Raw genomic sequence first — 45,126 nt, 5'->3', positions numbered from 1 at the left:
TGCGGGCGTGGAGCAGCGCGGGGATTTTCCGACTCGCCATCCATGGCTCGGTCGGAAAACGGCGCACATCCATGTGCGCCGCCCCTTCGGGGTCTGTGGAGGGGCAAGGCGGCTTTATTGGCGTTCACATCAACAGCAACAGTAACGACACGGCAACGGCAACGGCAACGGCAACGGCAACGGCAACGGCAACGGCAACGGCAAATGGTTTGGCATCCGGGGATCCGACGGGTGAACTCGTCAGGATCCGCGCCCTGCGGCGCAGCACACGCCGCGCGGTGCGCGCGATAATGGGGGATGACTTCCACCGATCTGCCGCTCGGCCGCGCCGTCGACTACCCGCGCGAGTACGACCCCTCGCTACTGTTTCCGATTGCGCGCACCCTCGGCCGCCGCGAGATCGGCCTTGACGAGGCGGCGTTGCCATTCGTTGGGGTCGACCGCTGGCATGCCTATGAACTGGGCTGGCTGGATGCACGCGGCAAGCCGCGGGTCGGCACGGCCAGCTTCGAGGTGCCGGCCGACTCGCCCCACCTGGTCGAGTCCAAGTCGCTCAAGCTGTATCTCAACTCGTTCAATGCGACCCGCTTCGACAGCGATGACGAGGTGCTGGCGCGCATCGGCGCCGATCTGTCGCGCGCGGCCGGGGCCGCGGTCGCGGTCAGCTCCGGGCTGCCGCGTCTGGACCCGCACCAGCTCAACGATGCGATCGACGGGCTCGATGTCCGCATCGATCACTACGGCCCGCCGCGCGCCGAGTTCCTCCAGGCCGACAGCGACCAGGTAGTGGAGGAGACCCTGGGCAGCGCGCTGCTGAAGTCGAACTGCCCGGTCACCGGCCAGCCGGACTGGGCCCGCGTGGTGATCGGCTACCGCGGCCCGCGGCTGGATCGCGCCGGTCTGCTGCGCTACCTGGTCTCGTTCCGCGACCACTGCGAGTTCCACGAGCAGTGTGTCGAGCGCATCTTCACCGACCTGCTCGCACGGGCGCGGCCGGCGGCGCTGTCGGTGGAAGCGCGCTACACCCGCCGCGGCGGTCTGGACATCAATCCGTGGCGGGCGACGCCGGGCTGGGCGCGGCCGCAGCCGCGTCGCGACCAGCGGCAGTGATGCCCAGGGCCGAATGTTGGGGTCGCGTTCACACTGGGGCGATCTTCGCTTAACAAGTTCCGTGCCATGTTGACCCCGCAGTCCGCAGTGTCTGCGGCCGGGTCCGGCACCACCCAGGTGATGCCAGAAAACAGGCCACAACCGGCGACCTGCCAACATCTCTCTCCGCCCTCGGGCGGGCCAAGCTGGGCGCGACATCGGTCGCGCCCTTTTTTTGGCGCAACCCCTGGATCGTCCGCAGCCTCTCCGCTCACGCCTCGGCGACGGAGCCGCCGCTAGCGTGAGCCCGGCCGTGGCATCGCTACCTGCGCGCGGCCCATATCGCGGACAACAACAGGCCTCGCATGCGCATTCCGCTCGCTTCGGTCGTGGCGTTGCTGGTCGGAGCCGCCCTGCTCACGGCCCCGTCCGGCCGCGTCCGGGCGCAGGACACGGGCTTTGACCTGGGTGGCGCGGTCCGGCTCAACCATGGCTGGAAGGATTACGATCCGATCGACCCGTCCAAGTCCGACCTTGAACTGGTGCGGGTCGACCTGCAGTGCGCGCGCGGCCGTTTCATCTGCTCGGCGCAGTACCGCTGGTACGACGGTTTTTCCGCGGTCCACCACGCCTGGGTCGGGATCGCGCCGACGCCGGACCAGCAAGTCCGCGTCGGCGTGCTGCAGGCGCCGTTCGGCTTGCTGCCGTACGCCTCGCACAGTTTCTGGTTCGGCTCGGGCTACTACCTCGGGATCGAGGACGACTACGACCTCGGCGTCGCCTGGACCCATGAGTCGGAGGCCTGGCGTGGCGATGTCGCGCTGTTCGCCAGCGACGAGTACGGCACCGGCCGCGAGGACGGGCGCTACTCGTTCGATGTCGCGACCACGCTGCAGCACCCGTTCCGCGAGCGCGAGCGGCTGGTCGGGCGGATCGAGCGCACGATCGAGTCGGATACGTGGACCTGGAGGCTCGGCGGCTCGCTCTCGCTGGGCGAGGTCGAGCGCCGCCCCGACGGGCGGCGCTTCGATCACCATGCCGGCGCGCTGCACCTGGAAGCGGTGCGCGGGCCGCTGGAGCTGGAGGCGCAGTGGGCGCGCTACGACTATGACGTGCCCGGCGCGCGCATCGCGCTGACCGCGTTCCTGTTCCCGTTCGAGATCGCCGCCCGCGCCGACGTACTGACCGCCAACGCCGCCTGGACCTTCGAGCCGGCCGGCTGGTTCGATGCGATCACCTGCTACAACGACTACAGCACCACGCGCGCAAGCGGTCCGGGGCAAGCCGACTCGGTGCAGAACGTCACCGGCTGCAGCTTCGCCAAGGGCGTGATGTTCACCTACGTCGACTGGATCACCGGGCGCAACATGTGGTTCGTCGGCGGCCCCGGCATTGGCCTGGATGCGCCGGAGCGCGACCGCTGGCATTCGCGTCTTAACATCAACGTCGGCTTTTACTTCTGATGAGATGCGCCTGATGCGTTTGCTTCCGAGCCGAGCGCTTCGGGCGTCCTACCAAGTGGAGATCCCATGACCGAGCCAGCCGCCAAGCCGCCGCGCATCCGGATCAACCCGCCGGTGTTCTACACCTCGGTGGTGCTGGTGCTGGCGTTCGTGCTGATCGCGGTGATCTGGCCGGACGCATCGGAGCGCTGGTCCGCCGCGATCCAGGGTTGGGTGGTGGAGACTGCCGGCTGGTTCTACGTGCTCGCGGTGGCGGGCTTCCTGGTGTTCGTGGTGCTGCTGGCGGTGTCCGGCTACGGCCGGATTAAGCTCGGCTCGGACCATAGCGAGCCCGATTACAGCTACACCTCGTGGTTCGCGATGCTGTTCTCGGCCGGCATGGGCATCGGCCTGATGTATTTCGGAGTCGCCGAGCCGCTGATGCACTACACCTCGCCGCCGGTCGGCGACCCCGAGACCGTGGCTGCCGCGCGCCAGGCGATGCGCATCACGATGTTCCACTGGGGCGTGCACGCCTGGGCGATCTACGCGGTGGTGGGCCTGGCGCTGGCGTACTTCTCGTTCCGCCATGGCCTGCCGCTGCTGATCCGCTCGGCGCTGTATCCGCTGATCGGCGAGCGCATCTACGGGCCGATCGGCCATGCGGTCGATACCTTCGCGGTGCTCGGCACGATCTTCGGCGTCGCCACCTCGCTCGGCCTCGGCGTGATCCAGGTCAACTCGGGGCTCAACTACCTGTTCGACCTGCCGGTCGGCATCGGCATGCAGATCGGCCTGATCGCGGTGATCACTGCGATGGCGACGGTGTCGGTGGCGTTCGGGCTGGACGGTGGCATCCGCCGGGTGTCGGAGCTGAACATGGTGCTGGCGGTGGTCCTGCTGCTGTTCGTGCTGGTCACCGGGCCGACCGTGTTCCTGCTGCAGACGCTGGTCCAGAACACCGGCATGTACCTGTCGAACCTGTTCGCGATGACGTTTAATCTCTACGCCTACCAGCCGACCGGCTGGATCGGCGGCTGGACGCTGTTCTACTGGGGCTGGTGGATCGCCTGGTCGCCGTTCGTGGGCATGTTCATCGCGCGTGTCTCGCGCGGGCGCACCATCCGCGAGTTCGTGGTCGGCGTGCTGCTGGTGCCGCTGGGCTTCACCTTCCTGTGGATGACGTTCTTTGGTGACACGGCCATCCACATGGTCTTGATCCAGGGCATCGGCGGGTTGGCCGACGCGGTCGAGGCCGACAGCTCGGTGGCGCTGTTCCGGTTTTTCGAGGAGCTGCCGCTGGCCGGCATCACCTCGCTGCTGGCGACGATCCTGGTGATCACGTTCTTCGTGACCTCATCGGATTCGGGATCGCTGGTGATCGACCTGCTCACCTCCGGCGCCGCGGAGGACTCGCCGCTGTGGCAACGCGTGTTCTGGTCGGTGCTGGAGGGCGTGGTCGCGGCCGCGCTGCTGGTGGCCGGCGGGCTGGGTGCACTGCAGACCGCCTCGATCGCCAGCGCGTTGCCGTTCTCGATCGTGATGGTGGTGATCTGCTGGGGGCTGCTGCGCGCGCTGCGGATCGAGGGCCTGAAGCGCCTGAGCCTGCGCGATGCGCGGGTCGAGCCACGCGGTCCCCACGCGGCACTCGACCTGCAGCGGCGGGTCGCATCGCTGCTGCACCAGCCGCGCCAGGCCGAGGTACTGGGCTACATCCGCGACACCGTGCTGCCGGCGCTGACCGAGGTGGCCGAGGAAATGCGCAAGGGCGGGCTCGACGTCGCCGTGGAGGCTCCGGAGGATGGCCGCGCCTGGCTCGAGGTGCGCCACGGCGAGGAGGTCGACTTCTACTACTCGGTGCGCCCCCGTCCGTACGAGGCGCCCGCGTTCGTGCTGCGCGACACCGGCGCCCGACGCGCCGAGCAGCTCAAGCACTACCGCGCCGAGGTCCACCTGCGCGAGGGCGGGCGTGACTACGACATCATGGGCTGGCGGCGCGAGCACGTGATCAACGACGTGCTCGACCACTACCAGCGGCACCTGCATTTCCTCAATGCGGTGCGCTAACCGGCACGCTGCCCCGGTAGGAGCGCCCCATGGGCGCGATGCTTCTGCTTCGTCCGGACGAAAAGCAATCGCGCCCATGCTCCATACAATCATGGGGCGCTCCTACGGAAACCAGCGACGCCGCGCCCGGCGGACTACCATGCCCCTCCACGACTCCGCCGGCAGACCGCGATGACAGCCCCCGCCTACCTAGACGACGACCAGATCGAAGGCCTCGCGCAGCTGCTCGACCAGCGCGCGGTGCCGTTCAAGGGCTTCAACCTGGAGGCGCTCGATGGCTACCTGTCGGCGCTGGCGGTATCGCCCGATGAAGTGCCGATGTCCGAATGGGAGCCGCCGGTGTGGGGCAAGCCGCCGCGCTGGGACGACGAGGGCGAACGCGCGCGGATCGTGAGCCTGCTGCAGGGCCACCACAACATGGCCAGCGCGCGCGTGCGCCACGGCGATGACGACCTGCCCGACCACCTCGCCCCGTTGCTGTGGCTGCCCGAGGATCCCGAGCAGACACCCGAGCACGAGCAGGAGGACGAACTCGACGTCGGCCGCGACTGGGCGCTGGGGTTCTTCTCGGCGGTGGAGCTGCGCGAGGCCGCCTGGGACCAGTGGCTGGACGACAACGACTGGATCGAGGGGATCTTCTCGCTGCTGGACCAGCTCGCCAGCGGCGAGGTGCTGGCCGAGGACCCGACCGCGCCGGCCACCCCGATCGGCTATCAGGAGCGCCTGGAGATCATCGCCGGCCTGCCCGGGATGCTGGCCGACCTGCACCATCATCGCATCGAGGCCCTAACCCCGCGCGAGCCGATCCGCCGCGCCGACACCCCCGAGCGCAACGCGCCGTGCCCCTGCGGCAGCGGCAAGAAGTACAAGAAGTGCTGCGGGACGTAAGCGGCGCGCACCCCGCACCGTAGGAGCGGCTTCAGCCGCCCGCACATGACGCTTGCGCATGCGGTCATGCGCACACGCTTTGCCCGCGCCGGCGCCAGACGCGACAATGGCCGGCCCTGCGCCCGACCAGCAAGCGAGCCACGCCCCATGTACAGCACCCCGAAGATCATCTACACCCTGACCGATGAAGCGCCGTTGCTGGCGACCCAGTCGCTGCTGCCGATCATCGAGGCGTTCACCGGCGCGGCCGGGATCGCGGTGGAGACGCGCGACATCTCGCTGGCGGCGCGGATCATCGCGCAGTTCCCCGAGTGCCTGACCGAGGAGCAGAAGATCGGCGACCACCTGGGCGAGCTCGGCCAGTTGGCCACCACGCCCGAAGCCAACATCATCAAGCTGCCCAACATCAGCGCCTCGACCCCGCAGCTCAAGGCCGCGATCAGCGAGCTGCAGCAGCAGGGCTACGCCTTGCCGGACTACCCGGACGAGCCGGCCGACGAGCGTCAGCGCGACATCAAGGCACGCTACGGGCGGACCAAGGGCAGCGCAGTGAACCCGGTGCTGCGCGAGGGCAACTCCGATCGCCGCGCGCCGGCCTCGGTCAAGCACTACGCCCGCACCCACCCGCACCGCATGGGCGCCTGGAGCGGCGACAGCCAGTCGCACGTCGCGCACATGGACGGTGGCGACTTCTACGGCAGCGAGCAGTCCGCGCTGATCGAGCGCGCCGGCAGCCTGAAGATCGAGCTGGTCGGCAGCGACGGCAGCCGCACCGTGCTGAAGGAGCAAACGCCGGTCCAGGCCGGCGAGATCGTCGATGCCGCGGTCATGAGTGCCCGCGCGCTGGCGCGGTTCGTCGATGCGCAGATCGACGACGCGCGCGAGCAGGGCGTGCTGTTCTCGCTGCACCTGAAGGCGACCATGATGAAGGTCTCCGACCCGATCATCTTCGGTGTGGTGGTGCGCGAGTTCTACCGCGCGGTGCTGGACAAGCACGCCGCCGCGCTGCAGCAGGTCGGCTTCGATGCGAGCCACGGCATCGGCGACCTGTACGCGCGGATCGGGTCGCTGCCGGCCGATCAGCAGGCCGCGATCAAGGCCGACATCGACGCGCTGTACGCGCAGCGGCCGGCGCTGGCGATGGTCAACTCCGACAAGGGCATCACCAACCTGCACGTGCCGTCTGATGTGATCGTCGACGCCTCGATGCCGGCGATGATCCGCGACTCCGGCAAGATGTGGAATGCCGACGGCGAGCTGCACGACACCAAGGCGGTGATTCCCGACCGCAGCTATGCTGGCGTGTACCAGGCGGTGATCGAGGACTGCAAAAGGCACGGCGCGTTCGACCCGGCCACCATGGGCAGCGTGCCCAACGTCGGGCTGATGGCACAGAAGGCCGAGGAGTACGGATCCCACGACAAGACCTTCCATATCCGCGCCGCCGGCACGGTGCAGGTCCGCGACGAGGCCGGCAACGTGGTGTTTGAGCATGCGGTCGAGCCCGGCGACATCTGGCGCATGTGCCAGACCAGGGACGCGCCGATCCGCGACTGGGTCAAGCTGGCGGTGTCGCGCGCGCGCCTGAGCGGCACCCCGGCGGTGTTCTGGCTCGACCCGCAGCGCGCGCACGATGCGCAGGTGATCGCCAAGGTCGAGCGCTACCTGCAGGACCACGACCTCGCCGGACTCGACATTCGCACGCTGTCGCCGGTCGAGGCGACCCGCTTCTCGCTGGAGCGCATCCGCGCCGGACTGGACACGATCTCGGTGACCGGCAACGTGCTGCGCGACTACCTGACCGACCTGTTCCCGATCATGGAGCTGGGCACCAGCGCCAAGATGCTGTCGGTGGTGCCGCTGATGGCCGGCGGCGGCCTGTTCGAAACCGGCGCCGGCGGTTCGGCGCCCAAGCACGTGCAGCAGTTCGTCGCCGAGGACCACCTGCGCTGGGATTCGCTTGGCGAGTTCCTGGCACTGGCCGCGTCGCTGGAGCACCTGGCCGAGCGTTTCGACCTGCCCGCCGCGCGCGTGCTGGCCGATGCGCTGGACACCGCCAACGGCGCGTTCCTGGACAACAACAAGTCGCCCTCGCGCAAGTGCGGCGAGCTCGACAACCGCGGCAGTCATTTCTACCTGGCGCTGTACTGGGCCCAGGCGCTGGCCGCGCAGGACCGGGATGCCGGCCTGAAACAGCGTTTCACCGCGCTGGCCCGGGCGCTCGAGCACAACGAGACGACCATCGTCGAGGAGCTCAACAGCGTGCAGGGCGAACCGGTCGACATCGGCGGATACTACCGTCCCGATTTTGCGCGGCTCGCGCGGGCGATGCGGCCGAGCGCCACGCTCAATGCCGCGCTGGAGGCCCTGGCCGGGCACTGAGTCCGCGGCCGGCGTCCGAACGACGCGGCGCCTCACCGTAGGCTGGGCTGACATGCCCAGCGCTGCATCCGGTGCGTTGCCCAAGAGCCGCGCGAACGGGCGGCGCTGGGCTTTCCAGCCCAGCCTACCGGCACCCGCTACCGTTACCCGTTACCCGTTACCCGTTACCCGTTACCCGTTACCGGACGTTACGCCCGGCGGGTCTTGATCCGCCCTGCGATGCCTGGCGGCTCAGGCGCAGGCGCCGAGCGCGCAATCGGCAGCGAAGGTGCCGCCGCCGTGCGCGCTGCTCGCGCCGCCGAAGATGCGCCGTGAGGCCAGGCGGTTGCCGAAGCGCGGGCCGTAGGCCTCCTCCTCCTCCAGGCCCAGCCGTGAGACCGGGCGGGTGGTCGCGATCAGCGGCAGTGCCCCGTCGAACAGGCGCTCGACCGGCGCGCGCAAGACCAGCGTCGCGGCCGGGCGTGCCGGCACCGGCGCGGCGTCCGCGGGTTTCGCCGCGGCCGCGCTTGCCACCGACGCAGCGACTGCAAGCGGCACGGCGGCGGCGGGGCTCGTGCGCACCCCGTGGTTTTCGGCGGGATCATCGGCGAGGTCGCGCGGGTTGGTCACGTAGCCGTGCAGGAACAGCAGCTCTTTGTAGATGTTCATGGCTCCTCCGGAGGTGGCGAACCGTCCGAAATGGACGGCTCGTTGAATGAGTCGCAAGATAGACCCGCCGTCAGGCTTGCAAAAGCGACTGTTTTGCAAGACCACCTTGAATTTTTCTCAACTCCAGAGGCGCACGATGAGCCGCCTACCGCTGCACGCCCTGCTCGGTTTCGCCGCCGCCGCACGCAGCGGCAACCTGACCCGCGCGGCCGGGTCGATGCACCTCACGGTCAGCGCGCTGAGCCATCAGATCCGCACGCTGGAGGAGCGCCTGGACCGGCAGCTGTTCGATCGCAGCCCGCGCGGGGTGCGGCTGACCGGCGAAGGCGAACGCCTGCTGGCCAAGGTCGCCCCGCATTTGGATGCGCTCGAATTGGCGCTGCGCCCGTACGGCCCGCGCCGCGATGACGTGCTGACCCTCAGCGTGACCCCCTCGATGGCCTCGGCCTGGCTGGTGCCGCGGCTGGGCGATTTTCTGGCCGCGCACCCGCAGCTGGAAATCAACCTGCAGTCGAGCACCGCGGTGGTCAACTTCGAGCACGCGCACGGCGTCGATGCCGCGCTGCGGATCGGGCGCGGCAACTGGCCCGGGGTGGAGAGCGAGCACCTGTTCGACGAATGGGTCGCACCAATCGCCAGCCCGGCCCTGATCGCGCGCATGGGCGGGATGCCGGGACCGGACGACCTGCACCGCTGGCCGCTGCTCGGCGATCCCGATCCGCACAATCTCTGGGAGCTGTGGTTCGCGCGCCACGGCGGTCAGCCACCGCAGCGCTACGTCGCCTACTTCGACGACTCCGAGGCGCTGCACCGCGGGGCGGCGGCCGGAGTCGGCGTCGCGCTGGGCAAGTTGACCCGGGTGCGCCTGCTGATCGAAAGCGGCCAGCTGGTGGTGCTGACCGACGCGCGCCTGCAGACCGATTACGCGCACTACCTGGTCTATCCGCCACGCTCGGCCGATCACGCCGGGCTGCAGGCGCTGCGCACCTGGCTGCATGGCCAGGCGCGCGACTATGCCGCCGGCGAGCCCGGTGCCAAGCGACGTCGCCGCGCCGGCGCGTCCTGAGCACGCGCGTCCTGAGCAGCCGCGTGCCGTGCATTCCCCCGTCGGGCGCGACCACGTCCTGAACCGGCGCAGCGTGGCGTTACCATCGGCTGCGACCTGTCCGCCAGATCTCCTTCAATCAGAGGAACCGCCATGCTCCGCACTGCCACGCTCCGCAATACCATGCTTCACACCGCCATGTTCGCCGCAGCAGCCCTCGTCCTGGGCGCCTGCGCCGCCACTCCCGACAGCGACACCGCGGTGACCGGCGAGGCCGCAGTCCAGGCACGCCTGGCCGACGCCGTGTCCGGCGCCTGGCGCGATCCCGACAACGTCGCCCGCGACGGCTACCGGCACCCGCGCGAGACGCTCGGGTTCTTCGGCGTCGCCCCCGACCACACCGTGGTCGAGATCACCCCCGGCGGCGGCTGGTACGCCGAGATCCTGGCGCCGTACCTGCGCCAGGACGGCCAGTACGTCGCCGCGGTGGTCGACCCGATGGCGCTGCCCGAAGGCGGCGGGCGCGACTACCAGCAGCGCAGCCGCAGCGGGCTGGAGGCGAAGTTCGCCGCGGCCCCCGCGCAGTACGACCGCGCGCAGGTGGTGGCCTTCGATCCGGCCGCGCCGGTGTTCGGGCCGGACGGTTCGGCCGACGTGGTGCTGACCTTCCGCAACGTGCACAACTGGCGCAGCAACGGGCGGGCCGAGGGCATGTTCGAGGGCTTCTTCGACGTGCTCAGGCCCGGCGGCACGCTCGGCGTGGTCGAGCACCGCGCCGCCGGCAACGTCGCGGCCGACGACCAGTCCGGCTATGTCGGCCAGGACCAGGTGATCGCACTGGCCGAGGCGGCCGGCTTCAACCTGGATGCGCGCAGCGAGATCAACGCCAATCTTCGCGACACCAAAGACCACCCCGATGGCGTGTGGATGCTGCCGCCGGGCAACCGGCACGAGGCGGCCGATGCGGCCAGGTACCAAGCAATCGGTGAGAGCGACCGCATGACCCTGCGCTTCGTCAAACCGCGCGGCTGACCGGCCGCACGCGATGGCGTCCACCGCGCCCTCGCGGCTGCCCTCCGATCCGCGCCTGGTCGCGACGCGCCTGGACCTGGCGCGCGTCACCCGGCGCGGCGTCGCGACGGTGTTGGTGGCAACCCTGTTGCAGTGGGCGTGGCCGTGGCGCAGCAACCTGCTGGTCGCGCTCGGCATGGGCGCCTGCTACGCCTTGGCCGCGGCCGGGGTGTGGCGCGAGAACCGCCGCGTGCCCGGATGCTGATTGCGTTCAACAAGCCGTTCGGCGTGCTGTGCCAGTTCACCGATACCGGGCAGGCGCGGCCGACGCTGGCCGGGTTCGGCCTGCCGCCGCAGGTCTATCCCGCCGGCCGCCTGGATTTCGACAGCGAGGGCCTGTTGCTGCTGACCGACGACGGCGCGCTCGCGCACCGGCTGACCGACCCGCGCCACAAGCAGCCCAAGTGCTACTGGGTGCAGGTCGAAGGCGCGCCGCAAGCCGGCCAGCTCGATGCGCTGCGGCGCGGGCCGGTACTCAAGGACGGCCCGACCCGACCGGCGCAGGTGGAGCACATCGAGGCACCGGCATTGTGGCCGCGTGACCCGCCGGTACGCTTCCGCAAGACCGTACCCGATGCGTGGCTGGCATTGACCATCAGCGAAGGCCGCAACCGCCAGGTGCGGCGCATGACCGCGGCGGTCGGGCTGCCGACACTGCGGCTGGTACGGGTGGCGGTCGGCCCGCATCGGCTGGAGCGACTGCAGCCGGGCCAGTGGCGCGAGCTCTGAGGCGCCTGCACGGGGCGGAGGACCGGGCCGTTCGCCGTTCGCCGTATCGATGCAAGCAAGCACTCGGGCGGGCGCAGGCGCGGCGCAGCGGTCCGCAACCGGCGCAGCCATTGCCGGTACGCGGCCGGAAACGCGTTGGCAGAATGAGCAAGGTCACCCGCTTTAAATGAATCATTCAGCTATTTGAGCGTGGCGGCCGGTTCCGCTGCACACGATTCTGCTACCTTTTTCGCCTGTTCAGGATGCCGAGGGGGCGGTCTTCAACGACCGCGGCCGTAGGCAAGGGAAATGCAGCGCAATGGCCACACCCGCAAGTTCCGGTCGCATCCTCGTCGTCGACGACCAGGCAGCCAACCTGCGGGTGGTCGACAACCTGCTCACGCGCCAGGGTTACGAGGTGATCACCGCCGACCACGGCGAGCACGCGCTGAGCCAGTTCGCGCAGCTGCAGCCCGATTTGGTGCTGCTGGACATGATGATGCCGGGCATGGACGGCTTCGAGGTGCTGGCGGCGATGCGCGCCGGTACCCCGTCGCTGCGGGTGCCGGTGGTGTTCGTGACCGCCGCGCAGGATCGCGAGCTGCTGCTGCGCGCTTTCGATGCCGGAGTGGTCGACTACGTCACCAAACCGTTCCTGCCCGAGGAGCTGCTGGCCCGGGTCAATGCGCACATCGGACTGAAGATGACCCGCGACCGCCTCGAGCGGGTCGCGCGCGAGCGCGAGGAGCTGGTCAACCTGGTCGCGCACGATCTCAAGAACCCGCTGACCAGCGTGCTGTTCGCCAGCGACGTATTGCGCAACGGCGGCTGCAAGCCCGAGCGCGTGCCGCGCTACCTGCAGATGATCCACGAGAGCGCCACCGACGCGCTCGGCTACATCCGCCACTACCTGGAAAGCCAGGCCGACTCCGGCAAGCGCGATCAGCGTGCCTGCGCCGGACTGGATGCGACGCTGCACTGGCTGCTGCGGCGCTACGAGATGCAGTTGGAAGCCTGCGGGATCGCGGTCGAGGTGGTGCGGCCGCCGGCGGAGGCGCAGGTCGCGATCGACGAGCGCGTGCTGCGCCAGGTCAGCGAGAACCTGATCACCAACGCGATCAAGTACGCTCCCGGCAGCGCACTGTCGATCACCGGTCGCGCCGGTGCGCCGGGCTATTGGCAGCTGGTAGTGGCCGACCGCGGCCCGGGCATCGCCCCGAACCTGCGGCGCGAGCTGTTCAAGCCGTTCACCCGGCTGCACCACCGCGACGACGGCATCTCCAGCGGGCTGGGCCTGTCGCTGGCCAAGCAGATCATCGACGATGCCGGCGGCCAGCTGTGGTACGAGGCGCGCAAGCACGGCGGCGCACGGTTCGTGATCGAGTTGCCCGAAGCCACCGTGGAGTGCTGAGGCAGACGCGCGTCGATCCGTCGATCCGGTCGCGCGCGCCTGTACGCTCGCCTGTAGGAGCGGGTTCAGCCGCGATCGTGCTCCATTCGAAGGTGCCGGTTTCGGATCGCGGCTGAAGCCGCTCCTACAGAGGCGCCAGGGAGTCCTACCTCACTCGGCCGATGCGCTCGGCGCCTTCGACGTGGTGCGCGTGCTACGGGCGGGCTTCCTTCGTGCGGCGCCGCCGTTGGCGCGCCGCGCGTCGACGCGTTGCGACTCGCCCTCGATCGAGCCGTTTTCAGCCTGCCGGGCCTTGCGCCGCGCGGCATACCAGAGCAGCCCGGCACCGGCGGCGGTGGCGATCACGATCGCCGGGTTGCGCCGCACCACGCTCGCCGCCACCCGTGCGCCGGACTTCAGTGCGCCCAGCTTGACCCCGGTCTGCAGCCACTGACCGGCGCTCGGCATCGCCTGCTGGAAGTTGTCGCCGACCTTGCCGGCCAGCTCAAGTGCGCGGTCGGACAGGTCCAGCGCGCGCTCCGACAGCGAATCGAACTTGTTCATCGTCAGCAATCCTTCAGGGGAATGACGATCAGTGTCGGCCGGCTGCCGTTGAAGGCGCGTGAGCGCAGGCCGCTTCAGGTGCCACGCGGCTTGGCCCGGTGAGTGGCGGTGGCGGTCCAGGGGTCTTCGGGCCAGGGATGCCTGGGGTAGCGGCCTTTCATCTCCCTCTTCACCTCGGGGTAGGTGCGTTCCCAGAAGCCGCGCAGATCCTGGGTGACCTGCAGCGGGCGGCCGGCCGGCGACAGCAGGTGGAGCATCAGCGGCACCCGACCCTCGGCGATCCGCGGAGTATCGGCCAGGCCGAACAGCTCCTGCAGCTTGACCGCGAGCACCGGCGCCCGCGGCTGGTCCGCGCTGGCATCGAAATCGTATTGGATGGGCCGCTCCAGTCCGGACGGCACCTGGATCCGGCTCGGCGCGAGGGCGTCGATCCGCTGCCGCAGCGGCCACGGCAGGCCCGACTTCAGTGCCTCGCCCAGCTCGGTTTCGCTCAACGCGTCGAGACGGCTTTTCCCGGCGAAAGCGGGTTTGAGCCAATGCTCCAGGGTGTCGAGCAGCGCCGCGTCGGACAGCTCCGGCAGCGCCGCTTGCTCCACCGCGAGTTCGGGCGCCCACTGGCGCAGGCAGCGCACCCGCGCGCGCCATTGCGAGAGGCCCTGGGTCCACGGCAATGCGTCCAGGCCGAGCTGGCGCACCGCGTCGACCAGCGCATCGGCGTAGCGCGCGGTGAGTTCGCCGCCGCTCGGACGCGCCAGCGGTCTGCTCTCCAGCACGATGCGGTCGAAGCGGCGCTCGCGCACCGCGGCGATGCCGCGGATGGCGGCGTCCCAGATCACCCGGTCCTCGCTGACGAAGCGCTGCGGGAAATCGCAGCGCAGGCGCGATTCGTCGACCGGCGCGCCGCGCAGCACGTGCGCATCACGGCGCTGGTCGCGCGACGCGTCGCGCAGCTCGCTGATCACCAGCCACGGCTCGCCATACAACGCGCTGTCGTCGGACAACTTCGCGCTGCGGCCGTTGGCGAGCTGATACCGGTACGGATCGCCGGGGTGCTGACGCGCGATCCGGTCGGGAAACGCATGCGCGAGCAGGTCGCCCAACCGATGCGCCGGCAGGTCGAGCGGCGGCGCAGCATCGATGCGCAGGCGCCGCCGCCATTGGCGCGCCGCCTGGTCGAGCGCGGCCAGCGCCGAACGCGAGGCCTCCGGCGGCGCTCGCCCCTGGCGGAATGCGGTCAGCGCCTGCCAGCGCGCGGCCAGCGCATCGCCGCCGCTGCGGAGAGGATCGCGTGCCTCGATCACCGCGGCGAGATCACAGCCCAGCGCGCGTTCGTCGGCATCGCCCGGCGCCAGCAGCATCGCCGCCAGCCGCGGGTGGGTGCCGAGTGCGAGCATGCGCCGGCCCGATGCGGTGATCGCATCACCATCGAGCGCGCCGAGCCGGCGCAGCAGGTCGCGCGCGGCGGCCAGTGCGCCCGGCGGCGGCGGGTCGACGAAGCGCAGGTTGGCATCGCCCCACGCAGCCAGCTCCAGCGCCAGCCCAGACAGTTCGACCTGGGCGATCTCCGGCCGGCGCTGCGGCTCCAGCCGCTGCGACTGCGGCCACAAGCGGTAGGCGAAACCCTCGGCGACGCGACCGGCGCGGCCGGCGCGCTGGTCGGCCGAGGCCTGCGCGATGGTGACCACGTCGAGCCGGGCGAAGCCGCTGTTGGGATCGAAGCGCGGCTCGCGCGCGAGTCCCGAATCGATCACCACGCGTACCCCGGGCAGGGTCACGCTGGATTCGGCGACGTTGGTCGCCAGTACCACGCGACGCGTGCCTTCGGGGCCGGGTTGCAGCACGCGTGATTGCTGCTCGACCGGGAGCTCGCCGTGCATGGGCAGGATTTCAACTCCCTCTCCCGCCGGGAGAGGGCTCAACTGCGCCAGCGTCTGCTGCGTACGCGCGATCTCGCGCTGCCCCGGCAGGAACACCAGCACGTCGCCGGGGTGCTCAGCCAGCGCGTGCTCGACCGCGCGCCGCACCTGCTGCTCGAGCTTCTCGTCGCGACGTGCGGCAAAGTGTGCGACTGCCACCGGATGGCTGCGCCCGGCGCTGCTCAGCCGCGGCGCGTCGAGGAAATCGGCCAGCCGCTCGCCATCGAGCGTGGCCGACATCAGCACGATGCGCAGGTCCTCGCGCAGGGCCGCCTGCACGTCGAGTGCCAACGCCAGCCCGAGATCGGCGGCCAGGTGGCGCTCGTGGAACTCGTCGAACACGACCGCGCCGACGCCTTCCAGGGTCGGATCGTCCTGGATCATCCGGGTCAGGATGCCCTCGGTGACCACCTCGATCCGGGTCGCCGACGTGACCTTGTGCTCGAAGCGGATGCGGTAGCCGACGGTGCCGCCGACCTGCTCGCCGCGCTGCTGCGCCATGAACTGCGCGGCCGCGCGTGCGGCGACACGGCGCGGTTCCAGCATGATGATCCTGCGCCCGCCCAGCCACGCCGCATCGAGCAGCGCCGGCGGCACCTGGGTGGTCTTGCCCGCGCCCGGCGGCGCTTCCAGCACCAGCCGCGGATGCGCGGCCAGGCTGTCGCGGATCCGCGGCAGCAGTTCGTCGATCGGGAAGGCGGGACGGGTCACCGCGCAAGGATACGGATCGAGGCGTTGCTGTAGGAGCGGCTTTAGCCGCGAACCGCAATCGTCGGCCCGCGTCGGCGCCGATCGCGGCTGAAGCCGCTCCTACAAGTGCTCGCCTAGAATGTCGGCATGCAACTGATCGACATCGGCGCCAATCTCACCCACGACTCGTTCGATCACGACCGCGACGCGGTGCTGCAGCGTGCGCGCGAGGCCGGCATCGCGCAGCTGGTGGTCACCGGTGCCAGCCGTGAACATTCGCCGCTGGCGTTGCAGCTTGCGCAGCAGCACCCGGGCGAGCTGTTCGCCACCGCCGGGGTGCATCCGCACCACGCCAGCGAATACACCGCCGAGTGCGACGCGCAGATGCGCGCGCTGCACGAACACGCCGAGGTGGTCGCGGTCGGCGAATGCGGATTGGACTACTTCCGCGACTTCTCGCCGCGCCCGGCGCAGCGCCGCGCGTTCGAACTGCAGCTGCAGATCGCGGTCGACACCGCAAAACCACTATTCCTGCACCAGCGTGACGCGCACGACGACTTCATGGCGATGATGCGCCAGTTCGACGGCCAGCTCGGCGCCGCGGTGGTGCACTGCTTCACCGGCAGCCGCGAGGAGCTGTTCGACTACCTCGACCAGGACTGGCACATCGGCATCACCGGTTGGCTGTGCGACGAACGCCGCGGCCTGCACCTGCGCGAGCTGGTGAAGAGCATTCCCGCCAACCGGCTGATGATCGAGACCGATGCGCCCTACCTGCTGCCACGCACGGTCAAACCGCCGCCCTCGCACCGCCGCAACGAACCGATGTACCTGGCGCATATCGTCCAGGAGCTCGCACGCGACCGTGGCGAGGATGTCGCCGTCACCGCCGCCAACAGCGCCGCCACCGCACGCGCGTTTTTCAACCTGCCTGCGAAGCTTGCCAGCGAAACCGCCTGACCACCGACGTCGCGCGCTGCCTCTGTAGGAGCGGCTTCCGCCGCGATCGAATGTTCGTTCGCCGGCGCCGGTTCCACGATCGCGGCTGAAGCCGCTCCTACAACATCGGCGGAGAAGCGGCGCCCTCGAATCAGCTGCGCAGCCCGATCCCGCGCTTGAGCAACCACAGCCCCAGCGCCGCCAGCGCAACGACGAACCCGAGCATCAGTGCATAGGCGATCCACACCGGCACGTCGGACACACCGAGCAGGCCGTAGCGGAACGCGTTGACCATGTAGAACACCGGGTTTGCGTGGGTGGCGGCCTCGGCCCAGCCGGGCAGCAGGGTGACCGAATAGAACACGCCGCCCAGGTAGGTCAGCGGGGTCAGGATGAAGGTCGGCACGATCGCGATATCGTCGAACTTCTTGGCGTACACCGCATTGACGAAGCCGGCCAGGGCGAAGATGGTCGCGCCCAGCAGCACGGTGCTGAGCATGATCAGCGGGTGGCGGATCTGCAGGTTGGTGAACAGCGACGCGATCAGCAGCACGATCACCCCGACTGCCAGGCCGCGGGTCACCGCGCCGACGACGTAGCCGGTCAGGATCACCCAGTTCGGCATCGGACTGACCAACAGCTCCTCGACGTGGCGGCCGAACTTGGCGCCGAAGAACGACGAGCTGATGTTGCCGTAGCTGTTCTGGATGATGCTCATCATCACCAGCCCGGGCACGATGAAATCCATGTAGTCGATGCCCTCCATCTGCCCGATGCGCGAGCCGATCAGGCCGCCGAAGATCAGGAAGTACAGCGTCATCGTGATCGCCGGCGGCACCAGGGTCTGGCCCCAGATGCGCAGCACGCGCATGAGCTCGCGGCGGATGATCGTGCCGAGCGCGGTGAGATTGCGCTGGGAGGTGCTTGGCTCGGTGATGTCGGTGCTGGTGTTCATGCGGCCTGCTCCCGTTGCGCGGCGGCGTCGTCACCGGTCAGCCGCACGAACAGCTCCTCCAGGCGGTTGGACTTGGTCCGCATCGAGCGCACGCAGATGCCGGCTTCGCCGAGCGCGGCGAACACCCGGTTGAGGTCCATCGCGCGCGGCATCTCGATGTCCAGGGTGTGGTCGTCGGTAGCGATCAGCGAGGTGCCCTCGATCGCCGGCAGGCTCGCCGGCAGCTGGCCGGCGATGTCGAACACGAAGCCCTCGATGTCGAGCCGGGCGAGCAGCGCGCGCATGGTGCCGGCGGCGACGATCGCGCCGCGGTCGATGATCGCCAGGTTGCGGCACAGGTGCTCGGCTTCCTCCAGGTAGTGCGTGGTCAGGATGATGGTGGTGCCGGCGGCGTTGATCTCGCGCAGGGTCTGCCACATGCCGCGGCGGATCTCGATGTCGACCCCGGCGGTCGGCTCGTCGAGGATCAGCAGCTGCGGCCGGGTCATCATCGCGCGGGCGATCATCAGCCGGCGCTTCATGCCGCCCGACAGCGTGCGGCTCATCATCTGCGCCTTGTCCCACAGCTGCGCGCGCTTGAGTTCCTCCTCGGCGCGGACGGTGGCCTGCTCGCGCGGCACGCCGTAGAAGCCGGCGTAGTTGACCAAGATGTCGAGCGGCTTCTCGAACATGTTGAAGTTCAGTTCCTGCGGCACCAGCCCGATCATCCGCATCGCCGCGCTGCGGTCGCGGGTCAGGTCGGTGCCGAAGATCGAGACCGAGCCGGCGCTGAGGTTGACCAGCGAGCTGACGATGCCGATCAGGGTCGACTTGCCGGCGCCATTGGGGCCGAGCAGGGCGAAGAAATCGCCGCGGGCGACATCCAGCGAGACGCCCTTGAGCGCCTCGATCCCGCCCTTGCCGGTACCGGTGTCGTAGGTCTTGCGCAGGTCCTGGATGGAAAGGGCCGGCACCGGCGACGCCGGCGCAGCGACCCGGGTCGCTTCAGTGTGCTTCATAGGGGTGTGCCCATCGGTGTGCGATGTGGGGGCAAGGCCGCGGGCGGAGCCGCGCGCCGAATCCCGGTAGTATAGGCGGCTCAGTGGCAGTGCTCCGGCCGCGCGCCGGCCACGCTGCGTTCCAGCACTGTGATCGCGAGGTCGGCGGCAGCGCCACGACCGGTTCGCGGCCTTCTCCGCCCCTGACAAACCCTCCGGCAGACCCGATCCTTGGCTATCCAGCACTTCCCCCTCAAGCTCGTCTCGCGCCGCATGCTGGCGCCCGCCGTCGGCCATTACGTGTTCGTGCGCGACGACGGCCAGCCGCTGGATTTCATCCCCGGCCAGTTCATCCAGGTGCACTTCCACTACGCCGATGGCACCGCGACCAAGCGCAGCTACTCGCTGGCGACCATCCACGACCACGCCATGGCGCCCGGCGAGGAGGTCGAGATCGCGGTCAGCTACGTGCCCGGCGGCGCGGCCACCGCGTTGTTCGAGGGGCTGGAGGCCGGCGGCATCATCGATGCCAGCGGGCCGTTCGGCCGCTTCTGCCTGGCCGCGGCCGACGCCAACCAGCGCTACCTGCTGATCGGCACCGGCACCGGCGTGACCCCGTACCGCGCGATGCTGCCGCAACTGGAAGCGGCGATCGCCGAGCGCGGCATAGAGGTGGTGCTGCTGTTCGGCGCGCGCACCCCGGCCGAGCTGCTGTACGGCGAGGAGTTCCGCGCGTTCGCCGACAAGCATCCGGAGCACTTCCGGTTCGTGCCGTGCTTCTCGCGCGAGCTGCCCGAGGACCCACATCCGGACACACGTCATGGCTACGTGCAGCAGTTCCTCGCTGAATTCACGCCCAGCGCTGGACGCGACATCGCCTATCTGTGCGGCAATCCCAACATGGTTGACGCCTGCTTCGAGGCGCTCAAGGACTGCGGCCTGGAGGTCAAGCAGATCCGCCGCGAGAAATACGTCAGCAGCAAGTAGCGACGCGGCAATCCACCGGAATGTTCGAACCGGAGTGCCGAGCTCGCCCGGCACACTTGCCGCGGCTCACCGACGACGCTGATCGCAGCGGCAACATGTCGCTGCATCCGTCCGCCGCGCATGACCCTTGCCACATTGGTTGCCGCAGTCCGGTCTGTCATCCTTGCCGCATCCAATCTTGGACACGAAAGGGAATCCGTGCGCACCCCGACACCCCATCCAGCCTCCGCGCTTGGCGCGCTGGCGGCAGTCTTGCTGCTGGCCGCCTGCACGCCCGCCAGCAGCGCCGATGAGCCCGCGTCCGGGACCCGCCAGTTCGGCGCAATTGCATTCGAACCTTGTTCGCTGAGCGGCGCCGGCGGCGGGCCGAGCACCGCTGCGCAATGCGCCAGTTTCGAAGTCGCCGAGGATCGCGCGCAGCCGGACGGCCGCCGGATCGCGCTCGACATCGCCTGGCTGCCGGCCGGTACCCAGGGCGGGGACACCGGTGATCCGGTGTTCTTCCTCGCCGGCGGGCCCGGGCAGGCCGCGACCGAACATGCGGCCACGGTCAACCTGGCCCTGCGCGAAGTACGCAAGCAACGCGACATCATCCTGATCGACCAGCGCGGCACCGGTGGCTCCAACCCGCTGGATTGCCGCGACGCCACCGGCGAGCCGCTGCCGATGGAGGAGGTCGACCCGACCAGCCTGACGGCACTGACCGACTACGCGCGCCAGTGCGCGGCATCGCTGCAGGGCCGTGCCGATTCGCGGCACTACACCACCACCGACGCGGTTGCCGATCTGGATGCGGTGCGCAGCGCGCTCGGCGTGGCGCAGGTCAACCTGGTCGGTGGGTCCTACGGCACGCGCGTCGCCCAGCAGTACGCGGCGACATATCCGCAGCACACCCGCACCGTGGTGCTCGACGGCGTGGTGCCGAACGACCTGGTGGTCGGCGGTGAGTTCGCCCACACCTTCGAGGATGCGCTCGCGCTGCAGTCGGCCCAGTGCCAGCAGTTGCCGGCGTGCCGGGCGCGGTTCGAGACCGACCTGCGCGCGCAGCTGCGCCAGGTCATGGACACGCTGGAGACGACGCCGGTCGAGGTCGACTACCGCGATCCCGGCACCGGCGAGGCCCGGCGCGACACCGTCACCGCCGACACCCTGACCACGCTGGCGTTCGTGTTCTCCTACGCGCCGCAGACCGCCGCGCTGCTGCCGCTGGTGATCGACGAAGCCGCGCAGGGCCGCTATGCACCCCTGATGGCGCTGACCCGGATGGCCACTGCGAACGTCAGCGATCAGATGACCCGCGGCATGCAGTGGTCGGTGCTGTGCGCCGAGGACGCCGACCGCCTGCAGGCCGATGCACATGCCGCCGGCACCGTGCTCGGCGCCGAGCTGGCGCGGATGTTCTTTGCGCCGTGCGCGGTGTGGCCGGCCGGCGAACGCCCGGCCGGCTTCGATGCGCCGTTCGAGTCGGAGTTGCCGGTGTTGCTGCTGTCGGGTGAACTCGACCCGGTCACGCCGCCGCGCTACGGCGAGCGCGTCGCCGCCGACCTGCCCAACGGCCGCCACCTGGTGCTGCGGGGCCAGGGCCACGGCGCGATGACGCTGGGCTGCGTGCCCAAGCTGCTCGCCCAGTTCATCGAATCGACCGACGCCGGCGCGCTCGATGACGGCTGCCTGGAGTCACTGAGCTACGTGCCGCCGTTCACCAGCTTCAACGGGTGGGAGCCTTGAGGCGGTCAACGGTGAATGGTGAACGGCAAACAGGTCGCTCGCGACGGTCGGGTGGCCCACCCGGTTGCTGCGCCATCCGAGTCTCGCAGCGCCCACTTTCCTGTTCACCACTCCCTATTTTTCGGTTGACCGCACGATGATTATCGCCAACCACCTGCACAAGGCGTTCAAGACCAAGACCGGCATGGTCAAGGCGGTCGATGGGGTCGATTTCGAAGCGCCCGATGGCCGCATCACCGGCCTGCTCGGGCCCAACGGCGCCGGCAAGACCACCACGCTGCGCATGCTGTACACGCTGATGAAGCCCGACAGCGGCTCGGTGCGGGTCGATGGCATCGATGCCGCGCACGATCCAGCCGCGGTGCGGCGCGCGCTTGGCGTGCTGCCGGACGCGCGCGGCGTCTACAAGCGGCTGACCGCGCGCGAGAACATCGCCTACTTCGGCGAGCTGCACGGCATGTCGAAATCGGCCATCGCGCAGCGCACCAAGGCCTTGTCGGATGCGCTGGACATGGGCGAGATCCTCGACCGGCAGACCGAAGGGTTCTCCCAAGGCCAGCGCACCAAGACCGCGATCGCCCGGGCACTGGTGCACGACCCGAAGAACGTGATCCTCGACGAGCCGACCAACGGCCTGGACGTGATGACCACCCGCGCGATGCGCGCCTTCCTGCTGCAGCTGCGCGGCGAAGGCCGCTGCGTGATCTTCTCCAGCCACATCATGCAGGAGGTCGCGGCGCTGTGTGACCGGATCGTCATCATCGCCAAGGGGCAGGTGGTGGCTGCCGGCAGCGCCGAGGAGCTGCGCGCGCAGTTCGGCGAGGCAAACCTGGAGGACGCCTTCGTCAAGGCGATCGGTTCCGAGGAGGGCCTGCACGCATGAGGACCGCGATCGTTTCCTCGATGCTGGCGGTGATGCGCAAGGAGCTGCGCGACATCTCGCGCGACCGGCTCACCCTGGCGCTGGTGCTGCTGATGGGCCCGCTGCTGTATCCGGTGTTGATGCTCGGCATGGGCGCGCTTGCCGAGAACCGCGCCAAGACCCAGCTCGATGTGGTGCTGGAGGTGCCGGTGGTCGGCGTTGAACATGCGCCCAACCTGGTCGCCTTCCTGGCCACCCACGGCATCGAGGCGATCGCGCCGCCGGATGAGCTGGATTCGGCGATCGCCGCCCAGGACGTCGATGTCGCGCTGGAGATCGACCCGGAATTCGGTGCCGACTGGCACGCCGGCCGCCCGGCAACGGTGCTGGTGGTGCACGACAGCACCCGGCGCAATGCGGAGATCCCGGTCAGGCGCGTGCGCACCGCACTGGAAGGTTACGGCCAGCAGGTCGGCATGCTGCGACTGATGGCGCGCGGCATCGACCCGGCGGTGACGCGCCCGGTGAGCTTGGGCACGCGCGACCTCGCCACCGTCGAGGCCAAGCGCGGCATGCTGCTGTCCTTCATCCTGCCGTACCTGTTGATCCTGACCTCGTTCCTCGGCGGCGCGTACCTGATCCTCGATGCCACCGCCGGCGAGCGCGAGCGCCAGTCGCTGGAGCCGCTGCTGGCGACCCCGGCCACGCGCGGCTCGATCGTCAGCGGCAAGATCGCCGCGGCCTGCTCGGTTGGCCTGCTGTCGCTGCTGCTGACCCTGCTCGCGTTCAAGCTCAGCGCGCAGCTGGCGCCGGGGCTCGGCGAAATGCTCGACGTCAGCTTCCTGGCAATCGGCAAGATGCTGCTGATCCTGGTGCCGATGCTGTTCATCGGCACCGCATTGCTGACCCTGCTGGCGGCCTCGGCCAAGAGCATGAAGGAGGCGCAGAGCCACATGACCTGGCTGATGCTGCTGCCGATGGTGCCGACCTTCGTGCTGATGGTGAACCCGATCAAGAGCCAGCTGTGGCAGTTCACCGTGCCGTTCCTCGCGCAGAACCAGCTGCTGCTCAAGGTGATCCGCGGCGAGGCTATCGACTTGCCGGTATGGGCGGTCTACCTCGCCGCCGGCTTCGGGCTGGCCGCGGTCCTGTGGTTCGCCGCGGTGCGCCGCTACCACCAGGAGAAGCTGGCGATCTCGGGCTGAGCGTCCGCGGCGATCCCGGCAGTCGGGGGCGTGGAAAAGAAGAAGCCCGGCAAAAGCCGGGCTTCCTGCTACTGGCCGGAGCCATCCCGGCGCGTTGCTACTGACCGGGGTTGAACGCGATCGTACGGCGGGTGGTGACCGGCGCCGGCAGTGGCTGGAAGCGCCAGTCGCGCACCGCACTGACCGCTTCGCGGTCGAACACCCGCGCTGGCGTGGCCCGCACCACCCGTGCCGACGTCACCGAGCCGTCGGTGCCGACGGTGAACTCTACCTGCACTTCGCCCGCCTGCGCCGCACGCAAGGCTTCGCGCGGGTAACGCGGCGCCGGGGTGGAGAGCGCCCGCAAATCGGCGGCGCTGGCGGTGGCCGGTGCCGCGGCCTGCTGCGCGGCACGCCGCGCAGCAGTGGCTTCGGCCGCCTCCGCGGCGGCCTGCTGCTCGGCCGCCAACTGATCCGCCGCTTCCTGCTCGGCGGCATCGCGCGCTTCCTGCGCGGCCAGCTCACGTGCGGCTTCGCGTTGCTGCTGTTGCTGCTGGGCCAGGCGCTCGCGCTCCAGCTCGGCCTGACGCTCGGCCTGCTGCTCGGCGCTGGCCGCTTCCTGCTCGGCCCGTTCGGCCACCGCCACGCTGCGGGTCTCGATGCTCGCCTGCAGGCGCACCAGTGCCGGATGTTGCGGCGCCATCCGCTGCAGCAGCCCGGCCAGGCGCCTGGCTTCATCGAAGTCCTCGCGCTGCACGCTCTGTTCGGTCGCAATCACCGTCATCGGCAGCAGATCGGTCAGCGCGCTGGAGACGCCGGCGTCGGCCGGAGCCTTCTCGCGCAGCGCCAGGTAGTACTCGACCGCGTTGTCATCGGCCGGGGCGTACAGGCGATTCTCGCTGTAGGCCGTGCGCGCGGCCTCGCGCAGCTCCTCGACGCTCATCGCCGCGGTGCGGGCGGGCGCGGCCGGCGCGGCGGTTGCCGCGGGTGCGCCGCTGGTGGCGGGCGCGACGGCCGCATCCGGCGCGGCGGAATCGTCGCTACAGGCCGCCAGCGCCAGGCCCAGGGCCAGCAGCAGCGACATTTTCGATACGGTGGACAGCCGGCGCGATCGCCGGGCTTGCGGATTTTGGACGGTCATTGGCAAAGCTCCCCTGAAGTACGCCGTCTGGGCGCACGGGCACTAGGACGCTCCAGCGCGGCGCTTTTGTCAAGTTCTACTGGCTGAATCCGGGGCACTCGGCAAGCGCGGGAGGCCGCGGTCGGCGGCGCCGCAGGCGGTCACTTGCCGATGCAGAAGCTCGAGAAAATGCTGCCGAGCAGATCGTCGGCGCGGACCCGGCCGGTGATCTCGCCGAGCGCGTCATGGGCCTGGCGCAGGGCCTCGGCGGCCAGCTCGAGCGCTTCGTGGTCGAGCTGCAGACGCGCCTGGGCCAGCTCGTCGACCACCCGGTGCAGGGCCTCGACATGCCGCGCCCGCGCGGTGAACTCACCCCCGCCGGCTTCGGCATCCTCGCCGTGCGCCAGCTGCCGCAGTCGCGCGTGCAGCGCGTCCAGGCCGACCCCGTGCAGCGCCGACAGGTACAGAGCGTCGCCTGGCTGTGCATTCGGCGCGCCGCCGGGCAGCAGGTCGGCCTTGTTGTACAGCCACAGCCGCTGCCCGACCCCGCTGATGGCCTCGGCCACCGCCGCACGCCCGGCGTCGGGATCGCGCGCGTCGAGCACCACGATCGCCAGGTCGGCGCGCTCGAGTTCGCCGCGCGCGCGGCGCATCCCTTCGCGCTCGATGCTGTCGCCGCCCTGGCGCAACCCCGCGGTATCGACCAGGGTCAGCTCGACGCCGTCGATGCGCACCACCTCGTGCAACAGGTCGCGGGTGGTGCCGGCGATGTCGGTGACGATCGCGCGCTCGCTGCCGGCCAGCGCGTTGAGCAGCGAACTCTTGCCGGCATTGGGCGGCCCGACGATCACCGCGTGCAGGCCGTCGCGCAGGCGTCGGCCTCGTTCGGCCGCCGCGAGCAGCGCCTGCAGCGCCTGCGCGAGCGCATCGAAGCGCACGCGCAGGGCGGCCCCGCCGAGCGTATCGAGCGACTCGTCGGCGAAATCGATCGCGGCCTCGACGTGCACGCGGATTGCGAGCAGGTCCTCGGCGAGTGCCTCGATGCGACGCGAGAATTCGCCGTCGAGGGCGCGACGGGCGGCACGGGCGGCGCGCGCGTCGCTTGCGGCGATCAGGTCGGCGACCGCCTCGGCCTGCGCCAGGTCGAGCCGGCCTTCCAGGAACGCGCGCTCGCTGAACTCGCCGGGACGCGCGCGGCGTGCGCCCAGCGCGCAGCAGCGTGTCAGCAACTCCTGCAATAGCGCCGGGCTGCCATGCGCCTGCAGCTCGACCACGTCCTCGCCGGTGTAACTGGCCGGCGCGGCGAAGTACAGCGCGATGCCGTCATCGAGCGTGGCGCCGTGCTCGTCGCGAAAACGCACGTGATGCGCATGGCGCGGCGTCAGCGCGCGGCCGCTGACCGCCTCGCCGACCGGCTGGGCGTCAGGACCCGACAGCCGCACGATGCCGACCCCACCGGCGCCGGGCGCGGTGGCGATCGCGGCGATGGTGTCGCGGTCGGCTGGGTTCATGTCGTCATGGTGGCAGAAGGCCTTCCCGGCGCGGGGCGCGGGGCGCGGGGCTCGGGACTCGGGACTCGGGATTCGGGACTCGGGACTCGGGACTCGGGAAAAGCGTAGAGCGGTCCGCAAAAGGCGCAAAAGGCGCAAAAGTTCTCAGGGCAATTGCCCTGGTCTTCTTTGCGATTTTTGCGTCCTTTGCAAACCCGCTCCTGACTTTCCGAGTCCCGAGTCCCGAGTCCCGAATCCCGAATCCCGAATCCCGAATCCCGAATCCCGAGGAAGGCTACGCCTTGGCCGGCGCCTCGGCGTACTTCTTGGTCATGTACCACTGCTGCAGCAGGCCGATGCCGGCGTTGGTCACCCAGTACAGCACCAGGCCGGCCGGGAAGAACGCGAACATCACGCCGAACACCAGCGGCATGAACTGCATCATCTTCTGCTGCATCGGGTCCATGCCCGACATCGGACTGAGTTTCTGGGTCGCCCACATCACCGCCATGTTCAGCGCCGGCAGCACGAAGAACGGATCGCGCGCGGTCAGGTCGTCGATCCACAGGACCCACGGCGCATGGCGCAGCTCGACTGATTCCAACAGCACCCAATACAGCGCCAGGAACACCGGCATCTGCAGCAGCAGCGGCAGGCAGCCACCGACCGGGTTGATCTTCTCCTTCTTGTACAACTCCATCATCGCCTGCTGGAACTTCTGGCGATCGTCGCCGTGGCGCTCCTTGAGCTGGGCGATGCGCGGCTGGAACTTGCGCATCTTCGCCATCGACTTGTACTGCGCGGCCGACAGCGGATACATCGCCAGCTTGATCACGACCACCAGTCCGATGATCGCCCAGCCCCAGTTTCCGACCAGGTCGTGGATGAACGACAGCAGCCAGAACAGCCAGCTGCCCAGCGTGGCCAGAATGCTGAAGCGGCTGAAGTCGACCGCGCGGTCCAGGCCGGGCACGCCCTGCGCCTGGATCTGCCGGACCAGCTTCGGCCCCACCCACAGCCGTGCCTCGGTGGCGGCGCGGCTGCCCGGGGCGACGTTCAGCCCCGGACCGATCTCGCGGATCAGGTACTGGGTGCCACCGGTGCCGGTCGGGGTCGCCAGAGCGAAGGTGCTGGTGTCCTCGGCGCTGGGGATCCACGCGGCGAAGAAGTGGTGCTGCAACATCGCGATCCAGCCGCCTTCGACCTGCCGGTTGAGCGCGCCGTCGTCGACGAAATCATCGAACGCGCGTTTTTCGTATTTCTCGGCAGGGCTGTACCACGCCGCCCCCTGGAAACTGTACTGCTCGGCGTTCATCGGGCCGCTGCTGGTGAGCGCGCGCGGCACGCGGCTGAGCTGGCGGTAGACGAAACCCTGCCACGGCGCATCGCCGGCATTGATGACCTCATCGCGCACAGTCACCGCGTATTCGCCGCGCTGGAAGGTGTAGCTGCGGCGGATGCTCACGCCGTCCGGTCCGGTCCAGACGAATGGCACCACCACCGCGTCCTGACCGGGGCGGAGGGTGAACTGGCGGACGTCGCCTTCCAGCACGAAGCCCTGCTCGTGGGTCGGGGCCGGATTGGCGCTGCTGGTCCAACCGCTCTGGGCGACGAAATAGTTGGCTGGATCGCGGGCGAACAACCGTACCGGTGCGCTGCCGGCCTCAGCCTCGGATGGATACCCGATCAAGTCGGCCTGGCGTAGTTCGCCGCCGTCCATGACCACGCTGAGCACGTCGGTGTCGACCGTGACGGCCGGAGTCGCCGCGACATCGGGCGCGGATCCAGCGGCGGCATCGGCCGGAGGCACGGCAAGGTCCGGCAGCGCTGCCGGTGCATCGGGCACGGTGGGCGTGTTGCCGCTGGCGGCGTTGGGGACGGTACTGTTGGCGACCTCGTTGGTGACGGCTGTCGTGGTCGGCGGCGGAGCGGTCTGATCTTTGTCCCACTCCATCCACAGCAGGGTCGCCACCATCAGCCAGGCGAAGATCAGGAAGACACGGGTCTGGTTCATGGGCGGCAGGTCACGCGTGGATGTTCATGGGCAGCAGCGACTCAGCCGGGACGCAGGTCCGGCGCGGGGTCGGTAGCAGGGGGAGCGGCCGGCATTGTGCCGTCCGGGGAAGACACCGGCAACGCGCCGGCACGCTGCAGCAGCCGCAGCAGGGCCTCGCGCAACTGCACACCATTGCATTGCGAAGCACCGGGACGGGCGACCACGACGTAGTCACCGGCGGCCAGACCGGCGCGCTGATGGCGGAACAGGTCGCGCAGCACGCGCTTGATCCGGTTGCGGCCGACCGCATGCGGGTCGACCTTGCGCGAAACCGCCAGACCGAGCCGGGCCTCGCCCTCGGCGGGCAGGTCGTCGCGAGCCTGGAAATGCAAAGCAAGCACGGGCAGCGCCACGCGCCGGCCATGCTTGAAGATACGGTCGAAGTCGGAACGCGCGCGCACCCGCGCGGTGCGCGGGAAGCGGGTCGAAGTCATCGGACACGAACGGCCACGCGGGGCGGCCGTGGCAAGGCAGTCGACGCGCTTAGGCGCAGAGACGCTTGCGACCCTTGGCGCGGCGGCGCGCCAGAATCTTGCGGCCGTCGGCCGTCGCCATGCGGGCACGGAAGCCGTGGTCGCGCTTGCGCTTGAGGTTGCTGGGCTGGTAAGTGCGCTTGGTGGCCATGATGCGGCTCTGCGTTGACGGCGAATAAGACCGGCAAGTCTAGCGGCGCGGCGGTCGCGGGGTCAACTGCCGCGGGCTCTGACTTGCCGCACCCGGACTACGGGACTCGGACTCGGGACTCGGGACTCGGGACTCGGGACTCGGAAGAGCATGGTCGGCCAAGAGTCGAGATGGCGTTCGGTTCCGCGGTTGCTTATTTCAGATCAGCTACTGAACGGCCCAGGCCAAGGCGAAGCGAAGGCGCGACCACAATCAAGTGCATACCAGCGACTGCTGGTGTGACGGTTTCGAAGAAACCGCCCGAGTCCCGAGTCCCGAGTCCCGACTTGCAACTTTCCAGCCGCACCATCTGTTGCCTGTTCCTGCCCCCGCGCCGGTGCTAGTCTGGCCGACCCGTCGCCGGCCTGCGGCGCGATGCCCCGGCGTCGCGCTTGGAGCCGCTTCGCCATCAAGAACCCGCGCACAACATCTATGGACGTCTGGCCCCGCTGCCTCGAACGCCTCGAAGCCGAATTCCCGGCCGAGGACGTCCACACCTGGCTCAAGCCGCTGCAGGCCCTGCGGCGCCATGACGGCACCGTGCTCTACGCGCCCAACGCTTTCGTGGTCGAACACGTGCGCGAGCGCTACTTGGCGCGTATCCGCGAGTTGCTGGCGCACTTTTCCGGCAGCGGCGAGGTGAGCCTCGAGGTCGGTTCGCTGCCACGCGCCGCCGCGCCGCGCCTGGCCGAACCGGCCTCGGCGCCCCGCGCGGCCGCCACCTTGGCGATCGAGACTTTCAACGGCCATCTCGACAGCCACTACACCTTCGAAAATTTCGTGGAAGGCCGCAGCAACCAGCTCGGCCGCGCCGCGGCCGGACAGGCCGCGCTGAAGCCCGGCGACCGCGCCCACAATCCCCTGCTGCTCTACGGCGGCACCGGGCTGGGCAAGACCCACCTGATGTTCGCCGCCGGCAACGCCATGCGCGCGGCCAATCCCGGCACCCGGGTGATGTACCTGCGCAGCGAGCAGTTCTTCAGCGCGATGATGAAGGCCCTGCAGGAAAAGGCGATGGACGGCTTCAAGCGCCAGTTCCAGCAGGTCGACGCGCTGCTGATCGACGACATCCAGTTCTTCGCCGGCAAGGACCGCACGCAGGAGGAGTTCTTCCACACCTTCAATGCGCTGTTCGACGGCAAGCAACAGATCATCCTGACCTGCGATCGCTACCCGCGAGAGGTCGAGGGGCTGGAGCCCCGGCTGAAGTCGCGCCTGGCCTGGGGCCTGAGCGTGGCGATCGAGCCGCCGGACTTCGAAACCCGCGCGCAGATCGTGCTGTCCAAGGCCAAGGAGCGCGGCACCCTGATTCCCGAGGAAGTTGCGTTCCTGCTGGCCAAGAAGATGCGCTCCAACGTGCGCGACCTGGAAGGTGCGCTCAACACGCTGGCCGCCCGCGCCAACTTCACCGGACGCGCGATCACGCCCGAGTTCGCCCAGGAAACCCTGCGCGACCTGTTGCGCGCGCAGCAGCAGTCCATTGGCATCCCCAACATCCAGAAGACCGTGGCAGACTACTATGGCCTTCAGATCAAGGACTTGTTGTCGAAACGGCGGACTCGCTCGCTCGCCCGGCCGCGCCAGATGGCCATGGCGCTGACCAAGGAGCTGACCGAGCACAGCCTGCCGGAGATCGGCGACGCGTTCGCCGGGCGCGACCACACCACCGTGCTGCACGCCTGCCGGCAGATCCGCACGTTGATGGAGACCGACGGCAAGCTGCGCGAGGACTGGGACAAGCTGATCCGCAAGCTCAGCGAGTGAGATCGGCGGGAAGTGGCAAGTTGGTGTATGAAGTGCCTGCAAGTTGTGGATAAAGTGCAGGACCACTGCACCGCCCAAAGTTGTCCACAGGTTGTCATGGCGCTTCAGGGGTGGTTTTACCGGGGTTCATAATCGGGATTTACCTTTTTATATCAATCGGTTGGATGAGTTCTCCCGCGGTTTCGGTGACACCATCACCACCAGGCTTTTGATTTATCCAATCTTTCGTACTGGAGCTCCGGCCCCAGTCATCATGGGGAAAAGGGGTCCACATGCGTTTCAGCCTGCAGCGCGAAATCTTCCTGAAACCGTTGGCGCAAGTGGTCAACGTGGTCGAACGCCGGCAGACCTTGCCGGTCCTGGCCAACCTGCTGGTGCAGGTCCGCGACGGCCAGCTCTCGCTGACCGGTACCGACCTGGAGGTCGAGATGGTCTCGCGGGTCATGGTCGAGGACGCCGAGGACGGCGAGATCACGATTCCGGCGCGCAAGCTGTTCGAGATCGTCCGCGCCCTGCCCGACGGCAGCAAGATCACCGTGTCGCAGGCAGGCGAAAAGGTGGCGGTCCAGGCCGGCCGTTCGCGCTTCACCCTGGCGAGTCTGCCGGCCAATGACTTCCCCTCCATCGACGAGGTCGAAGCGACCGAACGCGTGCGCGTGCCGGAGGCTTCGCTCAAGGAGCTGATCGAGCGCACCGCGTTTGCGATGGCCCAGCAGGACGTGCGCTATTACCTCAACGGCCTGCTGTTCGACCTGCGCGAGGACAGCCTGCGTTGCGTTGCCACCGACGGCCATCGCCTCGCCCTGTGCGAGGCCGAGTACGAGGGCAGTGCCCAGACCAAACGGCAGATCATCGTGCCGCGCAAGGGCGTGACCGAGTTGCAGCGCCTGCTGGAGGGCGGCGACCGCGAAATCGAGATCGAGATGGGCCGCGGCCACATCCGGGTCAAGCGCGACGATGTCACCTTCACCAGCAAGTTGATTGACGGGCGCTTCCCGGACTATGAGGCGGTGATACCGATCGGCGCGGACAAGGAAGTGCTGATCGACCGCGAGGTCCTGCGTGCATCGCTGCAGCGTGCGGCGATCCTGTCCAACGAGAAGTACCGCGGGGTCCGGATCGAGGTGTCACCGGGTCAGCTCAAGATCAGCGCGCACAACCCCGAGCAGGAAGAGGCGCAGGAAGAGGTCGAGGCCGAGACCAAGGTCGACGATCTGGCCGTGGGGTTCAACGTCAATTACCTGCTCGATGCCCTCAGCGCGCTGCGCGACGAGCAGGTGGTACTGGCCCTGCGCGATGCCAACTCCTCGGCGCTGCTGCGCGAAGCGGCCAACGACAAGTGCCGGCACGTGGTGATGCCGTTGCGACTCTGAGTGGCGGCTCGTGCGCCGCTAATGTTCCACGTGGAACGCACTTCCAGTATTCGCGCCCGGCTCGTCCGGGCGCTTTCTTTTGCGCTCATTGATATTTGAACCATGCAGGTCACCCGGCTCGACATCCGCGGTTTGCGCCGCTTCGACGAAGTCAGCTTCGCGCCCTCCCCCGGACTCAATCTGATCACCGGCGAGAACGGCGCGGGCAAGACCAGCGTGCTGGAAGCGCTTCACCTGATGGGGTACGGCCGCAGCTTCCGGGGCCGGGTCCGCGATGGCGTGATCAAGGCGGGAGCCCCTGCCGTGGAGGTGTTCCTCGAATGGCGCAGCGGAACTCGATCCCTGGCCCCAGCCGGCACGGAGCCTGAGATTACCGGCGGGCCTGCCGCGCGCCTGCACAAGGCCGGGCTCCGACACAGCGGGGACGCTTGGCAGGGACGGCTCGACGGGGCTGCGGTAGCGCACCTGGGTGAACTGTGCGCGGCGCTGGCGGTGGTGACGTTTGAGCCTGGCAGCCATGCCCTGATCACCGGCGGCGCCGAGAACCGCCGGCGCTACCTCGATTGGGGCCTGTTCCACGTGGAACACGAGTTCCTGCCCCAGTGGCGCCGCTATGCCCGGGCGCTCAAACAACGCAACGCGCTGCTGAAGACGCGGCGCCCTGACGCGCAGCTCGATGCCTGGGAACACGAGCTTGCCGAGGCGGGCGAGCCGTTGAGCCGCCGGCGCCAGTTGTATCTGGATGCGTTGCAGCCGCACTTCGCCACCGTGCTGGCCGAGTTGACCCCACAACTGGCCGACACCCGGCTGGAATACCACCCGGGGTGGAGGCGTGAGAATTATTCGCTGGCCGATGCGCTGCTGCTGGCGCGCGACCGGGATCTGGCTGCGGGTTTCACTTCGGTGGGCCCGCACCGGGCCGACTGGCGCCTGGTGCTTTCGGCCCTGCCGGGGCGGGAGGCGTTGTCGCGCGGGCAAGCCAAGCTGACCGCGCTCGCCGCCATTCTGGGCCAGGCCTCGCATCATGCCGGGACCGCAGGCGACTGGCCGGTTATCGCATTGGACGACCTCGGCTCCGAACTGGATCGCCGTCACCAGCACCGCGTGCTCGAAAAGCTGGCGGGGACCCCGGCGCAGGTGTTCCTGACCGGCACCGAAGCACCCTCGGCCCTTGATGCAGCCTGGTTCCGACAGGGTGCGAGGTTCCACGTGGAACAAGGCGCGATTAAGCGCGTGGAAGCGTCTCCGTAAGACGAGCGCCACCACATGCGGACTGGGTAGCGCGCCTCGCCCAAGCGCTGACCCGATAGCCTCACGGTTCAGTCCATGGTTCATCCGGAACCCGAGCAGCCGGCCCCGACTGCTATACTGCGCACACGTATATTTAATGTGTCTCGACGCCCCGGCGAGCCCGCGGACGCGTCGTCGGAGCCTGTTGCCGCAATGATCCAGACCGAGCACGACCCCTCGTCCGACGCGTCGACCGACGCCCCCGTCATCTCCCAGGCATACGACTCCAGCAAGATCACCGTCTTGCGCGGGCTCGAAGCCGTGCGCAAGCGCCCCGGCATGTACATCGGCGATGTCCACGACGGCACCGGCCTGCACCACATGGTGTTCGAGGTGGTCGACAACGCGATTGACGAGGCGCTGGCCGGGCATGCCGATGATGTGATCGTCACGCTGCACGAGGACGGCTCGGTCGGTGTATCCGACAACGGCCGTGGCATCCCGGTCGACATCCACAAGGAAGAGAACGTCTCCGCGGCCGAAGTCATCATGACCGTGCTGCATGCCGGCGGTAAGTTCGACGACAACAGCTACAAGGTCTCCGGCGGCCTGCACGGCGTCGGCGTCTCGGTGGTCAACGCGCTGTCGGAGCATCTGTGGCTGGACGTCTGGCGCGACGGCCACCACTACCGGCAGGAATACGCACTGGGCGAGCCGCTGTACCCGCTCAAGCAGCTGGAGGCGGCCGACAAGCGCGGCACCCTGCTGCGCTTCAAGCCGGCGGTGGCGATTTTCAGCGACGTCGAATTCCACTACGACATCCTCGCCAAGCGCTTGCGCGAGCTGTCGTTCCTGAACTCCGGGGTCAAGATCACCCTGGTCGACGAGCGTGGCGAGGGCAAGCGCGACGTGTTCCAGTACGAGGGCGGCATCCGCTCCTTCGTCGAGCACCTGGCGCAACTCAAGACCCCGCTGCACCCCAACGTCATCTCGGTAACCGGTGAGATGAACGGGATCACGGTCGATGTCGCCCTGCAGTGGACCGATGCCTATCAGGAAACGATGTTCTGCTTCACCAACAACATCCCGCAGAAGGACGGCGGCACCCACCTGATCGGTTTCCGTGCCGCGCTGACCCGCACGCTGAGCAACTACATCGAACAGAACGGCATCGCCAAGCAGGCCAAGGTGGCGCTGTCGGGCGATGACATGCGCGAGGGCATGATCGCGGTGCTGTCGGTCAAGGTACCGGATCCGAGCTTCTCCTCGCAAACCAAGGAAAAGCTGGTCAGTTCCGACGTCAGGCCGGTAGTTGAGCACACGTTCGGCGCACGTTTGGAGGAGTTCCTGCAGGAAAACCCCAACGAGGCCCGTGCCATCGCCGGCAAGATCGTCGATGCGGCGCGCGCGCGCGAGGCCGCGCGCAAGGCCCGTGACCTGACCCGCCGCAAGGGCGCGCTCGACATTGCCGGCCTGCCCGGCAAGCTGGCCGACTGCCAGGAAAAGGACCCGGCCAAGTCCGAGCTGTTCATCGTCGAGGGCGACTCCGCCGGCGGCTCGGCCAAGCAGGGCCGCAACCGCAAGACCCAGGCGATCCTGCCGCTCAAGGGCAAGATCCTCAACGTCGAGCGCGCGCGCTTCGACCGCATGCTGGGCTCGGCCGAAGTCGGCACCCTGATCACCGCGCTCGGCACCGGCATCGGCAAGGACGAGTACAACCCCGACAAGCTGCGCTACCACCGCATCATCCTGATGACCGACGCCGACGTCGACGGCAGCCACATCCGCACCCTGCTGCTGACGTTCTTCTACCGGCAGATGCCCGAACTGATCGAGCGCGGACACATCTATATCGGCCTGCCGCCGCTGTACAAGATCAAGCAGGGCAAGAACGAAATCTACCTCAAGGACGACGCGGCGCTGGACGCGTATCTCGCCGGCAACGCAGTGGAGGGCGCCTCGCTGATCCCGGCCGATGGCGAGCCGGCGATCGAGGGCGCCAATCTGGAGAAACTGCTGCTGGTCTACGCCGCCGCGCGCGAGACGATCGTGCGCAATGCGCACCGCTACGACCCGCACGTGCTGGAGGCGCTGATCGACTTCACCCCGCTCGACAGCGCGCACCTGCTGCAGAATGTCGATGAGCGCCACGAACTGGATGCGCTCGAGCAGCGCCTCAACCGCAGCGGGCTGGGCAAGCCGCGCTACCGGCTGGAACTTCAACTGCCCAACGACCTGCGCCCGGCCGCGCTGCTGGTCAAGCGCACGCACATGGGCGAGACGGTGGTCCAGGTGCTGCCACTGGCCGCATTCGAGGGCGGCGAGTTGCGCGCCCTGCGCGAGGCCGCTTCGCGCCTGCACGGCCTGGTCCGCGAGGGCGCGAGAATCCTGCGCGGCAATCGTGCCGAGTCGATCGACCGCTTCGCCCAGGCCCAGGCCTGGCTGCTGGATGAGGCCAAGAAGGGTCGCCAGATCCAGCGCTTCAAGGGTCTGGGCGAGATGAACCCGGAGCAGCTGTGGGACACCACGGTCAATCCCGAAACCCGGCGCCTGCTGCAGGTACGGATCGAGGATGCGGTCGCGGCCGACCAGATCTTCAGCTGCCTGATGGGCGACGTGGTCGAACCGCGCCGCGAATTCATCGAGTCCAACGCACTCAAGGTCGCCAACCTCGACGTCTGAGCGCGCTTCGGCGCGACCACCGGGCTGGCCGAATTGACGGCCCGTTGATGCCGCAGCGGTTACAAGCGGGTGATCACCACCCCAACGGGATCCTCATGAAGCAACTACTGCTGGCCGTGGCGATCGCCGCCGCCGCCACCTCCTGCGCGACCACGACCTCGCCCACCGGCCGCACCCAACAGGTCGGGGCGGTGTCGCAAGCCGAGCTCAACCAGTTGGGCGCGCGCGCTTTCGCCGAGGCCAAGGCCAACAACCGGCAGAGCAGCGATGCCGGGCAGACCCGCTACGTGCGTTGCGTGGTCGAGGCGGTCACCCGCGAACTGCCAGCCGAATGGCAGGCCAACTGGGAATCGGCGCTGTTCGTCGACGAGTCCCCCAACGCCTTTGCGCTGCCTGGGGGGAAGGTCGGTATCCACACCGGCATCTTCAGCGTCGCGCGCAACCAGGACCAGCTGGCGGCGGTCATCGCGCATGAGATCGGCCACGTCGTGTCGCGCCACCACGACGAGCGCATCACCCGGCAGATGGGTGCCCAGGCCGGGCTCGGCATCCTCGGCGCGCTGGTCGGATCGCAGTACGGGCAGGGCGCCGCCAATGCCACCGGTCAGTTCGGCGGCGCGCTCGCCCAGAGCGTGTTCCTGCTACCCAACAGCCGCACCCAGGAACTCGAGGCCGACGTGGTCGGACAGCAGCTCATGGCCGAGGCCGGTTTCAACCCTCAGCAGGCGGTCGACCTGTGGCAGAACATGATGGGGGCCAGCGGCAGCCGCGCGCCGGAATGGCTCTCGACCCATCCAGACCCGCAGTCGCGCATTCAGGAACTTCGTGGCCGTGCCAGCGTTCTAACGCCGGTGTACCAGCAGGCGCGTGCCGCCGGACGCACCCCGCAGTGCGGCTGAGCGCGACCGAATGGACACAATGTGGCGGTTGCGCCCGATCGGCTATCGCCGGCGCCTGCGTTTCTGGTAGCGTGACTGCCCCGCCGCCGCCCCCTCTTCCCGCCGAACCGTCCATCGGCAGTAGATCGAAGGTGATCCCATGAATGCATCCCCCTTCCGCAACCGCAGCATCCTTGCGGCCGCCATCGGTGTCGTGCTGATGTTCGGCCTGGTGTCGCAAGCGACCGCGCAAGCGGCCCGTGAACGCGCGGAGCGCCGCGAGCGTTCCGAGAGCAGGCAGCAGGATGACCAGGAAGTCGTCGAGAAGTATGCCAATGCCACCCGCGAGAATTCGAAGCAACAAGCTTCTTCGCGCCTGGCCAAACCCCTCAACAAGCTCATCTCCTTGCACGAGGAAGGCAAGTCTGCGGAGGCGCGCGCCGCCGCCGAAGAAATCATCGCCCACGAACGCGCCAACGCCTATGAGCGGGCGATCGCAGCTCAGATCGCAGCGCACGCAAGTTACGAGGCCGAAGACAACGCCGCTGCGATGGATTACCTCCGGCAAGCGCTCGAGTTCGACGGCCTCGACAACAACAACCACTTCAACTCCATGCTGATGCTGGGTCAGATGCAACTGCAGCAGGAGCAGTACGAGCAGGCGATCGCGACGTTCGATCGCTATGTGGCCGAATCCGGGAGCGATGATCCCGAAGCGCTCGCGCTGAAGGGCAACGCGCTGTACGCCATGGAGCGCTATCCGGAAGCCGCCGAGGCCCTGAAACGGGCCATGGAGGCCTCCCCGGAACCGCGCGCCGATTGGATGCAGCTGCTGATGGCGGCCTATGCGGAGACGGGGCAGACCGCCGAAGCCGCGCGTCTTGCAGAACAAATCGCCAGCAAGAGCCCGGGCGACAAGCGCTCGCAGCTGAATCTGGCGGCGATCTACCAGCAAAGCGACATGCCCGACGAGGCCGCCGCCGTACTCGAGCGCGTGCGCGCCGCCGGACAACTGACCGACGAAGCGGAGTACCGCCAGCTGTATGCGACCTACCTCAACCTGGAAGGCAAGGAGCGAGAGGCCGCCGAGGTCATCAATGAGGGCCTGCAGAAGGGCGCGTTGAAGGAAGACTTCAACACCTACCTCGCATTGGCCCAGGCCAACTACTTTTCCGACCAGATCGATCCGGCGATCCAGGCCTATCGCAAGGCCGGTCCGCTGGATGACGACGGCGAGACTTTCCTGAACCTGGCACGGGTGCTGTGGCAGGAGGACCGCATCGGCGAGGCCAAGGCCGCCGCCCAGCAGGCCCTCGACAAAGGCCTGCAGGACCCCGAAGACGCACGGAAGATCCTCGCGCTACCAGGGAACTGATCCAGCGCCTGATCCGCATCACGAAACCGCCACGTTGTGCTTGGAACCTCGGGTGCAGTTTGGTATATCCTAGGAAGTTCCCGCGGCTACACGCTTGCGGGAACAATTCGACCGACCGCGCGCCCCTGGCGTCCGGCATCACCTCCCCGAGCTGACGGCGCATGACGCAAGACCTCGAAATTAACGCTAAACACGACGACGCCGAAGGACTGAACTGGGCACGTATTGCCGGGATCACGATGGCGATCGCGGTGCACGCTGCGGCGCTGCTTCTCCTGCTGGCGCCGATGGCGCCACCGCCGGCCGACGAGCCGGAAGAGGAAGTCACGCTGGTCAATATCGTCCAGCCGCCACCCCCGCCGCCACCGCCGCCGCCGCCGCCGCCGGAGCCGCCCGAGGAGCCGCCACCGCCGCGGACCCTGGCGCCGCCAACCCCGACGCCGCTACCGCCGCCGCCGGAAGATCCGCCGATCATCGTCGACGATCCGAGCCCGATCGATGTTCCGGCGCCGCCGCCGTCGCCGCCGGCCCCGCCGGCCCCGGCGAACACCATCGGCAGCGTGGACGCGTCATCGCGCGCGATGAACCCGCCGCGCTATCCGCCCGCCGCGGTTCGCTCGGGCATCGAGGGCACGGTGATCCTGATCATCAGCATCGATGCTCAGGGCAACGTGCTCGACGTCGAAGTCGAACGCTCCAGCCGCAACCGCGATCTGGACCGCTCGGCGATCGAGGCCGCGCGTCGCTGGCGCTTCAATCCGGCCGTGCAGAATGGTCAGCAGGTTGCCAGCCGGGTGCGGGTCCCGGTGGATTTTAATCTTGACCGCTAGCTCCAGCCGGTCAGGACCTGTGTTGCTCCATCCCGAAGCTTCTTCACACGACATCACTTCCACGACATCCAGAAGGTAAGCGTCATGCTGCAGGAACCCACCACCGCCGCCTCCGCCGGGGGCACCAACGCCGAAGCGCTCCAGCAGATGAGCTTCGGCGCCATGATCCAACACTTCGACGCCCTGTCGTGGATCGTCTTCATCACCCTGGTGGTGATGTCGGCAATGTCCGTGTACTGGATGATCTTCAACGCGGTCAAGAACATGCGCATGCGGTCCCGGTCCGACCGGGTGATGACCACGTTCTGGGAAACCACCAATGCGCAGGACGCGATCCGCTACATGGAAGAGCAGCCGGCCAGTGAGCCGTTCTCCAAGATCGCGCTCGACGCCGCCCTGGCCGCGTCGCACCACCAGCGTAATGAAGGCTCGCGCCTGGTCGAATCGCTGAACCGTTCCGAGTTCGTCGACCGTGCCCTGCGTCAGGCGGTCACCCGCGAAAGCGGTCGCCTGGAGAGCGGCATGACCCTGCTCGCCTCGGTCGGTGCGACCGCGCCGTTTGTCGGTCTGCTCGGCACCGTCTGGGGCATCTATCACGCGCTGATCCGCATCGGCCTTTCGGGCGATGCATCCATGCAGGCGGTGGCCGGTCCGGTAGGCGAGGCGCTGATCATGACCGCGATCGGTCTGTTCGTCGCGATCCCGGCGGTGCTGGCGTACAACTTCTTTGTCCGCATCAACCGCAACACGTACAACAAGTTCGACACGTTCGCGCACGACCTGCACGACTTCTTCGCCACCGGCTCGCGCGTCGGCGACCTGTCGGTCAAGCGTTAAGCGACGCCGTCACCTACGCCTCGTTGGAGTTCAGACATGGCTTTCAGTTCCGGCAATGACAGCGGCGGGCCCATGGCCTCGATCAACGTCACGCCCCTCGTGGACGTGATGCTGGTGCTACTGATCATTTTCATGATCACCGCTCCCCTGATGACCCATAAGGTCAAGATCGATCTGCCCGAAGCCAATCTGGTCGACAGGGAAAGCCGGGTGGAGGTAGCGCCGATCAACCTGGCGGTGCTCGAGGACGGCTCGCTGTTCTGGGACGACGAGCCGATCACCCCGAGCCTGCTGGAGAGCAGGCTCTCGGTGGAGGCGCAGAAAACCCCGCAGCCGCAGATCAACGTGCGTGGTGACCGCAACACCAAGTACCGGATCGTGCAGGACGTGGTGCAGACCGCCCAGGATCAGGGCATGCGCAAGGTCGGCTTCGTCGCGACCCGCGAACAGTAACGGTCACCCGGAGATTACGAGATGGCTTTTTCTTCCGACGCCGCTGGCGGCGCAATGGCCGATATCAATGTCACGCCGCTGGTCGACGTGATGCTGGTGCTGCTGATCATCTTCATGGTGACCGCGCCGATCCAGACTTACCCGATCGAGGTCGGTCTGCCGCAGCGCACCCTGAACCCGCCACCGCGGACCCAGGAGCCGCCGCCGCCGATCAGCCTGCGGATCGATGCCAACGGCCAGGTGTTCTGGAACAACGCGCCGCAGCCGGTATCGGCATTGCCGAACCTGATGCGGGTCGAGGTCGAGCGTGATCCGACCAACCAGCCCACGCTGGAAATCGACACCAATGCCGAAGCCAGTTATGGCGTTCTGGCCAAGGTGCTGGCGCATGCGAAGAACGCGCAGATGAACAAGATCGGCTTTGTCCGTGATTGAATCAGGGCGCCACTGATCAGGTGCCACGCGTACTGACGTGATGTTGTGAACGCCGCCTCCGGGCGGCGTTTTTTTGTCCAAGGGGTTTACCGGGAGACCCGGTCATAATGCCGCCCACGAACTTTGTAGGAGCGCCCCATGGGCGCGACCGCGCCGCATGGCGCGCGGGTGGGTGGGATCAGGTCGCGCCCATGGGAGCTCCGACAGGTGCTGGGGGGAAGGGCCCCCGCCAGCGCGATAGCCTCAACCCTTGGCAGCGGGAAGGGAGCCGAGTATCCCGAGATAACCGCGAACGGTCCCGGTGAGCCCCTCGTACAGCGCTTCGGCGATCAGCGCATGGCCGATCGACACCTCGAGCACGCCGGGTACGCTGCGCAGGAACATCGCCAGGTTGGCCTGGCTGAGGTCGTGGCCGGCATTGACCCCCAGCCCGGCGGCCCGGGCACGGCGTGCGGTACGGGCAAACCGTTCGAGCATCGCCGACGCATTGCCGCAGACGGCCGCCTCGGCGTAAGGACCGGTATACAACTCGATCCGGTCGGCGCCCGCCGCGGCCGCCCGTTCGAGGTCGGCGGCACCATTCTCCCCATCGGCGTCGGCGAACAGGCTGACCCGGCACCCGCAGTCCTTGAGGTCGGCGATCAAGGGGCGCAGCGCCTCGGCGTCGCGATGGAAATCAAAGCCGTGGTCGGAGGTGAGCTGGCCATCGTCGTCCGGCACCAGGGTCACCTGCGCCGGCCGCACGCGTGCACACAACGCGAGCAACCCCGGATAGCCGTCGCGTGCGGGTGCGAACGGGTTGCCTTCCAGATTGAACTCGACGCCGCGGGTGCGGGTCAGTTCGGCCAGTGCGTACACGTCGTCGGCACGGATGTGGCGCGCGTCCGGCCGCGGATGCACGGTGATGCCATGGGCGCCGGCGTCGAGGCACTCGGCGGCCGCGCGCACCACGTCGGGTTCGGCGCCGCCGCGCGAATTGCGCAGCACGGCGATCTTGTTGACGTTGACGCTCAGTGCGGTCATGCGGGCGGGCCTGGAGTGTCGGGCACGCATGTTGGCGCAGCGCCCGTCACCCCGACAAGCGCGGCCGCTGGCGACATCGCCAAAAATCCGCCGGCTTGGCCTAGCGCGGCGGCTCCGATTGCGACTCGGCCAGCTTCCGCGCTTCGGCTTGTTCGCGCAGGCGGCGCAGTTCGACCGGATCGATCATCTGCGACTCGTCCCGGCCGCGGCTGCCCAGGCGCTGCTGCAGCAGCCCGATGATCCAGGCCAGCATCAATGCGAACGCGGCCAGCAGGCAGACAACAAGCACGCCCACCGAAGGGGTCTTGAACGCGACCGCGAACGCGGCCAGCGCCAGCAACAGAAACAGCCAGGGCAACATTGCGGGGCTCCGGATCGAGCGATTGGCGACACGAGTGTACCCGTCCGGGCGGGCCTGGTTCACCCGCCGAACGGCTTTGACGGCCGCCGGTCGGATTACAGCAGCGGAGACACCAACCGTGCCAGCGCCTCGGGCAGCCGCGATCGCCACAGCGGACGGGCGCGGTCGTGGTGAACCGGCGTGCACTGGCCACATTCGTTTTCGATCAGCGCCGTCAGGCGCTCCGCCAGGGCGGTGTCCAGGAACATTACCGACACCTCGAAGTTGAGCCGGAAGCTGCGGTGATCGAAGTTGGCGCTGCCGAGGATCGCGAAGTTGCCGTCGCACAGCAGCGCCTTGCTGTGCAGCAGGCGCGGGCCGTACTCGTAGATCTTGACCCCGGCAGTCAGCAACTCGTCGAAGTACGAGCGGGCGGCGTAGGTGACCAGGCGGCTGTCGCTCATCTTCGGCACCAGTAGCCGGACATCCAGCCCGCCCAGCGCGGCCGAGGTCAGCGCCATGCGCGCGGCCTCGCCCGGCACGAAGTAGGGCGTGACCAGCCACACCCGCCGCCGCGCCGCATGGATCGCGCTGACTTGCAGCCGGTGGATCGACTCCCACGGTGAGTCCGGTCCTGACACCACCACCTGCGCGGCGATCGTGCCCACCTCCACAGTGCGGCTCGGCAGCGCCAGCGGCTTGCCCCCGGTGGCGTAGGCCCAGTCCTCGATGAATACCAGCTGCAGCTCGCGGACCACGTCGCCTTCCAGGCGCAGGTGCAGGTCGCGATAGGCCGTCTGGCCGAGTCGCTCGTCCTGCGCGTCGGTGATGTTGATGCCGCCGGTGAAGGCGACGGCGTCGTCGATCACCAGGATCTTGCGATGGGTGCGCAGGTTCAGCCACGGCCGCTTCCACAACCGGTGGAAGCGCATCGGGTGGAACCACGCGAACTCGCCGCCGGCATCGAGCAACGGCTGCACGAACGCCTGCTTGAGGTTGCCCGAGCCGACCGCATCGAGCAGCAGCCGCACCTGCACGCCCGCCCGGGCGCGTTCGATCAGGGCGTCGCGCAGCGCCGTGCCGGTGCGATCGGGTTCGAAGATGTAGTACTCCAGGTGGATGCGCTCGCGCGCCTGCGCGATTGCGGCGAGTACCGCCTGGTATTTGGCCGCCCCGTCGACCAGCAGGTGCACGGCGGTTGCCGTAGTCGGCGGCAGTCCGGTGGTGGCCTGGCCGATCGACGCCAGTTCGATCGCTTCCGGGCTCGGCGACAGCCCGGACGGCAGCAACGGCAACGCGGCGCGTGTGCGATTGCGCCGCAGCCGTTGCCGCTGGATGCGTTGCGGGCCGAAGAAGTAGTAGATGAAAAAACCCAGCACCGGCAGCGCCGCCAAGCTGATCAGCCAACTCAGGGTCGCGGCCGGTTCGCGCTTCTGCAGCACGATCCAGCCACCCAGCCAGATCACGTAGCCGGCCCAGCCGAGCGCGACATACAGGCCCAGATGCGGGATCGCCAGGAGGAACTGCCACAGGCCAAGCAGGGGGTCGGGCATCGGAGATCCGTGAACGATTCAGGCGCCGTCGCGGGTCGTGCGACCGGGCGAGGGTAGCCTAGGCGGCATGGACGATGCCCGCAAAACCAGCGGCCGCGAGTGCGACGCCGGCGACATCGACGCCCGCACCGCATTGGCGCCGATCAAGGGCCGCGGTGCCGCCTCGCGCGTGACCGGTCGCTTCGCGGTGACCACCGCGCACGGCGAGGACGACGGCTGGGGCTCGGTCTACGAGGACCTCGCCGATACCCCGCATCCGGCGACCCAGGTGCGCGAGGAGCGCGCGCGCAGCGTGATCAGCCGCAACGACTCGCCCGACGTCGGCTTCAGCCAGTCGGTCAACCCGTACCGCGGTTGCGAGCACGGCTGCGTGTACTGTTTCGCCCGGCCCTCGCATGCCTACCTGGACCTCTCGCCCGGCCTGGATTTCGAGACGCGGCTGTTCGCCAAGACCAACGCCGCCGAGCGCCTGCGCCATGAGCTGGCCAAGCCCGGCTACCGCCCGTCGCCCATCGCGCTGGGCATCAATACCGATGCCTACCAGCCGATCGAGCGCCGCTACCGGATCACCCGCGAGGTGCTGGAGCTACTGGCCGAGTGCAGACATCCGGTGAGTTTCGTCACCAAGAGCGCGTTGATCGAGCGCGACCTTGACGTGCTGAGCGCGCTCGCGCGTGATCAGCTGGTCACGGTGTACTTCTCGGTGACCACACTCGACAACCGACTCGCGGCCCGTATGGAGCCGCGCGCGTCGGCGCCGCACAGCAAGCTCAAGGCAATGCGCACGCTGAGCCAGGCCGGCGTGCCGGTCGGGGTGATGGTGGCGCCGGTGGTGCCGATGATCACTGACCATGAGATCGAGCGGATCCTGCAAGCCTCGTTCGATGCCGGCGCGCGCTCGGCCAGCTACGTGCTGCTGCGACTGCCGCACGAGCTCAAGCAGGTCTGGCGCGAGTGGCTGGAGCTGCACTACCCGGAACGCGCCGAGCACGTCATGAGCCTGATCCGGCAGATGCGCGGCGGCAAGGATTACGACAGCGCGTTCGGCAAGCGCATGCGCGGCGAAGGCCCTTTCGCGCAGCTGATCGCCCAGCGCTTCGCCAAGGCGCACAAGCGCATCGGTTTCGGCCGGCTGCCGCCGCTGGACAGCAGCAAGTTCGTGGCGCCGCGCAAGCCGTCGCCGCAGGGTGATCTGTTCTGAGTCACGTGTCGCCGGATGCACGGGCGCCGAATCGATGACGCGTGTGGATCGCCAGGCGCCTCACAGGGGGTGCTCAGTCCCTTCGGCTTAAAACCGTTCCAGCGAACGCTGGATTGCACGTTGAACGTTAGCCTTGGGGCCTTGGCCGTTGCCGTTACCACGCAAATCAAACAACGCCGCCTCTCCACAGACGGAACCTCATCCGATTTTGTTGACACCCTCACCTAACGAGAGGTGTCAGATGGCCAAGCCCGGTCTTCGCAAGATCCATCGCTACAGCGACGAGTTCAA

Annotated in this window: 39 protein-coding genes; 26 read left to right on the top strand and 13 right to left on the bottom strand. The window is 68.5% G+C overall.

The window, feature by feature from the left end; translation table 11 throughout:
• Positions 1-297 precede the first annotated feature (297 nt).
• The 5 genes from queF (at position 298) to ACJQWM_RS13330 (ending at position 7,868) form a co-directional block, all read left to right on the top strand.
• Positions 298-1,110, top strand: coding sequence for an NADPH-dependent 7-cyano-7-deazaguanine reductase QueF (gene queF, locus ACJQWM_RS13350; RefSeq protein WP_332706597.1), 813 nt, complete (start codon positions 298-300; stop codon positions 1,108-1,110).
• Between the two features lie 344 nt (positions 1,111-1,454).
• Complete coding sequence (locus tag ACJQWM_RS13345) at positions 1,455-2,552, top strand: putative porin (protein WP_332706600.1); 1,098 nt, start codon at positions 1,455-1,457, stop codon at positions 2,550-2,552.
• 66 nt (positions 2,553-2,618) lie between these two features.
• A complete protein-coding gene (locus ACJQWM_RS13340; RefSeq protein ID WP_332706603.1) occupies positions 2,619-4,598 on the top strand; it encodes a BCCT family transporter in 1,980 nt (659 codons plus the stop codon).
• Positions 4,599-4,769: 171 nt separating this feature from the next.
• On the top strand, positions 4,770-5,486 hold the full coding sequence (locus tag ACJQWM_RS13335; protein ID WP_332706606.1) for a UPF0149 family protein: 717 nt from the start codon (positions 4,770-4,772) through the stop codon (positions 5,484-5,486).
• 147 nt (positions 5,487-5,633) lie between these two features.
• Positions 5,634-7,868 carry an NADP-dependent isocitrate dehydrogenase gene (locus ACJQWM_RS13330; RefSeq protein ID WP_332706609.1) on the top strand — a complete coding sequence of 745 codons (2,235 nt, stop codon included), beginning with the start codon at positions 5,634-5,636 and terminating at the stop codon, positions 7,866-7,868.
• 231 nt (positions 7,869-8,099) lie between these two features.
• Here ACJQWM_RS13330 and ACJQWM_RS13325 read toward each other — a convergent pair whose 3' ends face one another.
• Positions 8,100-8,516 (bottom strand): hypothetical protein, encoded by a 417-nt coding sequence (locus ACJQWM_RS13325; protein WP_332706612.1) that lies wholly within the window; start codon positions 8,514-8,516, stop codon positions 8,100-8,102.
• A 136-nt stretch (positions 8,517-8,652) separates the two neighbouring features.
• On the opposite strand from ACJQWM_RS13325, the gene ACJQWM_RS13320 reads away from it, so the two are divergent.
• From ACJQWM_RS13320 to ACJQWM_RS13300, 5 genes are all read left to right on the top strand, one after another.
• Positions 8,653-9,582: a LysR substrate-binding domain-containing protein gene (locus ACJQWM_RS13320; protein ID WP_332706615.1), complete on the top strand. Its 930-nt coding sequence runs from the start codon at positions 8,653-8,655 to the stop codon at positions 9,580-9,582.
• A 162-nt stretch (positions 9,583-9,744) separates the two neighbouring features.
• Complete coding sequence (locus ACJQWM_RS13315) at positions 9,745-10,593, top strand: class I SAM-dependent methyltransferase (protein WP_411306892.1); 849 nt, start codon at positions 9,745-9,747, stop codon at positions 10,591-10,593.
• Positions 10,594-10,606: 13 nt separating this feature from the next.
• Positions 10,607-10,837 (top strand): hypothetical protein, encoded by a 231-nt coding sequence (locus ACJQWM_RS13310; protein WP_332706619.1) that lies wholly within the window; start codon positions 10,607-10,609, stop codon positions 10,835-10,837.
• Entirely contained in the window at positions 10,831-11,361 is a 531-nt protein-coding gene (locus ACJQWM_RS13305; RefSeq protein WP_332706621.1) for a pseudouridine synthase, read from the top strand. Before ACJQWM_RS13310 ends, ACJQWM_RS13305 begins: the two co-directional genes overlap by 7 nt.
• 298 nt (positions 11,362-11,659) lie before the next feature.
• Entirely contained in the window at positions 11,660-12,751 is a 1,092-nt protein-coding gene (locus ACJQWM_RS13300) for a hybrid sensor histidine kinase/response regulator (protein WP_332706623.1), read from the top strand.
• A 150-nt stretch (positions 12,752-12,901) separates the two neighbouring features.
• Here ACJQWM_RS13300 and ACJQWM_RS13295 read toward each other — a convergent pair whose 3' ends face one another.
• Positions 12,902-13,294 (bottom strand): hypothetical protein, encoded by a 393-nt coding sequence (locus tag ACJQWM_RS13295; protein ID WP_332706625.1) that lies wholly within the window; start codon positions 13,292-13,294, stop codon positions 12,902-12,904.
• Positions 13,295-13,368: 74 nt separating this feature from the next.
• Entirely contained in the window at positions 13,369-15,921 is a 2,553-nt protein-coding gene (gene hrpB, locus ACJQWM_RS13290) for an ATP-dependent helicase HrpB (RefSeq protein WP_411306891.1), read from the bottom strand.
• A 126-nt stretch (positions 15,922-16,047) separates the two neighbouring features.
• Between hrpB and ACJQWM_RS13285 the strand changes: the two genes are divergently transcribed.
• Positions 16,048-16,860, top strand: coding sequence for a TatD family hydrolase (locus tag ACJQWM_RS13285; protein WP_332706629.1), 813 nt, complete (start codon positions 16,048-16,050; stop codon positions 16,858-16,860).
• A gap of 130 nt (positions 16,861-16,990) precedes the next feature.
• On the opposite strand, the gene ACJQWM_RS13280 is transcribed toward ACJQWM_RS13285, so the two are convergent.
• Entirely contained in the window at positions 16,991-17,794 is an 804-nt protein-coding gene (locus tag ACJQWM_RS13280; protein ID WP_332706631.1) for an ABC transporter permease, read from the bottom strand.
• Positions 17,791-18,792 (bottom strand): ABC transporter ATP-binding protein, encoded by a 1,002-nt coding sequence (locus ACJQWM_RS13275; RefSeq protein WP_332706634.1) that lies wholly within the window; start codon positions 18,790-18,792, stop codon positions 17,791-17,793. The genes ACJQWM_RS13280 and ACJQWM_RS13275 overlap by 4 nt, the downstream gene beginning before the upstream one ends.
• A 210-nt stretch (positions 18,793-19,002) precedes the next feature.
• Here ACJQWM_RS13275 and ACJQWM_RS13270 point away from each other — a divergent pair, with 210 nt between their 5' ends.
• From ACJQWM_RS13270 to ACJQWM_RS13255, 4 genes are all read left to right on the top strand, one after another.
• On the top strand, positions 19,003-19,758 hold the full coding sequence (locus ACJQWM_RS13270) for a ferredoxin--NADP reductase (RefSeq protein ID WP_332706637.1): 756 nt from the start codon (positions 19,003-19,005) through the stop codon (positions 19,756-19,758).
• Between the two features lie 120 nt (positions 19,759-19,878).
• Entirely contained in the window at positions 19,879-21,486 is a 1,608-nt protein-coding gene (locus ACJQWM_RS13265) for an alpha/beta hydrolase (protein ID WP_332706640.1), read from the top strand.
• A gap of 136 nt (positions 21,487-21,622) precedes the next feature.
• Positions 21,623-22,369 (top strand): ABC transporter ATP-binding protein, encoded by a 747-nt coding sequence (locus tag ACJQWM_RS13260; protein WP_332706643.1) that lies wholly within the window; start codon positions 21,623-21,625, stop codon positions 22,367-22,369.
• Positions 22,366-23,553, top strand: coding sequence for an ABC transporter permease (locus ACJQWM_RS13255; RefSeq protein WP_332706646.1), 1,188 nt, complete (start codon positions 22,366-22,368; stop codon positions 23,551-23,553). Before ACJQWM_RS13260 ends, ACJQWM_RS13255 begins: the two co-directional genes overlap by 4 nt.
• Before the next feature lie 97 nt (positions 23,554-23,650).
• Here the strand turns inward: ACJQWM_RS13255 and ACJQWM_RS13250 are convergent, their stop codons facing one another.
• From ACJQWM_RS13250 to rpmH, 5 genes are all read right to left on the bottom strand, one after another.
• Positions 23,651-24,673: an energy transducer TonB gene (locus ACJQWM_RS13250; protein WP_411306890.1), complete on the bottom strand. Its 1,023-nt coding sequence runs from the start codon at positions 24,671-24,673 to the stop codon at positions 23,651-23,653.
• A gap of 140 nt (positions 24,674-24,813) precedes the next feature.
• Positions 24,814-26,163 carry a tRNA uridine-5-carboxymethylaminomethyl(34) synthesis GTPase MnmE gene (gene mnmE, locus ACJQWM_RS13245; RefSeq protein WP_332707437.1) on the bottom strand — a complete coding sequence of 450 codons (1,350 nt, stop codon included), beginning with the start codon at positions 26,161-26,163 and terminating at the stop codon, positions 24,814-24,816.
• 274 nt (positions 26,164-26,437) lie between these two features.
• Positions 26,438-28,156: a membrane protein insertase YidC gene (gene yidC / locus ACJQWM_RS13240; RefSeq protein WP_332707440.1), complete on the bottom strand. Its 1,719-nt coding sequence runs from the start codon at positions 28,154-28,156 to the stop codon at positions 26,438-26,440.
• A 41-nt stretch (positions 28,157-28,197) separates the two neighbouring features.
• Entirely contained in the window at positions 28,198-28,632 is a 435-nt protein-coding gene (gene rnpA / locus ACJQWM_RS13235) for a ribonuclease P protein component (protein WP_332707443.1), read from the bottom strand.
• Between the two features lie 49 nt (positions 28,633-28,681).
• On the bottom strand, positions 28,682-28,822 hold the full coding sequence (gene rpmH / locus ACJQWM_RS13230) for a 50S ribosomal protein L34 (protein WP_031374044.1): 141 nt from the start codon (positions 28,820-28,822) through the stop codon (positions 28,682-28,684).
• A gap of 471 nt (positions 28,823-29,293) precedes the next feature.
• On the opposite strand from rpmH, the gene dnaA reads away from it, so the two are divergent.
• From dnaA to ACJQWM_RS13180, 10 genes are all read left to right on the top strand, one after another.
• Positions 29,294-30,625, top strand: a complete 1,332-nt coding sequence (gene dnaA, locus ACJQWM_RS13225) for a chromosomal replication initiator protein DnaA (protein ID WP_332707446.1) — start codon at positions 29,294-29,296, stop codon at positions 30,623-30,625.
• Positions 30,626-30,897: 272 nt separating this feature from the next.
• Positions 30,898-31,998, top strand: a complete 1,101-nt coding sequence (dnaN, locus tag ACJQWM_RS13220) for a DNA polymerase III subunit beta (RefSeq protein ID WP_332707449.1) — start codon at positions 30,898-30,900, stop codon at positions 31,996-31,998.
• 102 nt (positions 31,999-32,100) lie between these two features.
• On the top strand, positions 32,101-33,249 hold the full coding sequence (gene recF / locus ACJQWM_RS13215; protein WP_332707452.1) for a DNA replication/repair protein RecF: 1,149 nt from the start codon (positions 32,101-32,103) through the stop codon (positions 33,247-33,249).
• A 192-nt stretch (positions 33,250-33,441) separates the two neighbouring features.
• Complete coding sequence (gene gyrB / locus ACJQWM_RS13210; protein ID WP_332707455.1) at positions 33,442-35,910, top strand: DNA topoisomerase (ATP-hydrolyzing) subunit B; 2,469 nt, start codon at positions 33,442-33,444, stop codon at positions 35,908-35,910.
• 95 nt (positions 35,911-36,005) lie between these two features.
• On the top strand, positions 36,006-36,809 hold the full coding sequence (locus ACJQWM_RS13205; RefSeq protein WP_332707458.1) for a M48 family metallopeptidase: 804 nt from the start codon (positions 36,006-36,008) through the stop codon (positions 36,807-36,809).
• A 139-nt stretch (positions 36,810-36,948) separates the two neighbouring features.
• Complete coding sequence (locus tag ACJQWM_RS13200; protein ID WP_411306889.1) at positions 36,949-38,163, top strand: tetratricopeptide repeat protein; 1,215 nt, start codon at positions 36,949-36,951, stop codon at positions 38,161-38,163.
• A gap of 161 nt (positions 38,164-38,324) precedes the next feature.
• Entirely contained in the window at positions 38,325-38,993 is a 669-nt protein-coding gene (locus ACJQWM_RS13195; protein WP_411306888.1) for an energy transducer TonB, read from the top strand.
• Positions 38,994-39,077: 84 nt separating this feature from the next.
• Complete coding sequence (locus ACJQWM_RS13190; RefSeq protein WP_332707874.1) at positions 39,078-39,830, top strand: MotA/TolQ/ExbB proton channel family protein; 753 nt, start codon at positions 39,078-39,080, stop codon at positions 39,828-39,830.
• Positions 39,831-39,866: 36 nt separating this feature from the next.
• Complete coding sequence (locus ACJQWM_RS13185) at positions 39,867-40,283, top strand: ExbD/TolR family protein (protein ID WP_332707876.1); 417 nt, start codon at positions 39,867-39,869, stop codon at positions 40,281-40,283.
• 21 nt (positions 40,284-40,304) lie between these two features.
• Entirely contained in the window at positions 40,305-40,718 is a 414-nt protein-coding gene (locus ACJQWM_RS13180; protein ID WP_332707878.1) for an ExbD/TolR family protein, read from the top strand.
• A 243-nt stretch (positions 40,719-40,961) separates the two neighbouring features.
• Here ACJQWM_RS13180 and ACJQWM_RS13175 read toward each other — a convergent pair whose 3' ends face one another.
• The 3 genes from ACJQWM_RS13175 to cls all read right to left on the bottom strand — a co-directional run bounded on the left by ACJQWM_RS13175 (position 40,962) and on the right by cls (position 43,634).
• A complete protein-coding gene (locus ACJQWM_RS13175) occupies positions 40,962-41,741 on the bottom strand; it encodes a pyridoxine 5'-phosphate synthase (RefSeq protein ID WP_332707880.1) in 780 nt (259 codons plus the stop codon).
• 100 nt (positions 41,742-41,841) lie between these two features.
• A complete protein-coding gene (locus ACJQWM_RS13170) occupies positions 41,842-42,099 on the bottom strand; it encodes a hypothetical protein (RefSeq protein WP_332707886.1) in 258 nt (85 codons plus the stop codon).
• Between the two features lie 98 nt (positions 42,100-42,197).
• The gene (gene cls / locus ACJQWM_RS13165) at positions 42,198-43,634 is read right to left on the bottom strand and encodes a cardiolipin synthase (protein ID WP_332707882.1); all 1,437 of its coding nucleotides are present in this window, start codon (positions 43,632-43,634) and stop codon (positions 42,198-42,200) included.
• 67 nt (positions 43,635-43,701) lie between these two features.
• Here cls and ACJQWM_RS13160 point away from each other — a divergent pair, with 67 nt between their 5' ends.
• Complete coding sequence (locus ACJQWM_RS13160; protein WP_332707884.1) at positions 43,702-44,835, top strand: PA0069 family radical SAM protein; 1,134 nt, start codon at positions 43,702-43,704, stop codon at positions 44,833-44,835.
• The last annotated feature ends 291 nt before the right edge of the window (positions 44,836-45,126 follow it).

Source organism: Novilysobacter longmucuonensis, assembly GCF_046600735.1.
Lineage (GTDB): Bacteria > Pseudomonadota > Gammaproteobacteria > Xanthomonadales > Xanthomonadaceae > Novilysobacter_A > Novilysobacter_A longmucuonensis.
This window is presented reverse-complemented; position numbering and strand designations above follow the sequence as displayed.

What these genes read in the sequence shown, in the direction of transcription:
- queF (WP_332706597.1), top strand. Translation starts at nt 298, where the DNA reads ATGACTTCCACCGATCTGCCGCTCGGCCGCGCCGTCGACTACCCGCGC.
- ACJQWM_RS13345 (WP_332706600.1), top strand. Translation starts at nt 1,455, where the DNA reads ATGCGCATTCCGCTCGCTTCGGTCGTGGCGTTGCTGGTCGGAGCCGCC.
- ACJQWM_RS13340 (WP_332706603.1), top strand. Translation starts at nt 2,619, where the DNA reads ATGACCGAGCCAGCCGCCAAGCCGCCGCGCATCCGGATCAACCCGCCG.
- ACJQWM_RS13335 (WP_332706606.1), top strand. Translation starts at nt 4,770, where the DNA reads ATGACAGCCCCCGCCTACCTAGACGACGACCAGATCGAAGGCCTCGCG.
- ACJQWM_RS13330 (WP_332706609.1), top strand. Translation starts at nt 5,634, where the DNA reads ATGTACAGCACCCCGAAGATCATCTACACCCTGACCGATGAAGCGCCG.
- ACJQWM_RS13325 (WP_332706612.1), bottom strand. Translation starts at nt 8,516, where the DNA reads ATGAACATCTACAAAGAGCTGCTGTTCCTGCACGGCTACGTGACCAAC.
- ACJQWM_RS13320 (WP_332706615.1), top strand. Translation starts at nt 8,653, where the DNA reads ATGAGCCGCCTACCGCTGCACGCCCTGCTCGGTTTCGCCGCCGCCGCA.
- ACJQWM_RS13315 (WP_411306892.1), top strand. Translation starts at nt 9,745, where the DNA reads ATGCTTCACACCGCCATGTTCGCCGCAGCAGCCCTCGTCCTGGGCGCC.
- ACJQWM_RS13310 (WP_332706619.1), top strand. Translation starts at nt 10,607, where the DNA reads ATGGCGTCCACCGCGCCCTCGCGGCTGCCCTCCGATCCGCGCCTGGTC.
- ACJQWM_RS13305 (WP_332706621.1), top strand. Translation starts at nt 10,831, where the DNA reads ATGCTGATTGCGTTCAACAAGCCGTTCGGCGTGCTGTGCCAGTTCACC.
- ACJQWM_RS13300 (WP_332706623.1), top strand. Translation starts at nt 11,660, where the DNA reads ATGGCCACACCCGCAAGTTCCGGTCGCATCCTCGTCGTCGACGACCAG.
- ACJQWM_RS13295 (WP_332706625.1), bottom strand. Translation starts at nt 13,294, where the DNA reads ATGAACAAGTTCGATTCGCTGTCGGAGCGCGCGCTGGACCTGTCCGAC.
- ACJQWM_RS13285 (WP_332706629.1), top strand. Translation starts at nt 16,048, where the DNA reads ATGCAACTGATCGACATCGGCGCCAATCTCACCCACGACTCGTTCGAT.
- ACJQWM_RS13280 (WP_332706631.1), bottom strand. Translation starts at nt 17,794, where the DNA reads ATGAACACCAGCACCGACATCACCGAGCCAAGCACCTCCCAGCGCAAT.
- ACJQWM_RS13275 (WP_332706634.1), bottom strand. Translation starts at nt 18,792, where the DNA reads ATGAAGCACACTGAAGCGACCCGGGTCGCTGCGCCGGCGTCGCCGGTG.
- ACJQWM_RS13265 (WP_332706640.1), top strand. Translation starts at nt 19,879, where the DNA reads ATGACCCTTGCCACATTGGTTGCCGCAGTCCGGTCTGTCATCCTTGCC.
- ACJQWM_RS13260 (WP_332706643.1), top strand. Translation starts at nt 21,623, where the DNA reads ATGATTATCGCCAACCACCTGCACAAGGCGTTCAAGACCAAGACCGGC.
- ACJQWM_RS13255 (WP_332706646.1), top strand. Translation starts at nt 22,366, where the DNA reads ATGAGGACCGCGATCGTTTCCTCGATGCTGGCGGTGATGCGCAAGGAG.
- ACJQWM_RS13250 (WP_411306890.1), bottom strand. Translation starts at nt 24,673, where the DNA reads ATGACCGTCCAAAATCCGCAAGCCCGGCGATCGCGCCGGCTGTCCACC.
- mnmE (WP_332707437.1), bottom strand. Translation starts at nt 26,163, where the DNA reads ATGAACCCAGCCGACCGCGACACCATCGCCGCGATCGCCACCGCGCCC.
- yidC (WP_332707440.1), bottom strand. Translation starts at nt 28,156, where the DNA reads ATGAACCAGACCCGTGTCTTCCTGATCTTCGCCTGGCTGATGGTGGCG.
- rnpA (WP_332707443.1), bottom strand. Translation starts at nt 28,632, where the DNA reads ATGACTTCGACCCGCTTCCCGCGCACCGCGCGGGTGCGCGCGCGTTCC.
- rpmH (WP_031374044.1), bottom strand. Translation starts at nt 28,822, where the DNA reads ATGGCCACCAAGCGCACTTACCAGCCCAGCAACCTCAAGCGCAAGCGC.
- dnaA (WP_332707446.1), top strand. Translation starts at nt 29,294, where the DNA reads ATGGACGTCTGGCCCCGCTGCCTCGAACGCCTCGAAGCCGAATTCCCG.
- dnaN (WP_332707449.1), top strand. Translation starts at nt 30,898, where the DNA reads ATGCGTTTCAGCCTGCAGCGCGAAATCTTCCTGAAACCGTTGGCGCAA.
- recF (WP_332707452.1), top strand. Translation starts at nt 32,101, where the DNA reads ATGCAGGTCACCCGGCTCGACATCCGCGGTTTGCGCCGCTTCGACGAA.
- gyrB (WP_332707455.1), top strand. Translation starts at nt 33,442, where the DNA reads ATGATCCAGACCGAGCACGACCCCTCGTCCGACGCGTCGACCGACGCC.
- ACJQWM_RS13205 (WP_332707458.1), top strand. Translation starts at nt 36,006, where the DNA reads ATGAAGCAACTACTGCTGGCCGTGGCGATCGCCGCCGCCGCCACCTCC.
- ACJQWM_RS13200 (WP_411306889.1), top strand. Translation starts at nt 36,949, where the DNA reads ATGAATGCATCCCCCTTCCGCAACCGCAGCATCCTTGCGGCCGCCATC.
- ACJQWM_RS13195 (WP_411306888.1), top strand. Translation starts at nt 38,325, where the DNA reads ATGACGCAAGACCTCGAAATTAACGCTAAACACGACGACGCCGAAGGA.
- ACJQWM_RS13190 (WP_332707874.1), top strand. Translation starts at nt 39,078, where the DNA reads ATGCTGCAGGAACCCACCACCGCCGCCTCCGCCGGGGGCACCAACGCC.
- ACJQWM_RS13185 (WP_332707876.1), top strand. Translation starts at nt 39,867, where the DNA reads ATGGCTTTCAGTTCCGGCAATGACAGCGGCGGGCCCATGGCCTCGATC.
- ACJQWM_RS13180 (WP_332707878.1), top strand. Translation starts at nt 40,305, where the DNA reads ATGGCTTTTTCTTCCGACGCCGCTGGCGGCGCAATGGCCGATATCAAT.
- ACJQWM_RS13175 (WP_332707880.1), bottom strand. Translation starts at nt 41,741, where the DNA reads ATGACCGCACTGAGCGTCAACGTCAACAAGATCGCCGTGCTGCGCAAT.
- cls (WP_332707882.1), bottom strand. Translation starts at nt 43,634, where the DNA reads ATGCCCGACCCCCTGCTTGGCCTGTGGCAGTTCCTCCTGGCGATCCCG.
- ACJQWM_RS13160 (WP_332707884.1), top strand. Translation starts at nt 43,702, where the DNA reads ATGGACGATGCCCGCAAAACCAGCGGCCGCGAGTGCGACGCCGGCGAC.